We start from the raw sequence: 43,341 nt of genomic DNA on the forward strand, positions 1-43,341 counted from the left end.
GATCGGTGCCCCGGATCAGGTCCATGACGAGCGCGAGATCGTTTCCGTCCACGACGAGATCCCGGACACCGACGACCCGGGGGTGGTCGAGTCCGAGCAGGGCGGTGCGTTCCTGGACAAAACGCCCGACCAGCTCCTGGTCGGACGCCAGGTCCTCGCGCAACAGCTTGATGGCGACGGGCCCGTCGGGTCCCTCGCCGGCCCACACCGTGCCGGCGCTTCCCCGCCCGAGGATCTGATGGGCCGTGTACCGGCTGCCGATATTCCGTGCCAAGACTGCTCCCTCAGCGGCTGGCGTTGCCCATAAAGTACGCGGCCGTCCGGGGCCTGTGTGCCCCGGATGGCGCCAACCCTCACCTCCACGGGCGAAACTCCAGGGAAATCGGCAGGGGAACAGCAGGGAAATCGACCCGCGGAAGTCGATAAAGCTACTCAGCGGCCACGGAACCGGTCGATGTCACCGGTCCCGCCGGTTCCGCTTCCCCGTGGCACGGACGGCCGACCGGGCGCACGGGCGGGCGCATGAGCGGGCACACTGCCGGGCACACGGGGGAAGCGGAACCGGCGGACGGGTCGGCCCGGGTGCGTCCGGCCCGGGCCCGTCGACTGGGGCACGTCCGGCGCGGGCGGGCGTCCGGCGCGGGCGCCTTCCGCCCGGACGCGTCAGCCGGAGTCCGTCCCTCTCGAAGCGGGGCGGGAGATCACTGGCCGGCGGGCGGCGTGGGATCGCTCGTCGCGGGGTCCGAGCCGCCGAGGTCGGAGATCCAGCCCGAGACCGCCGAGATGCCGTCGCCGATGGCGTCCCAGTACCCCTTGCCCTGGGCGACCCAGTCCTGGAGCGGGGTCAGCTCCCAGATCAGCCAGCCCGCCACGACGAGCATGACCACCGAGACCAGACAGCCCTTGAGGCAGCCGAGGCCGGGGATGCGCATCGGGTTGGAGCTGCGCTGCCGCGGCGGCCGGGGCTGGCGCGGCGCGGGCGGCTGGGGCTGCTGAGGCGCCGGAGGCTGCGGTGGCGCGTACGGCTGTGGCTGTGGCTGAGGCTGGGGCGCGTACTGCTGGCGCTGGGGCCCCCGGTGCCGCTGGGGCGGATGCGGCTGCTGTGGGGCGTGCGGCTGCTGCGGCGCGTACGGCTGCGGGGCGCCCTGCGGGGGCCGCTGGGGCTGGCGCTGCGGACGGCGGCGCAGGGGGTCCTGGCTCGGGTCCAGATACTGCACCTGGGTCTGCTCGTTGCGGTCGCGGGCGGCCCGCAGCTGGGACTGCCAGGGGTGCGGGTCCTCCGGACGGGGCCCTCCGGGCGCGCCGTCCGGGCGAGGGGGCACGGGCGGCAGGACCGCGGTGGGGTCGGGGGCGCCCGAGGGGCCGCTGGTGTGCGGCAGCACGCTCGTCGCCGCGTTCGGGTCGAAGGAGCCCGCGTTGCTCGGCAGGACCTGGGTGGGGTCGGCCGCGCCGGGGGCCTCGGGAACGGGGGCGGGCGAGGGGTCGGGGGCGAGCAGCGCGCCGACCCCGAGCGCCGCGTCGACCTGGGCGGACGAGGAGTGGACCCCGATACCGGCGGCGACGGTACGCAGCCCCCGGGCGAGGTTCTGGGCGCTCGGGCGCTCGCCGGGCTCCTTGCGCAGACAGCGCTCTATGACCGTCCACAGGGGCTCGGGCACGGTGGTGGGGCGGCGGGGCTCCTCGCTGAGATGGCGGTGGAGCACTTCGAGCGCGGTCCCCCCGGCGAAGGGCGGACGGCCGGTGACCAGCTCGTACAGCAGGATGCCCGCGCCGTAGATGTCGACCGCGGAGGTCTGGGGGCGGCCCTCGGCGGACTCGGGAGCGACATACGCGGGGGTGCCCACGAACTCGTGCGTACGGGTCAGGCCCGGGGAGTCCGCGAGGCGCGCGATACCGAAGTCGGTCAGCATCGGGTGCATCTGGCCGTCGGCGTCGGTCTTCAGCAGCACGTTGGCCGGCTTGAGGTCGCGGTGGACGACACCGTCCGCGTGGCTGGAGGCGAGCGCGTCCGCGATCTGCGCGGTGAGCAGGGACGCGGCGACCGGGGTGAAGCGTCCGCTCTCCCGCAGATAGCGGTGGAGATCGGGGCCGTCGATCAGATCCATGACGAGGGCGAGAAGATCGCCCTCGACGACGAGGTCCCGGGTCCGGACGATGTTCGGGTGGGTCAGCCGGAGCAGGACGGAGCGCTCACGCAGAAAGCGCATCACCACGTCCGCGTCGTTCGCCAGCTCCTCCTTGAGAACCTTGATCGCGACGGTCTCGCCGGGCTGCCCCGGCACGGCCGCCTCGGCACCGGCGGTCTCCCGCTGTCGGGCACGCCAGACGGTGCCCGTGGCTCCGCGGCCGAGGGGCTCCTCGAGGAGGTACTTGCTGCCTACAGGCCGCACGTCATGCGCTCCCTGCTGATCGTGGTCCTTGCGTGGTCCTGATCCTGGCCGCCCTGTCCGGCCGGAGGTGTCCGACCCACTTTAGTGCCGCCGGAGGGTGTCCCGGCCGGTTGTCCACAGCCGCCCCGGAGGCTCCCGTTCCACCGTGTGCCGGGGCGGCCGGTCCGTGGTGTGTCGGGAGGAAGACGCGGGCGCCGTGCGGAAGGTTGCCGAACATACGGCCGGGCCGGCGTGCCGTACACAACACATCGCTGACGGATCATGATCCAACCAGGCACTTTTCCGCCCGGAGCGGACCATTCAAGATCGTTTATCGGCGGTAGCCGGGCGTGTTGTCAGCGGCAGGTGCGAGGATGCCTCCAGCACGGAGTAACGGGGTGGGAGCCCTGTGTTCGTGCCGACCTGCCGGGTGGGGCACTTTCGCGGCTCTCCCCAATGGCACCGGGTGCAGAAGGGATTGCTGACGGCGATGCAGATCCGGCTGACCGTTCTCGCGCCGCGCGGCGGGCAGCCCGCGCCGGCGGGGCAGGGCCTCGGGGGACCGGCCTTCGCGGGGCGCGCGTGCGATGTGCTGGTCACCGCGCCTCCGGGGACGGCTCTGTCCGCGGTGGCATCGGCCCTGGCGACGGCCGTCGCGGGCCCGGACGCCTCCGGCGCGGTCGTGCTGTACGCGGGCCGTGAGCGCCTGGACGCCCAGCGCCGCACCCTGGGCGAGCCACCGCTCGTGGACGGTGCCGTGCTCTCGCTCCATGTACCGGGCTTCACCGGCTTCTCGGGTTCCCCCGGCTCCCCCGACGAGGAGGATCCGTCCGGAGCGCACGCCTCGGCCCAGCTCCATGTCGTCGCGGGCCCGGACGCGGGCGGGGTCCATCTGCTGCACGGCGGCCGGATCGCCGTCGGCCGCTCCGCCGACGCCGATGTGCCGCTGGACGACCCGGACGTCTCCCGCGCCCACTGCGCGGTCACGGTCGCGGAGGACGGCGGGATCACGGTCGCCGATCTGGGCTCGACGAACGGCACCACGCTCGACGGCCGGGCCGTCGGCTCCCGTCCGGTGGGCCTGCCCCGGGGCGCCCTGCTGCGCCTCGGGGAATCGACGCTCCGCATCGCCCCGGGGGAGCACCCGCCCCGGCTGGCCACCGCCCCCGACGGCGAGGGACATCTCCGGGTCCGGGTAACCGGGACCGCGGCACAGGAGGGCTCACCGGCCGCGGGGGCCCGGTTCCCTGGCGCCCCTCCCACGACGGTCGGGACGGCGTCCACGGACGTACGCGTGCCGGGAGGCGCCTCCGTCCCGGGCCGTGGCGCGTCGGATCCGGAGGCCGCCCGGATACGGCACGGGGTCTCGGGACACGGCGACGGTCCGGCGTCCGGCCTAGGTCCGGTGCCCCCCGGTACCGGTGCGTCCGGGCCCGGCCTGCCCCCAGGCGGCCCGGGCCGCGAAAAGGCACTCACCGAGCCGGGCCGGGTGCCCCCGCAGTACGCCCCGGAGGGACAGCCCGCACCGCACGCGCGGGAAGGGTCTCCCTCGCCGTACGGGCCCGGCGGCTCCACATCTCCGTACGACCCCCGCGATCCCTACGGGCCCGACCGGGCTCCCTCGCCGTACGAACCGGGCCGGGCGGACTCCGCGTACGGACCCGGGACCGCCTCCTACGGGGTCGGCCGGGACTCCGGGACGTACGGCCGTGGCGGGACGGGCTGGACCGGTGGCGGGGATCCCTCCGAGACCACGCACGCCCGGGCGGCCGACGGACGGGACACGGACACGAGCCGGGGCGCGGACGCGGAACACGCTGGGGAAACAGGAGGAACAGCGGGAACAGGGGAAGCAGGGGAACTCGGGGCTCTCGGGGATTCCGGGGCTCCCGGTCGCCGCGGCGGCGGGCGCGAGAACGCCCGCAGAAGGGGCATAGGCGCCTGGGCCCGCCGTTTCAAGGGCGACCGCGAGGAGCCCGGGGAGCGGCCGGCCGCCGCGCCCGAGCCCCCGGCCGTCCCGCCCGTCCCCCCGCCCGCCGAGAGCTGGCCGGATCCCGCCGCCGTACTGCTCACCGCGCTCGGTCCCGGCCGGCGCCTCTGGGAGCGCGGTCCCGCGCACCCCGAGTCCCTGGTGCTCCGGCTGGGAACCACCGACCGGGACGGGCTTTCGTCGGTTCCGGTGACCGTGGGGCTGCGGGAGGCCGGTTCGCTCGGGCTCGCCGGGCCCCGGGCGCGGCTGGCCGGAGCTGCCCGCTGGGCCCTCGCCCAGCTCGCCGCCCTGCACTCCCCCGCCGATCTGGAGATCGTGCTGATCAGCACGGACCGGGCCCGGGGGCTCGACGAACGCAGGGCCGAGTGGTCCTGGCTCGGCTGGCTTCCGCATCTGCGACCCGGTCACGGCCAGGACTGCCGGCTGCTGCTGGCGTACGACCGCGAGCAGGCCGCCGCCCGGGCGGCCGAGTTGACCCGCAGACTGGACGACGGCCCGCTCGGCCCCGGCTGGCCGAGCGCGGACCGTACCGCCCTGTCCGGGGCCGCCGCGCGGTACGCGGGCCCGCGCACGGTGGTCGTGGTCGACGGCGACCCCGGTTCGGCCGCGCTGCGGGAGACGACGGCCCGGCTCGCGAGCGCGGGCTGGGCGGCCGGAATCCATCTGATAGTTCTGGCCGAGACCTCCTCGGCCTCCCCCCTGTCGCCCGTCGCGGCGACCTACGAGAGTGCCTGCGCCGTCTCGCTCGCCTTCCGTGAGTGCGGGGCGGTCGGCATGCTGAGCGGTGAGGTGGCCACCGCGCTGCGGGTGCTGCGCACCGCGGGTGGGCTGCCCGCGGGTCATGGGGCGCTGGCCGCCCTGGACGCGGTGTCGGCGGCCTGGGCCGAGCGGTTCGGGCGGGCGCTGGCGCCCCTGCGGACCGAGGGCGGCTCCCCGGGTCCCGGCCGGGCGGCGCCGCTGCCCCGCTCCGCGCGGCTGCTGGACGAACTGGGGCTCGCCCGGGCCACCCCCGCCTCACTGATGGCGCGCTGGGCGGCGACAGCCGAGCCCGACCGGTCCGCCGCCGGCCCGGTCGTCCTCGGCGCGGGTCCCGGCGCGCCCCTCGCGGTCGATCTGGCCTCCGACGGCCCCCACCTCCTGATCGAGGGCCCGCCCGGCAGCGGCCGTACGGAGCTGCTCCGCTCGGTCGCCGCCTCCCTCGCCGCCGCCGGCCGCCCCGACCGGCTGGGGCTGCTGCTGGTCGACGGCGCGGGCGGCGAGCGCGGCGAAGGACTCGCGGTCTGTACGGAGCTGCCGCATGTCACCGATCATCTGGTCGCGAGCGACCCGGTGCGGATGCGGGAGTTCGCGCAGGCCCTCGGCGCGGAGCTGAAGCGGCGCGCCGAACTGCTGGGCCGGCTGGGCTTCGCCCAGTGGCACACCAGCCGGGAGGTCGCGGAGCGGATGGTGGCCCCCCGCCCGGTGAGCGCGGCGGAGCAGGGGCCGGGCGCCGGGCCGTCGTCACGCGGTGATCTCGACTCCCCGCCGAGCGGTACGCTCCGGCTGCGCCCGGGTTCGCGTACGCGGACGGCGATCGTCCCGGAGCCGCTGCCCCGGCTCGTGGTCCTGGTGGACGACTTCGACGCTCTGGTGGCCCCCGCGCTCGGCAGCACCGGCCGCCCGGCGGCCGGTTCGGTCGTACGGGCGCTGGAGGCCGTGGCACGGGACGGCGAGCGCCTCGGCGTACATCTGGTGGCGGCCTCCGCGCGCCCGGACCGTACGGCCGACACGGAGCTGGCGCGGGGCTCCCGGCTGCGGGTGGTCCTGGACGCGCCGCCCGTCCCGGCCGGGCCGGAGGATCCGCTTCCGGGACGCGGGGAGCTCATCGGTCCCGACGGCCGGACGACACCGTTCCAGGGCGGCCGGGTCACCGGGCGGATACCCCGCACGGCCACCCTGCGCCCGACCGTGGTGCCGCTGGAGTGGGAGCGCATGGGTGATCCGCCGACCCGGCGGCCGGTGCGCGAACTGGGCAACGGCCCCACCGATCTGGCGCTGCTGGCGAGTGCGCTGGAGCGGGCCGCGCGGTCGGTCGACGCCGTACCGCCGCCTCCGCTGGCCCCCGGGCACGCCTGACGATTCCGGCCCCGTCTCCTCAACCAGCGGTCGGAGCAAGGGGTTTGAGCCTCTTCACCGCGGGTTCGAGCCATGAGATTTCGGGTTTGACAGGACATCACGTCACAGAGGGATCACGAAAAAGCCATCACCGCACCCCGTGGATTGCGGCCCCTCCCACCCGGGCGTACACCTGTCGGGCAACGCGTCGGAGCCATGGAGAGAACGGGGCAGTCATGCGCACAACTCTTCGCACGAGCAAGGTCGCAGTAGCATTCGCCGTCATCGCGGCACTCACGGTCGCCGGGTGCGGCGACGACGGCGACAAGGGCCCGAAACCGGCCGGGAGCGGCGAGCCCGCCACGGGCGTCGAACTCCCGAAGCTCAACGGGGAGAAGGTCGAGGTCGCCGCGGTGTGGAGCGGGGAGGAGCAGAAGAACTTCGTGAAGGTGCTCGACGAGTTCGAGAAGCGCACCGGGGCGTCGGTCACCTTCGTCCCCGCGCAGGACCCGATCGTCAACTTCCTCGGAACGAAGATCGCGGGCGGGTCCCCGCCGGATGTGGCGCTGCTCCCCCAGCCGGGCGCCATCCAGCAGGCCGTCCAGCGCAAATGGGCCAAACCCGTCGGCGCCGAGGCCAAGGCCGAGCTGGCCAAGAACTACTCGGCGGGCTGGCAGAAGATCGGCCAGGTGGGCGGCGAGCAGTACGGCGTCTACTACAAGGCCGCCAACAAGTCGCTGGTCTGGTACAACAACGCGGTCTTCGAGAACGCGGGCGCGACGGAGCCGAAGACGTGGAAGGAGTTCCTCGCCACGGCCGAGACGATCTCCGCCTCGGGTGTCACCCCCGTGTCCGTCGCGGGCGCCGACGGCTGGACCCTCACCGACTGGTTCGAGAACATCTACCTCTCCCAGGCGGGCCCGGAGAAGTACGACCAGCTCGCCCAGCACAAGCTGAAGTGGACCGACGCCTCCGTGACACAGGCGCTGACCTCCCTCGCCGAACTGTTCGGCAAGCCGGAGCTGATCGCGGGCGGCGCGGACGGCGCGCTCCAGACGGAGTTCCCGGTCTCGGTGACCCAGACCTTCACCGGTGGCGCCGAACCCAAGGGCGCGATGGTCTTCGAGGGTGACTTCGTGGGCGTCAACATCGGGCAGACCAAGGCGAAGATGGGGATCGACGCCAAGGTCTTCCCCTTCCCCGCGGTGGGCCCCGAGCCACCCGTGGTGACCGGCGGGGACGCAGCCGTCGCGCTCAAGGACAGCAAGGGCGCGCAGGCGCTGCTGACCTTCCTGGCCTCGCCCGACGCGGCGAGGATCCAGGCGGAGGCGGGCGGGTTCGTCTCCCCGAACAAGTCGCTCGACCTCGCCGCGTACCCCAACGACGTCCAGCGCGACATCGCCAAGGCCCTGATCGACTCGGGCGACGACTTCCGCTTCGACATGTCGGACCAGATGCCGCAGTCCTTCGGCGGTACGCCCGGCAAGGGCTTCTGGAAGACGCTCCAGGACTTCCTGAAGAACCCGAAGGACATCGCGGGGACCCAGGCGAAGCTGGAAGCGGACGCCGCCAAGGCGTACAAGAGCTGACGGCGGATGTCCACCGCCGTGAAGGCGGGGGGGCCGGCGGCGCCGGTTCCCCCCGTACGCAAACGCAAGGGCGTGACAGGCACACGTAAAATCATCGCGGCCGGCTTTCTGCTGCCCGCGCTGGTGCTGCTGGGCGCGCTCGTGGTCTACCCGATCGGGTACTCGGTCTACCGCTCCTTCTTCGATCAGGGCGGCGGCTCATTCACCGGTGTCGACAATTACACGGAGATCTTCACCGACGACGCGATCTTCACCGCCGTGAAGAACAACGCGATCTGGGTGGTGGTCGCGCCGACCGTCTCCACCGCCCTCGGGCTGATCTTCGCCGTACTGACCGAACGGGTGCGCTGGGGTACGGCGTTCAAGCTGGTGATCTTCATGCCGATGGCGATCTCGATGCTCGCCGCGGGCATCATCTTCCGGCTGGTGTACGAGCAGAACCCGGAGCGGGGCGTCGCCAACGCCGTCTGGGTGGGAGTCCATGACACCTTCGCCGAGTCGGCCGGGTTCCCGAGGGCCCGGCCGCTGCCGGTGCACCCCCTGAAGCCGGGCGGCGGCGGTTCGTACATCACCAAGGAGCCGGTCACCGCAGGGACACCGGTCCAACTGCCGCTGGTGGGTGTGCCGCCCGCGAAGATGCCGTCCGACGCGCGGCCCGCGAAGGCGGCGGAGCCGGGCGACGGAAGGATCACCGGCACCGCGTGGCTCGACTTCACCCGCGGCGGCGGTGGAAAGCCCAACACCATCGACACCAGGGAACTGGGGCTGAAGGGCCTCACCGTGGAAGCGGTGAAGGACGGGAAGGTCGTGGCCGAGGCACGGGCCGGGGCGGACGGCGTCTTCACCCTGCCCGCCTCCGCCGACGGCGCCCTGCTGAGACTGCCCGCCGCCAACTTCAAGGAGCCGTACAACGGCGTGAACTGGCTCGGCCCCTCGCTCGTCACCCCGGCGATCATCGGCAGTTACGTCTGGATGTGGGCGGGCTTCGCCATGGTGCTCATCGCGGCGGGGCTGGCGAGCGTGCCGCGGGAGATCCTGGAGGCGGCGCGGGTCGACGGCGCGAGCGAGTGGCAGGTCTTCCGGAGGGTGACGGTGCCGCTGCTCGCCCCCGTGCTGGCGGTGGTGTTGGTCACCCTGATGATCAATGTGCTGAAGATCTTCGACCTCGTCTACATCATCGCGCCCGGGTCGGCACAGGACGACGCGAATGTGCTGGCCCTCCAGCTGTACCGGTCCTCCTTCGGCACGGACTCCCATCCGGGAATCGGCAGCGCGATCGCCGTACTGCTGCTGTTGCTGGTGATCCCGGTGATGTTCTTCAACATCCGCCGCCTGCGAAGGGAGAGTCGCCGATGACCACGACGGACGATGTGGTGAAGGCGAAACGGTCCCTCCCTGCCCGGATCGCGGCGCGCACGGGCGGGGGCGCGCTGCGGGTGTTCCTCGTCCTGATGGGCCTGTTCTGGCTGATGCCGACCTTCGGGCTGCTGATCTCCTCGCTCCGGGGTGCCTCCGACATCGCCGCGAGCGGGTGGTGGAAGGTCTTCACCACGCCCGCGCAGATCACCACGGACAACTACGAGCGGCTGCTGGAGAACGAGGCGATCACCGACTCCCTGGTCTCCAGTGTGGTCATCACCGTGCCGGCGACCCTGCTGGTGGTGATCATCGGCGCGCTCGCGGGCTATGCCTTCGCCTGGATGGACTTTCCGGGCCGTGACTGGTGGTTCATGCTGGTCGTGGGGCTGCTGGTGGTACCGGTCCAGGTGGCGCTGGTGCCGGTGTCCAAACTGTTCGGGCAGATCGGGATCTTCGAGACCACGATCGGCGTGATCCTCTTCCATGTCGCGTTCGGACTGCCGTTCGCGATCTTCCTGCTGCGGAACTTCTTCGCGGAGATCCCGCGCGAGCTGCTGGAGGCGGCGCGGCTGGACGGCGCGGGCGAGCTGCGGCTCTTCACCCGGGTGGTCATGCCGCTGGGCGGTCCGGCGATCGCCTCGCTCGGCATCTTCCAGTTCCTCTGGGTCTGGAACGACATGCTGGTGGCCCTGATCTTCGCGGACTCGGAGAGCGCGCCGATCACGGTGGCCCTTCAGCGGCAGGTCCGCCAGTTCGGCAACAACATCGACGTCCTGGCGCCCGGCGCGTTCTTGTCGATGATCATTCCGCTGGCCGTGTTCTTCGCGTTCCAGAAGCAGTTCGTGTCGGGGGTGATGGCGGGAGCGGTGAAGTAGGGCGTACGCGGGCGGTGTCCCGGGCCCGGGGTCGTACCGGGGCCCGGGGCGTGCCCGGGATCGGGAGGAGCCGGTACGGGCGCCCCGGGCATCTCCGTATGGGCGCCTCGGTACGTATGGGCTCGGTGCGGGCGCCCCGCGGGAGCTGGACTCCGTACGGGCTCGGGGCGCGTGCCTCCGTACGGGCCGCCGTCGGACGGGCCCGGTGCGCCGGGAAGGGCCACCGCGCCCCGCGCTCCCGGGGCCCGGGCCCGCCCCGGGCCGTCGCGCCCATGGCCCCCGCGCCCCTGCCTCAGGCCCGCAGCGCCGCCACCGCTCCCCGTGTCAGATCGTCCAGATAGCCCTTCGGGAGGTCCGCCCGCACCACCACCAGATGCCAGTAGAGCGGGCCGACCGCCACATCGAGCAGCCGGTACGGGTCCGTCGAGGCGGGAAGCTCCCCCCGGGCGATCGCGTCGCGGACGATATGGGCCGCCACCCCCTGCTGGCTGTCCAGCAGCGCCGCCTTGATCGCGTCCGCGATCTCGGGGTTGCGTACGGACTCGACGAGCAGATCGGGGATCACCTGGGAGGCCACGGGATGCCGCAGCGCGTGGGAGGCGACCTCCAGCAGCGCCCGGACGTCCCCGTACAGGGAGCCGGTCGCAGGCGCCGGCAGGCCCTGCGCGGCAAAGGCGGAGACCAGGTCGAGGACGAGGGAGAGCTTGGACTTCCAGCGCCGGTAGACCGCCGTCTTGCCGACGCCCGCGCGCCTGGCGATCCCCTCGATGGACATCCGCGCGAAGCCGACCGAGGCCAGTTCCTCGAAGACGGCGGCGCGGATCGCCTCGGTCACGTCCTCGCGGAGCACTGCCGCTCCCGCGGGGGCACGTCGTGGGGTACGCGGGTCCGTGGTCATGCGGAGGAGCATACCCGTGACGACGAAACGGTTGCGTTGCGACGTACAAACGCCCTAGTGTCGCCGTAGCGACGAAACGGACCCGTCCCGTCGTGCCCCCCCCACCGCCTCCGGCGAAAGCGACCGACCTGAGTGAGCAGCCAGACCTTCTCCCCGCCCCTGGCCGGGCCGGGCCGCCCCGTGGAGAGCCCCGGCGCGCTCGCCGCCCGGCACGGGCTCACCGTCAGCGGCGCACGGCCCTCGCTGCGCGCGTACACCGGGCAGCTGTGGGCGCGGCGCCACTTCATCACCGCGTTCGCCACCGCCCGGCTGACCGCCCAGTACAGCCAGGCGAAGCTGGGCCAGCTCTGGCAGCTGATGACCCCGCTGCTGAACGCGGCGGTCTACTATCTGATCTTCGGTGTGCTGCTCGGTACGAGCCGGGACGTCCCGGACTTCGTACCGTTCCTCGTCACCGGGGTCTTCATCTGGACGTTCACCGCCAATTCGATCATGAACGGTACCCGGGCGGTCTGCGGCAATCTGGGGCTGGTCCGGGCGCTCCACTTCCCGCGCGCTTCGCTGCCGATCGCGCTGGCGCTCCAGCAGTTCCAGCAGCTGCTGTTCTCGCTCGGCGCACTGACGGTGATCCTGGCGGTCTTCGGGCAGTTCCCCAGCGTTTCCTGGCTGCTCGCGGTCCCGGCGCTGCTGCTGCAGTCCGTCTTCAACACGGGTCTGTCGATGGTGATGGCCCGGCTGGCCGCGCGTACGCCGGACATCTCCCAGCTGATGCCGTTCCTGCTGCGGACCTGGATGTACACCTCGGGCGTGATGTGGAGCATTCCCGCGGTGCTCAAGAACCACGACCTGCCGCAATGGGTGATGCTGGCACTCCAGTGCAACCCCGCGGCGGTCTATATCGACCTGATGCGCTTCGCCCTCATCGAGAGCTACACCTCGGCGCAGCTGCCGCCGCATGTGTGGGCTCTGGCCCTCGGGTGGGCCGTGCTCTTCGGGGCGGGCGGTTTCGTGTACTTCTGGAAGGCGGAGGAGCGGTACGGACGTGGCTGACAACCCCGAGATCACCGACATCATCGAGGACAGGATCCCGACCGTCGTCGTGGACGGCGTCCACATCAAGTACCGGGTGAACGGCGGCCGGGGCGGCAAGGGCAGCGCCACCGCCGCGCTCAGCCGGATGCTCTCGCTGAAGGCGCGCAGGACCCGCAAGGCGGGCGGGCCCACCCCGGGTGTGCGCGAGGTGCACGCCGTGAAGGGCGTCAGCTTCACCGCGTACAAGGGCGAGGCCATCGGGCTGATCGGCTCGAACGGCTCCGGGAAGTCCACCCTGCTCAAGGCGATCGCGGGGCTGCTGCCCGCGTCCGAGGGCCGGGTCTACACCCAGGGCCAGCCCTCCCTGCTGGGCGTGAACGCCGCCCTGATGAGCGATCTGACCGGCGAGCGCAATGTCATCCTCGGCGGTCTCGCGATGGGGATGTCCCGCGAGCAGATCCATGAGCGCTACGAGAGCATCGTCGACTTCTCGGGCATCAACGACAAGGGCGACTTCATCTCCCTGCCGATGCGGACGTACTCCTCGGGTATGGGCGCCCGGCTGCGGTTCGCGATCGCCGCGGCCAAGAGCCATGACGTACTGCTCATCGACGAGGCGCTGGCGACGGGTGACGCCAAGTTCCGGCGGCGCAGCCAGGCGAGGATCACCGAGCTGCGCAAGGAGGCGGGCACGGTCTTCCTGGTCAGCCACAGCAACAGCACCATCACGGAGACCTGTGAGCGCGCCCTGTGGCTGGAGGCCGGCACGCTGCGGATGGACGGCCCGGCGAAGGACGTCGTGGCCGCCTATGAGGCCTTCACCAAGGGCAAGAAATAGGACAAGATGAGGTACGGCGACATTCACCCGAAACAGATCTAAAGCGGACTAAAGTACCGGGCGATGACGTCCCATCGGATCGCCCCGCTGCCGCCCACCCACCGCCTCTCCCCGAGGCCGTCCCCACGGCTGGAGACCCGCCGTCCACGTCCGCGGCACAGCCTGGCGCTCGCCGCCGTCTGGACGGTCACCCGCGCCGGCATGCTCGCCCTGCTGGCCGTCGACCGCCTCGGGGACAGCGGGGTCGCGGGCGAGGTGCACACCCTCTACCGGGGCTGGTACGAGCAGCTCGTCCACGGCGCCTTCCCCGTGGACGACGTCACCTGGCAGTACCCGCCCGGGGCCGCGCTCGTCTTCCTCTCCCCCGGTGCGCTGCCCTGGCTGACGTACTTCCAGGCGTTCGTGGCACTCGTCCTCGTCGCCGACGCGGCCGTCACCGCCGCCCTCGCCCGCGCGGGTACGGGCGGCGCCTGGCTGTGGATCTGCGGGCTGCCGCTGCTGCTGAATCTGCCCCTGGCCCGCTACGACGTGCCCGTCACCGCCGTCGCGGTGCTCGCGCTGCTCGCGATGCGCGAGAGGCCCCGGCTCAGCGGCGCGCTCGCCGGGCTCGGCGCCATGATCAAGGTCTGGCCGCTGCTCACCGTGCTGGGCGCCCCCCGGGGCCGTACGACACGGGCCGTCTGGCTCTCCGCCGCCGCGTCCGCCGGGGCCCTGCTCACCGTGCTGGCACTCGGCTTCAGCGACACCCTCGGCTTTCTGCGGCAGCAGGAGGCGCGGGGCGTCCAGATCGAATCGCTCGGCGGCACCGTGCTCCAGCTGGCGCGGAGAGCGGGCTGGAGCGGTGAAGTCCGGTTCCAGTACGGGGCCTTCGAGTTCGCCGGACCGTATGTCTCCACCGTGGCGGAGCTCTCGCTGGCGCTGACCGTGGCCGCGCTCGGCTGGCTGCTGCTGTGGCGGGTGCGGGCCCGCCGCTGGAATCCGGCCACCCCCTTGGACGCCGCGTTCGCCGCCGTACTCCTGTTCACCGTCACCAGCCGGGTCATCAGCCCGCAGTATCTGGTCTGGCTGCTCGGTCTCGCCGCCGTCTGCCTCACCTCCCGGCACACCAGCCAGCGCGCGATCGCCCTGCTGATGGTCCCGGCGGCGGGGATCAGCTCCCTCGCGTATCCGCTGCTGTACGACGATGTCGTCGAGGGCAGCGCACTCGGCTGCGCCCTCATGGTCGTACGCAACGGGCTGCTGCTCACGGCGGCCGTGCTCGCCTGCCGGCGCCTGTGGAAGGCGACCGTGTAGCTCCCGGCTCCGCCCGGCCGGCCGGGCCGTACCCGTTGCGCCCGGGGCCGGGGCCTTCGCCCGGGGTCCGAAGTTCCCGGCGGGCGGCCCGGGTGCGGGCTTCCCGGGCCACCCCGTCGGGCCCATCACCGTCCGGCCCGGCACGACAGCCCGGGTGGTGTCCCCCGGGCTGTCATGGCAATCCGGCGGGGCTCCCCGGATGCCTGGACGACAGCCCGGGGAGCCCCGCTCAACGCTTTCAGCTGTGCGTCCGCAGCAGCTGGCGCATCGTCCGCATCGCGACCGACAGATTCGCCAGGTCGAAGGTGTCGGAACTCTGGATCTCCTCCAGGGTCGCCCGCGCCCGGCCGAGGATCGACGCGTTCTTGGCCTCCCAGGTCTTGAACCGCTCCTCGGGCGTCGAGGTGCCGTTGCCCACCGAGAGCACGTCCGCCGTCAGCATCGCGTGCGCCGCGTACAGGTCCTCACGGATGGAGGCACGGGCCATCGACTGCCAGCGGTCGGCCCTCGGCAACTCGATGATCCGGTCCATCAGCTGGGTGATCCGCAGCCGGTCGGCGAGGTCGTAGTACACCTCGGCGACCGCCAGCGGCTCCTGGCCCGTACGGTCGGCGATCGCGACGATGTCGAGCGTCGGGAAGGCCGAGGAGAACCCGGCGACACGCAGCGCCAGTTCCTCCGGCACACCCGCCTCGGACAGCTCGGCCAGGATGCCCTGGTACCACTCCAGATCGGCGCCGCGCAGCAGCTTCGGCAGCTCGCTCCAGACATGCCCGACCCGCTCGGCGAAGAAGCCGACGGTCTCGGCCAGTTCGAGCGGCTGCGGCCGGTTGCCCAGCAGCCAGCGCGTACCGCGCTCGACCAGTCGCCGGGAGTGCAGCCGGATACGGGTCTGGACATCGGCCGCGACCTTGTTGTCCAGGTCCTCGACCGCGTCCCACACCGCGCCCAGACCGAAGATCTCGCGGGCGGCGGTCTGCGCCCGTACGACCTCCTCGATCGACGCGCCCGTCTCCTCCCGCAGCCGGTGCAGGAACGTCGAACCACCGGTGTTGACCGTGTCGTTGACGAGAACCGTGGTGACGATCTCACGGCGCAGGGCGTGGGAGTCGACGGCCTCGGGGAACCTCTCGCGCAGCGGCTTCGGGAAGTACGCGTGCAGCAGCCGGCGCAGATACGGGTCGTCCGGCAGGGTCGTCCCGATCAGTTCCTCGGCCACCGTGATCTTGGTGTACGCGAGGAGTACGGCCAGCTCCGGCTGGCTCAGGCCCTTGCCGCCGCTGAGCAGTTCCCGGATCTGCCGGTCGGTCGGCAGGAACTCCAGCGCCCTGTTCAGATCCCCGTCGCGGGTGAGCCGGCGCATATAGCGCTGGTGGGCGTGGAGGAGGGACGACGACTGGGTGACGGCGTTGGCGAGCGCGGTGTTCTGCGCGTAGTTGTTGCGCAGCACCAGCGCGCCGACCTCGTCGGTCATCTTCGCCAGCAGCGCGTTGCGCTGCTTGACGGTCAGATCACCGTCCGCGACCAGGCCGTTGAGCAGGATCTTGATATTCACCTCGTGATCGGAGGTGTCCACACCGGCGCTGTTGTCGATGGCGTCGGTGTTGATCCGGCCGCCGCTGCGGGCGAACTCGATCCGGCCGAGCTGGGTGAATCCGAGGTTGCCGCCCTCGCCGACGACCTTGGTGCGCAGTGCGTCGCCGTTGACGCGGATGGCGTCGTTGCCCTTGTCGCCGACGTCCGCGTTGGACTCGCTGGACGCCTTGACGTAGGTACCGATTCCGCCGTTCCACAGCAGATCGACGGGGGCCTGGAGGATCGCCTTCATCAGCTCGGCGGGCGTCAGCTTGGCGATGCCCGCCTCGATGCCGAGGGCGGCGCGCATCTGCGCGTTGACGGGGATCGCCTTGGCCGTACGGGGGTGGATGCCGCCGCCCGGGGACAGCAGCTCCGTGTTGTAGTCGGCCCAGCTGGAGCGCGGCAGCTCGAAGAGGCGGCGGCGCTCGGCGTACGAGACGGCCGCGTCCGGGCTGGGGTCGATGAAGATATGCCGGTGGTCGAAGGCGGCGACCAGCCGGATGTGCTCGCTGAGCAGCATGCCGTTGCCGAACACATCGCCGGACATGTCACCGACGCCGACGACCGTGAAGTCCTCGGTCTGGGTGTCGTGGCCCAGCTCGCGGAAGTGCCGCTTGACGGACTCCCAGGCTCCGCGGGCGGTGATGCCCATGCCCTTGTGGTCGTATCCGGCGGAGCCGCCGGAGGCGAACGCGTCCCCGAGCCAGAACTCGTAGGCGAGCGCGACCTCGTTGGCGATGTCGGAGAAGGACGCGGTGCCCTTGTCGGCGGCGACGACGAGATAGGTGTCGTCCTCGTCGTGGCGTACGACGTCGGCGGGGGGCACGACCTCGCCGGCCACCAGGTTGTCCGTGATGTCGAGCAGGGCCGAGATGAAGGTCTTGTAGCAGGCGACGCCCTCGGCGAGCCAGGCGTCCCGGTCCACGGACGGGTCCGGGAGCTGCTTGGCGACGAATCCGCCCTTCGCGCCGACCGGCACGATCACGGTGTTCTTGACCATCTGCGCCTTGACCAGGCCGAGGATCTCGGTACGGAAGTCCTCGCGCCGGTCGGACCAGCGCAGACCGCCGCGCGCGACCTTGCCGAAGCGCAGATGCACGCCCTCGACGCGCGGGGAGTAGACCCAGATCTCGAACGCCGGGCGGGGCGCGGGCAGATCGGGGATCGCCTGCGGGTCGAACTTCATCGACACATAGCCGTGGTGGCCGCCGGTGCCTGCCTTCTGGAAGAAGTTGGTGCGCAGGGTGGCCTTGATGACGGTGAGGAAGGAGCGCAGGATGCGGTCCTCATCCAGGCTCGCGACCTGGTCGAGAGCGCCGTCCAGCTCCTCCATCAGACCGTCGATCAGCTCGGTGCCGGCCTTCTGGCGGCCCGGGGACATCCGGGCCTCGAAGAGGGAGACCAGCAGTCGGGTGGTGTGGACGTTGTTGAGGAGGGTGTCCTCCATATAGTCCTGGCTGAAGGTCGAACCGGCCTGGCGCAGATACTTGGCGTAGGCGCGCAGCACCATCGCCTGCCGCCAGTTCAGTCCGGCGCCCAGCACCAGCGAGTTGAAGCCGTCGTTCTCGGCCTCGCCGTTCCAGACGGCGGCGAACGCGTCCTGGAACCGCTCACGGGCGTCGTCGGCGAGATAGTCGCCGTTGCCGTTGCCGGGCGGCATCCGCAGGCCGAAGTCGTAGATCCAGGCCGATGCCCGGTCCTCGCTGCGCAGCTCGTACGGCCGCTCGTCGACGACCTCGCAGCCGAGCCGCTGGAGTACGGGCAGCACGGCGGAGAGGGAGACCTGCCGGCCCAGCCGGTAGATCTTGAAGCGCCGCTCGCCGGGGCCGGCGCCCACCGGCTCGTACAGCGAGAGCGCGAAGTCGCGGCCGGAGTGGGTCAGATTCTCCAGGTGGACCAGGTCGGCGACGGCGGAGCGCGGGGTGTGGTCGGCCTTGTAGCCCTCGGGGAAGGCGTGGGCGTAACGGCGCAGCAGCTCGGCGGCGTGCTCCTCGCCCAGCTCGGCGTTGAGCGCCTCCGCGAAGCCGTCGGCCCAGGAGCGGGCGGCCTCGACGAGTCTGGCTTCGATGTGCTCGGTGTCGGCGTCGGTGAGGTGCGGCAGCTCGGTGCCGGGCGGGACGCGGACGACGAAGTGGATCCGGGAGAGGATCGATTCGGTGTTCCAGGCGGTGAAGTCGACGCTGGTGCCGCCCAGTTCCTCCTTGAGGATGTCGATCAGCCGCAGCCGCACCCCCGTGGTGTAGCGGTCGCGCGGCAGATAGACGAGGGCGGAGTAGTAGCGCCCGTACTCGTCCTGGCGCAGGTAGAGCCGCAGCCGGCGGCGCTCCTGGAGGTAGAGGACACTGGTCACGATCGTACGGAGCTGGTCGACCGGGGTCTGGAACAGCTCGTCGCGCGGGTAGGTCTCCATGATCTGGAGCAGGTCGCGGCCGTCGTGGCTGTTGGGCGAGAAGCCGGCGCCGTCCAGGACCTCGGCGACCTTGCGGCGGATGACGGGGACGCGGCGCACGGACTCGGTGTACGCGGCGGACGAGAACAGGCCGAGGAAGCGGCGCTCGCCGACGACATTGCCCCGGGCGTCGAACTTCTTGACGCCGATGTAGTCGAGATAGCTGGGCCGGTGGACGGTGGAGCGGCTGTTGGCCTTGGTGAGGACCAGCAGTTTGTGCTCACGCGCCTTGGCGCGGGCGTCGGCCGGCAGTCTGCTGAACGAGGGGCTGACGGGGTGGTCCTCGTCCTCGCTGTGATGCGGGTCGGAGCGCAGGATGCCGAGGCCGGTCCCGGCGACGGCGGCCAGCGCGTCGTTCTCCGTCAGCTCGTACTCGCGGTAGCCGAGGAAGGTGAAGTGGTCGGCGGCGAGCCAGCGCAGCAGCTCACGGGCCTCGTCGATCTCCTGGCCGGAGATGTCGTCGGCGCTGGGCTCCTCGGGCAGGTCATCGGCGATGCGCAGCGCCGCGTCGCGCATCTTCTCCCAGTCCTCGACGGACTCGCGGACGTCGGACAGGACGCGCAGCATGTCGGCGGTGATCTGCTTGAGGTCGGCGCGGTCGGTCTCGCGGTCGATCTCGACATGGATCCAGGACTCGACGAGCGCGTCGTGCGGGAGGCCCTCCCTCGCGCCGCCCTTCGCGGTCTTCGCGCGCCTCTCGGCGGAGAGCACCTCGATGAGTTTGCCGGTCACATCCCGGCGGACCGTGACCTGCGGGTGGATCACCAGGTGGATGCCGCGGCCCTTGCGGGAGAGCTCATTGGTGACGGAGTCGACCAGGAAGGGCATGTCGTCGGTGACGACCTCGACGACGGAGTGGCTGCTCGTCCAGCCGTTCTCTTCGACGGTCGGGGTGTGGACCCGCACATTGGCCGTGCCCTGGGGGCGGTTCTCGGCCAGACGGTAGTGGGAGAGCGCCGCTCCGAAGACATCGACCGGGTCACGGCCGCTGAGGTCCTCGGGTGCGGTGTGCAGGTAGTAGCGCTGGAGGTACGCGAGCAGGGTGCCCTGGTCCGGACGGTGGCCCTGCTCCGCACCGGCCGGGTGGCGACCACCGCCCGGACTGTTCTCAGCTACCCGGGCCGCTCGTTCGAGCAGCTCGGCCTTGGCTTCGTCCAGCTTGGTCTGCATGTCCTCTGGCTCCTGTCGCGCGCCGTTGCGTGACGTAGGTGAAAGAAGCGACGCAACGCCACGACACGGGGTGTCCGGTCGGAGTCGACGTTATGCCGCGATGAGAGTTGCCCGAGCCGCAATCGACGAAATTCAACAGCATTCAACAATTGGGCCGGTGCGCGGGGACCAGCGATCGCCCGGGTGCTGTGGCACTCCGGGCGGAGACCGAGGGCTTCGCTGCCCTCAGGGCGTATCGCGCTGATCACGGCTCCAGGCTATCGCTCCCCACCCCTGAACCGTCATGAGCCTTATGTGTACAAAAGCGGGACCGGAACTTTGACGTTCTGCACAGCGACAGTGGCGCTTGGGTGGGTTTGCCCCCGAGGTGTGCCTCCGGGCGCGCATCGGCCTGTATCGGGGATGGGCGTCTGTGTTCGGATTCCGGGCAGTGATTTCGGGCAGTGATTTCGTGGCTGGAGGTTCGGGCGGGGGATTCCGGGCGGAGGGCCCCGGGCTGGGGATTCCGGGCGGGGCCCCGGGCGGGGGTGGGGCACCCCACCGCTCCCGGGGACGGCTGCGCGAGTCCCCGGGCGGGTATCGGCCGCGGGGCAGGCGCCGCTGAGGGGGTACGTCTCCAGTAGGCGGTCCCACACCGCCCCTACACCGGGAGCAGTCATGACAACGAAGGTCCTGATCGTCACCGGCGACGCCGCCGAGTCCCTTGAGGTCCTCTATCCGTACCAGCGGCTGCTGGAGGAGGGGTACGAGGTCCATATCGCGGCGCCCGCCAAGAAGAAGCTCCGGTTCGTCGTCCACGACTTCGAGCCGGGCTTCGACACCTACACCGAGAAGCCGGGCTATACCTGGCCCGCCGACCTGGCCTTCTCCGAGGTCGACCCCGGCCAGTACGCGGCCGTGGTGGTCCCCGGCGGCCGGGCCCCCGAGTATCTCCGCAACGATCCCGAGCTGCGCAAGATCCTCAAGTCGTTCTTCGACGCGGACAAGCCGGTGGCCCAGATCTGCCACGGCCCGCTGGTGACGGCGGCGATCGGCGGCCTCGTGGGCCGCCGGGTGACCGCCTATCCCGCCCTCGAACTCGATATGCAGGCCGCCGGAGCGGGCTTCCAGGACACCGAGGCCGTCGTCGACGGCACCCTGGTCTCCTCCCGCGCCTGGCCGGACCACCCCGCCTGGATGCGCGAATTCCTGAAGGTGCTCAAGTCCAAGAGCTGAGGCGCCCGGGGCCGGGGGTCAGGTGGCCAGAGGCTGGGCACGCGGGCTCTCGGCCCGGGGTCCGGGGGTCACCACGGCCCGAGGTCGGGTTACCGGCCCGGGGCTCGGGAGCCGGGGACCGGGGACCGGGGACGCGGGCTCACGGGGCCGGGGTCAGAGGCGGGCTCTTGCGCCGGGCCCCGGTGCCCACGGCCCGAGGTGCGGTTAGGGCCCGGGGCTCGGGAGCCGAAGGCGGACTCCCGGGACCCGAGGCGGGACCTTCTCACAGTTCGGACCCCGGTTTCAGCTCGGGCCCGGAATCCGGTTACGGTCCGGGGCTCGGGGGCCGAAGGCTACGGGCGCGGGCTCTTGGGCCGGCGGCTTCCTCGCCGCTTCGGCCCGGGCTCGCGGGGCGGGACCCACGGAGGGGCCCTCCCACAGCCCGGGCCCGGGTTTCACCACGTCCCGGAGTCCGGCTACGGGTCCCGGGCTCGGGGCCAGGAGCCCGGGAGGGGGCCAGGAGCCCGGGAGCCCAGCCCTCGGAGCGCGGCCTCCCGGGGCGTGGCTGGGGCTTCCTCACGACTCGGGACCCGGGTCCTCACGCTCAGGAGTCCGGTTACGCACCGAGGTCGGGGCTACGGTCCCAGGGCCGGGGTCACGGCCCCGAGATCCGGCAACCGCCCGGGAGCCCCGCTCCCGCCCCGCGCTCCAGACCCACCTCACCCCACCAGCCGCGCCGCCTCCTCCACCGCCTCCGCGAGGGTGTCCACCACGGGTACCCCCGCCGTCTCCAGACTCGCCCTGCTGTGGGAGCCGCCCGTGTACAGCACGGCTCTCGCCCCGACATGCGCGGCCGCCACCGCGTCATCGACCGCGTCCCCGATCACCACGGTCCGCTCGGGCGCTGCCGTTCCGGCGAGCGCCACGAGATGGCGCTCCATGGACAGCGCCTTGGAGCCACCGGACGGCCCCCGCCGCCCGTCCACCCGTATGAAGTGGCTCTCGATGCCGTACCCCCGGACGACCGGGACCAGCTCGTCGTGCACGTACATGCTCAGCAGGGACTGGCTGCGGCCCGCCTCGCCCCACTCCCGCAGCAGCTCCTCGACGCCCTCGGTGAGCGCGCACGCCACCCGGTGCTCGGTGTACACCCGGTGGAAGACCACATCCATGGCCTCCCACTCCGTGTCCGTCGGGAGCCGCCCCATCATCCGCTCGTAGAAGAGTGGGATCGGCACGCAGTACAGCTCGCGGTAGCGCTCGACGGTGATGGGCTCGACCCCTATCTCCCCGAACGCGGCGTTCGTCGCCCCGACGACCGCCGTGATGTCGTCGAGCAGTGTGCCGTTCCAGTCCCAGACCAGATGCGTGGCCTGAGTCCCCATTCGCTTCCCCATGCGAAAAACGGTACCCGCCGGGTCCGACAATGGACTCCGGCACAAGAGAACCGCAGGTCAGGACACCAGGTTGGGGATCTCCTGGACGCCGTACCACAGCAGTTCATGGTCATCCGCGCCGTCGACGGTGAACTGAGCGTCGTCGTCGCCCTGGTCCGCCGCCCCGAGCGCGTCCGCCGCCGCGGTCACATCACCGATGGCGTCGTCCGCGTCGACGTGCACCGCCGCGGCGGTGGCGAGCGGCACCGCGTATCCGATCCGCACCTCGCCGACGGAGCCCGGGTCGAGGGCGCGGTCCGGATCGGCGACCGCGTCCCGGTCCCGTACGTCGACGGCCACGACGACCCGGCGCCTGGCCACCCCGGGGTTCCCGGCGATCAGCCGCAGTGAGGCGGCGGCCGCCCGGCTGAGGGCCGCGTACTCCAGTTCCTCGATGTCGTCCGAGACGTACCACTCGCGCAGTCCGGGCGTGACACCGTACGCGGTCACCGGCCCCGGTCCCAGTTCGCCCGTCTTGTACGCCTCTGCGAGTCCGGAGAGGGTCAGGGGGACGTAGACGCGCATGGCTGGCCGCTTTCGTAGTCGGAAGACGCCCTTCAGGATACGTGTGAGGTCCCCCTTCGAGGTGTCGCTCCCCACCCGGAAGCCGTCCACCCCGGACACCGGACCGACCGCCCTCCGGCGCCCCCCGGCATGCCCTCTCACTCTGATAGGTGAATCCCCGCCGGCGCCGCCCGCAGCCCTGCCACCCGTTGCGAGCGCCCCGTCGTGCGCCGTAGAAGATCACCAACGAAGTTACCGCCCGGTATCGAATCGACCGGGCCCGGCCCGACGGGGGCGATACGCATGGACAGGACCAGGCCCGCAGGACGGCGGGACCAGCGCAGGCCTCCCGCGAGGGTCGCGGCATCGGCACTGGCACGCGCGCGGCGGCAGGACAGGCCCCATTACTGGTTCGCCGACCGCCTGCTCGCGGTGCTCAGCGGCCGGCGCCCGGTGCACTGGATGCTCGGCCATACGATCGGCGAGGCGTACGAGCAGCTCGTACGGCTCGCTCCGGGCGCCCCGCTGCGCCCGGCGGAGCGGGTGACGCCCGTGGTGCGGCACTGCGGGGAGTTCCACCCGGGGCCCGGAGTGATCGAGGCATTCGCCCGGATCGGCTCGGGCGACCGTGTCACCGCGATGGCCTTCCGGCTGGAACAGGGTCCGGACGACCTCCGCTGGCGCTGCTCGGCGGTCGAACTCGGCGGGGAGCGGGTCGGCGCCCCGGAGTGACCGGCGGCGGCCCGGGCGCGGCACGGCGTACACCGACCGGCACGGGTCCGGCCACCCCGGCTCCCCCAGCACCCCGCGGACCGCCCGGCCGCATCCCGCATCCCTCAGCCGGGGACGGCAACGGAACGCCGGAGGGCGCAGGGCACTGAGCGGACCGGTGAAGGGGAACGGCGGCCCGAACGCACGGCAGGAGCGGCCCGAGGACCGGACAGCGCCGGGCCACACCGGCACCCGCCCGAGCACTCGACCCCGGGGCGTCGGCGGTCCGGGCCCGGCGGCCCTCACCCGGGGCGCGCCGCCCGGGCCGCCGCCCCGGGAACGGCCTCCCCTCGGCCCTACGGAGGCGCTCACCTGGTCCGCCGACACAAACGGCCGGGCCGGGCATCGAGGAGATGCCCGGCCCGGCCGTACCCGCGTGATCAGCCGCGCGGAAAGCCCGCTCCCGGGGAACGGGGAAGCCGGAACCTCCCGGCTCCCCCGCTGCCCCTGAACGCGTTACTTCTTGCGACGGCGCCCGGAGGTCTTCTGCGCCTTGCGCCGCTCCGCACGCGTCATCCCGCCCCCCGCCGCCTGTGCGGGCTGCCCGTCGCTGGCGAAGTCACCCTCGACGACACCGCCCTCACCGTCCACCGTGGGAGCGGAGAAGTGCAGCCGGTCCGGACGCTGCGGGGCCTCCAGGCCCTTCGCCCGGATCTCGGGGCGCGCGGCGGGCACCGCGTCCTTCTTGTCGAGGGAGGGACGCTTCGCGTCCTCCACCGGGACCTCCTCGACCTGCTGCTCGACCTGGACCTCCAGGTTGAACAGATAGCCGACGGACTCCTCCTTGATGCCCTCCATCATGGCGGTGAACATGTCGAAGCCCTCGCGCTGGTACTCCACCAGGGGGTCCTTCTGCGCCATCGCGCGCAGTCCGATGCCCTCCTGGAGGTAGTCCATCTCGTACAGGTGCTCACGCCACTTGCGGTCGAGGACGGACAGCACCACGCGCCGCTCCAGCTCCCGCATGATCTCCGAGCCGAGCTGCTTCTCGCGCTCCTCGTACTGCTCGTGGATGTCGTCCTTGATGGATTCGGCGATGAACTCGGCGGTGATCCCCGCGCGGTCCCCCGCCGCTTCCTCCAGCTCCTCGACGGTCTGCTTCACCGGGTAGAGCTGCTTGAAGGCGTTCCACAGCCGGTCGAGGTCCCACTCCTCGGCGAAGCCCTCGATGGTCTCCGCCTGGATGTAGGCGTCGATGGTGTCGTCCATGAAGTGCCGCACCTGCTCGTGCAGGTCCTCGCCCTCTAGGACACGGCGGCGCTCGCCGTAGATGACCTCGCGCTGGCGGTTGAGGACCTCGTCGTACTTCAGGACGTTCTTACGGGTCTCGAAGTTCTGCTGCTCGACCTGCGACTGGGCGGACGCGATCGCGCGCGTCACCATCTTGTTCTCGATCGGGACGTCGTCGGGGACGTTCGCCATCGACATCACACGCTCGACCATCTGGGCCTTGAACAGCCGCATCAGATCGTCGCCGAGGGAGAGGTAGAAGCGGGACTCACCGGGGTCGCCCTGACGCCCGGAACGGCCGCGCAGCTGGTTGTCGATGCGCCGGGACTCATGGCGCTCGGTGCCCAGCACATAGAGCCCACCGAGGTCCGTGACCTCCTCGAACTCCGCGCGAACGGCCTGCTCGGCCTTCTCCAGCGCGGCGGGCAGCGCAGCGGCCCACTCCTCGACGTGCTCCACGGGGTCGAGGCCCTGCTGGCGCAGCTCCGCCTCCGCGAGATCGTCGGGGTTGCCGCCGAGCTTGATGTCCGTACCGCGGCCGGCCATGTTGGTGGCGACGGTGACGGCGCCCTTGCGGCCGGCCTGGGCGACGATGATCGCCTCCCGGTCGTGCTGCTTCGCGTTCAGCACCTCGTGCTGGATACCGCGCTTGTTGAGCTGCTGCGAGAGGTACTCGGACTTCTCGACCGAGGTGGTGCCGACCAGGATCGGCTGGCCCTTCTCGTGCTTCTCCGCGATGTCGTCCACGACCGCGGCGAACTTGGCGACCTCGGTGCGGTAGATCAGGTCGGACTGGTCCTTGCGGACCATGGGCCGGTTGGTCGGGATCGGGACGACGCCGAGCTTGTAGATCTGGTGGAACTCGGCGGCCTCGGTCATCGCCGTACCGGTCATGCCGGCGAGCTTGTCGTACAGGCGGAAGAAGTTCTGGAGGGTGATGGTGGCGAGTGTCTGGTTCTCGTCCTTGATGTCCACCCCTTCCTTCGCCTCGATCGCCTGGTGCATGCCCTCGTTGTAGCGGCGGCCGGCGAGGATACGGCCGGTGTGCTCGTCGACGATCATGACCTCGCCGTCGATGACGACGTAGTCCTTGTCGTTCTTGAAGAGCTCCTTGGCCTTGATGGCGTTGTTCAGATAGCCGACCAGGGGGGTGTTCACCGACTCGTAGAGATTGTCGATGCCCAGCCAGTCCTCGACCTTGGCGACACCGGACTCATGGATCGCGACGGTCCGCTTCTTCTCGTCGACCTCGTAGTCGCCGGTCTCCTCGATGCCCTTGAGCTGATTGCCCGGCTCGCCCCTGGTCAGCCGGGTGACCAGCTTGGCGAAATCGCCGTACCACTTGGTGGCCTGGTCGGCGGGGCCGGAGATGATCAGCGGTGTACGGGCCTCGTCGACGAGGATCGAGTCCACCTCGTCCACCACGGCGAAATTGTGTCCGCGCTGGACGAGCTCGTCCTTGGACCACGCCATGTTGTCGCGGAGGTAGTCGAAGCCGAACTCGTTGTTCGTGCCGTAGGTGATGTCGCAGGCGTACTGCTCACGGCGCTGCGCGGGTGTCATGTTCGCGAGGATGCAGCCGACACTCAGACCCAGGAACTTGTGGACGCGGCCCATCATCTCGGAGTCGCGCTCGGCCAGGTAGTCGTTGACCGTGATCAGATGGACGCCCTTGCCGGAGAGCGCGTTGAGATACGTGGGGAGGGTGCCGACGAGGGTCTTGCCCTCACCGGTCTTCATTTCGGCGACATAGCCGAGGTGCAGCGCCGCGCCACCCATCAGCTGGACGTCGTAGTGACGCTGGCCGAGAACGCGCTTGGCAGCCTCGCGGACGGTGGCGAACGCCTCGGGAAGAAGATCGTCCAGGCTGTCCTCACCGCTGGCGAAGCGCTGCTTGTACTCTTCCGTGAGCGCCCGCAACTCGGCGTCGGAGAGGGCGACGAAGTCCTCTTCGATGGAGTTGACCTGGTCCGCGATGCGGTGCAGTTTGCGCAGGATCTTGCCTTCGCCTGCACGCATGAGCTTGTTGAAGACGGACACTGAGGCTGGTCTCCTTGCCGGTTCGGGCCTGGCTGGGTCGTGGGGGACTCAGGGCGCTTCCGATGGGTCTTGCCGGGCTCGCCTGATCCATCAGAATCACCCTAGGCGCGGGCACGGCAGGTGGGCCCCACCGCAACGGCCATCGTAAGCGAGGACCCCACCGGGTCGGGAGGCCCGCAGCCGACCCGGCCGTCTGTTACCCGCCATGTGAACGCACGGGGCGCGCGGAAGGTGCCGGTGCGGCATGAAAAGTGCTCGCTTCCGCCTGCGGAGCCGATGAGAATCCGGGCATGGAGCCCATCACTCTCACCACCGAGCGCCTGCTGCTGCGTACGTTCACGGACGACGACACGGAGGAGATCTACCGGCTCTGCCAGGACCCCGAGATCCAGCGGTGGACCACGGTCCCCTCTCCGTACGAACGCCGGCACGCGACCGAATTCACCGGTCATACGGTGCCCGAGGGCTGGCGCACGGGGACGATGTTCACCTTCGCGGTCCTCCCGCGCGGGGGAGGACCGCTGATGGCGTCGATCGCGGTCACGCTGCGTGCTCTCTCGGGTACGTGGGAGATCGGTTTCTGGACCGGCAAGGAGTTCCGGGGGCGCGGGATCATGGCGGAGGCCATGGGCGCCCTGGCGCACTGGACCTTCACCCGGCTCGGCGGGACCCGCCTGGAGTGGCGGGCCGAGGTCGGCAACGCGGCCTCGCGGGCGGTCGCGCTGAAGGCGGGTTTCACCGTGGAGGGCGAGCTGAGGGCCGCCCTGCTGAACAACGGCACGCTCCGGGACGCCTGGGTGGGCTCCCTGCTCCCGTCCGACGTGAATCTGGCCGGTCCGTATCCGTACCTCCCGGCTCCCGCGGCGCAGGACTGACCTTCGCTTCCCGCTGCGGTACGGCCCCGGCGGGCCCGCTGCCGCACGGTGCCGGCGGGCCGCGGGGGCGGGCCCGCCGACCGCGGGCCGCTGCGGAGGCCGTCCCCGCGGGTGCCGCGCTGTCAGTGGCGGCGTCTATCGTGCGTTCATGACGACGTTGCCCCGGCCCGCCGCCGAACTGTCCGCCGACGAGGCCCGCCGTATAGCCCTGCGCGCCCAAGGGTTCCTGGGCGCGCCGGACCGGCGGGCGGGGGTGCGGGGGGTGCTGCGGCATCTGGGGGCGGTGCAGCTGGACACGATCTCGGTGCTGGCGCGCTCGCACGAGCTGATTCCCTACGCCCGGCTCGGCGCGGTCGGCCGCCGCACCGTCGAGGACGCCTACTGGACCGAGGGCCACAGCTTCGAGTACTGGTCGCACGCGGCCTGCATCCTGCCCGTTGAGGAGTGGCCGCACTTCGGGTTCCGCCGCCGTGCCTACCGCGCCCGGCTGCCGTGGCACCACGAACTGCCCGACGGCACCTACGACACGGTGATCAAGCAGCTGCGCACCGAAGGTCCGCTCACGGCGTCGGAGCTGGGCGGTGCGAAGAACGGCGGGGAGTGGTGGGACTGGTCCGCCTCCAAGGTCGCCGTCGAGCGCGCGCTGATGTACGGCGAGGTGGTGTGCACCGAGCGCCGTGGCTGGAAGCGGGTGTACGACCTGGCGGAACGGGCCATTCCCGGGGAACTGCTGGACACCGAGCTGGACGACCGGGAGTGTCTGCGCCGGCTCGTACGGCTGGCCGGGCAGTCGCTGGGAGTGGGAACACGGGCGGACATCGCGGACTATCACCGGCTGAAGGGCGAGCAGTTCGACACCGTGGTGGCGGACTCCGGTCTGGTGCCGGTCACCGTCGAGGGCTGGTCCAAGCCCGCGTGGGCGGATCCGGAGGCACTGGCCACCGTGCCGCGCGGCCGTCACCGCACGACCCTGCTCTCCCCCTTCGACTCGCTGATCTGGGAGCGGGCCCGCACGGAACGGATCTTCGGATTCACCCACCGGCTGGAGGCCTATGTCCCCAAGCCGAAGCGGGTCTACGGCTACTTCGCCATGCCGCTGCTGTCGGGCGGGGGACTCCTCGGGCGTGTCGACCCGGCTCGCGAGGGCACGACGCTCGTCGCCAAGCAGGTGTCGCTGGAGTCGGCCAAGGCCGTCGCCCCCATGGCGCGGGCGCTGCGGGAGGCGGCGGAGTGGGTGGGCTGCGACGCGGTACGGGTCGAGCGGGTCGACCGCCCCGAACTGACCGCTCCCCTGGTCTCCGCCCTCACCTGACCCGACGCGGCCCCGGCGCCCCCCGGTCCCGCCTCACGCCGACCGCCCCGCCGACGGGCCCCCTGACCGGGCCCGTCGGCTAACGGATCTCCAGGATCTTCTCCCGCATCGCGTAGACCACGGCCTCCATCCGGGAGTGCAGCTGGAGCTTCTCCAGGATGTTGCGGACATGGTTCTTCACCGTGTTCTCGGAGATGAACAACTCCTTAGCGATATCACGGTTGTTCATGCCCGTGGCAACCAGCTTCAGCACCTCCAGCTCCCGGTCGGTGAGCCGGGGCGCGGGCACGAGCCTGCGCTCGTCGGTGCGCTGGATCATCGACTTGAACTCGGTGAGGAGCTTGGACGCCATGGACGGACTGATCTGCGACTGCCCGTCGGCCACGGCGCGGATCGCCGTGGCGACCTCGTCGGTGGAGATCTCCTTGAGGAGATAGCCGGTGGCGCCCGCCTTGATCGCGTCGTAGAGATCGGCCTCCTCGTCACTGATCGTCAGCATGATGATCTTCGCGCTGGGGGCGACCTCCTTGATGGAGGTGCAGGCCTCGATACCGCCCCGCCGCGGCATCCGGACATCCATCAGCACGATGTCCGGCAACAGGTCCGCGGCCTTGTCGACGGCTTCGGCGCCGTCGCCCGCCTCGCCCACGACCTGGATGTCCTCCTCCTGCGCGAGGACGATCTCCAGTCCTCTGCGGAAGAGTGCGTGGTCGTCCACCACGAGAACCCGGATCGGCTCGGCGCGGGAGCCGCCCGAGACGGCCTCGACGACCGTGTCCCGGGCGGCGGCCGTGTCCTGTTGAACCGGTCCGAAGCTGTCCGCCATCGTTCCTCCCCCTGCGACAGGGCCTGAAGGTCATGTGTGTCAGCCAACGCCTGTGCACAGAGCACCGGTTGGTCCTGTGACGCCATGCTTTCATGCCCGGACGTCAGAGCGGTGGTCCTGTGGTCGCACGGTGGTGCCCCCGAGGGCGCACAGTGCACGTCAGGGGCACCACCACTACCGCTTTTCCTGTGTGACGGCCGCGTCAGCCGCCGAGTGCTCCTCCGGCGCCGCCGGCCTCGGACCCGGCGAGCGGGTCGGTCTCCAGGTGGATGACTCCGTAGTCATAGGCGTGCCGCCGGTAGACGACACTGGGCTGCTTCGTCTCGGAGTCGACGAACAGATAGAAGTCGTGCCCGACCAGCTCCATCTCGTAGAGCGCCTGGTCGAGAGTCATGGGTGCCGCGGTGTGGATCTTCTCGCGCACCACCAGCGGGCCTTCGCCCTGGACTTCGAGCGGTCCGATCCTGGTGGTGGGAATGGATTCCGGCGTCTGTTCGGCCGGGATGTGGCCATTGGCGTTCAACTCGGCGACGCCGGGAACGACATCGGCCACCTCGGCGGCCGACAGACGGCCGTTTCCACGGCGGGTGTGGCGCTTGTCGTGCTGCTTCCGCAGGCGGGCTTCCAGCTTGCCCGTGGCGAGGTCAAGCGCTGCGTACGGGTCGCCGGCCGACGCCTCTGCCCGGATCACCGGGCCTCGTGAGTGGAGCGTGATCTCCACGCGGTCCGAACGGTCGGCCTGCCGCGGGTTGTGCTCCTTGGACACCTCGACATCCAGGCTGATCACCTTGGCGTCGAGCTTCTGGATCTTGTCCAGCTTCAGCTTCTCGGCCACGTGCTTGCGGAACCGCTCGGGCACCTCGGTCTTGCGGCCCTTGACGACGATGTCCACGCAGAACTCCGTTCCCGGATCGCTCCGCCCGCTCGGCGGCTGCGGAGCGTCTCCCTCTTGCACCAGACCCCGGTGTTGCGCCGGAGTCTCGGACTAGGCGACTTTCACCTCCTCCTCCCCAGTCGACAAGATCCCCACCCCACCAACTTTCGAGGTTTTCTGTTGCCTCGAATCCCTGGCCGACGGCACGGCAGTGCATTCGGTGAGGTACGGGACCCCATTCCGCACATCCTCACAACCGAACATAGCTCGATCGGAGCGGTGTCGGCACCCGCTACCAGCGCGTACCTCCGTTCGGCGGTTATTCTCCTCTTACTAGCTGCAACGTTGCTCCTTCCCCGTCAGTTCCGGTTTATTTCGAAGGAAAACGGTGGTGCGGCGACAACGGCCGCGTTCAACTGTGCGAATCCGAAATGCCCCGCTCGCTGTGCCCCGGTGAGCGCCCGGGTGGCCTCCGCCAGAGAGGCGCCCGTGGTCATGAGGTCGTCCACCAGCACCGCCCGGCCGCCCTCCAGCAGCCTCCCGGCACCACCCGCGACCCTCAGAGCACCGGTCACATTCCGCACCCTCTCCCGGGCCGTGAGGCCCGATTGGTCGGCGACTTCACGCCACTGGCGCAGCACCGGCAGCGCCCTCGCCTCCGTCCCCGTACGCCGCAGCTCGCCCGCCGCCGCCAGAGCGATCCGCCGCGCCGCGTCATGCCCCCGCGCCCGCACCGTGCGCCGCGCCGACGGCACGGGCACGAGCAGCAGCGGCGGCCCCGCCTCCCGTACCGTCCGGGGCACGGCGGCCCGCACCGCCCCGGCGAGCGCGACACCCAGGGGCCGGGCCAGCCCCAGCGCGCCCCGCTCCTTGTGCGCGATCAGCGCCGCCCGTACCGCGTCGGTGTACGGGGCGGCCGCATACACCACCGGCAGGCCCGCGGGCTCGGGCACCGGTCTCGCCCGGCGCGCAGCGGAGCCGTACAGCTCATGCGCGCACTTCTCGCACAGCGGCGTGCGGGGAACCCCGCAGCCACCGCATGCGACCGGCAGCACCAGGCCGGAGATTTCCTGCCACCACCCCCGCATGTCCACCACTGTGCCAAGGGTCCGAGAACCTCGCCACCCCTGTGGATAACTCTCGGTGAACCCCCTCCGGCCTGGAGTTTCTCCCCAACGGCCCGGGGCCGGCCGAGGCTGGCCGGCCCGTGCGCTCAGCCGGGGTAGACGGGGGAGGAGCCCTTCTTGACCATCGTCTGCCAGTTGGCCCCGGGCGGCAGCCGCACGATGCCGTCGTCCTGCGAGTACGCGACCAGCGGGCGGCCCTCCTCGTTCGACGCCGCGACCGCTTCCACCGCGCCGTTGAGCCCCGGCAGCACCTCGCCCGCCGGAGTGGAACCGTCCGTCTGCATATAACGCACCTGAGGCACTCCGCCGGCTTCCCTTCCGACCACCACGAGCCGGCTGGGACCGGCCCAGGAAACGGCCGTCACGGTCTCCAGCTGGGGAGCCGCGGACCTGAGTCCCGCGATGGCCACAGCGGAGTCCTCCGATGAGCCCTGGCGCTCCACCCGCCCGATCTGCAGGGTGGTCTTCCCGTCCTTCTCCAGCAGGAGAGCGATGCGCGTGCCGTCGGCCGACACCCTCAGCGAGTCGATCCGCGCCCCGTCGAGTCCCGGAATGATCCGGACCTCCTGAGCGGGCCCCTTGCCGCCCGCGAGCCGGAGCAGTGCGGGCTTCTCGGGGTCGCGGTCGGCGACCCACAGATCGCCTCGCCCGTCCCAGCTCGGTGCGGAAAGGCGGTCGTTCTGCCTCTTGCCATTGCTCACCACCACCGCGGGAACGGTTTCACTCCCGGTCCTGATCGACGAGACATACAGCTTGCCGTGGTCCTTGGTGACCGCGGCGGCACTGCGCTCGTCGCGGGCCACAGCGACCTGGCTCATCCGCACCCGCCCGTCCCCGAACGGCCCCGGCACCCGCGTCGGCACACTGGCCTCATCCGCGCCCGACAGTCTCGCCAGCCGGGAGTCGGCGTCCAAGAAGTACGGGTCGGCCGAGGTACCCGTGGCGCTGTCCGGCGCATAGGTCTCCTCCCGGCCCCGGGGGAGCACACAGAGCTGGGAGCCGTCGGAACGCTGGAGCTCCACCTGCTCCACCGGCGTGGACGACAGGTCCCTGAGGGTGAACAGGATCTGTGCCGCCATCTTGGTGCACTGGGTGCGCCCCACATGGGAGGCGTTGTCGTTGAGCGGCACCTTGAGCGCGTTGCGGTCGTCGAACGTCAGGGACTTCACACCCTCCTTCAACGCCGTACCGGTCGGGAACGGGGACTCCACCACCGGCTTCAGCCAATCCGTCGGGCCGTCGATCAGGGCTTTGACCGACTGGGTCACCGGGTCCATCCGGGTCACCGGGTCCGTCCGCTGCCGGATGAACACCGGATCGGCGACCACCTTGTTCCATCCGGTGGCGAAGTAGTACTTGTTCACCGGCCGGTAGTTGCGCTGGAAGTCGGACGCGCCGAGCACCAGCCCGGGCGGCAGGCTGTCGATCCGCCACTCCTTGCCGTCCGGGCCGCTCTGCGACGACAGATGGAGAGTCCTGCTGTAGTCGTCGAGCGTGGTCGCCTGATACGCGTACTGGGAGTCGACCGTCGCCATCTGCTTGCCGACCAGCCGCACGTTCCAGCCCGGGTTGTCCCGGCCGCCCGCCTCCGCGGCCTCCACATCGGGCGCGGCCGCGAGGACCGTCGTCCCTTCCTCCGGGCGCCACTTCTGGGACGCCGCGGGCGTCAGATAGGTCCGAGCCGTCGCGAAATTGGCGTCGTCGCTGGTCATCGCCTCCAGAAAACCGGCGACGACCTCCTCGGGGGTCGCCCCCTTCCTCGGCGGCACCGCGTACACCCGTACCTGGGAATCCGCCGGCGGCGACGCCTTGACGGCGTGGATGTCACCGCTGTCGGGCATCGACGCGCAACCGGTCAGCAGCACCCCGGTGCCGCCCAGCAGCGCGCCGAGACGCACAGCGCCCCGGCGGCCCTTCCGACGAGGGTCAGCGCCCACGAGTCGTGTCCTCCCGGTCCGAAGCAACCTGTGCGGTGGGGTCGTCCTGGCGCTCGCCCACCGGCCGGGCCACCACCCTGGCGCCACTGCCGGGCAGCGCCGCCGGATCCACCCCGCTGGGGGGCCTACGGGGGGCCACCGGGGCCCGTGGCGGCACCGGCAGCGGCGCCCGGCCCGCCGGCGGCTGAGCGGGCACGGAGGCGAGCCGGTGACCCGGTGTCCTCGGCACCGCGTCCCGGGACAGGGCGCGCTCCCGGTTCTGCCGCGAGTCCTCCGGCTCCAGCGGTATCGGGGACCCCCGCAACGGCTCGTCCGCCGTGCGCGGCAACGTCAGCCGGAACTGCGAGCCCCCGCCGGGTTCACCCCACGCCTGCAGCCAGCCGCCGTGCAGCCGGGCGTCCTCGACGGCGATGGACAGCCCGAGACCGGTGCCCCCGGTGGTACGCGCCCGCGCGGGATCCGCCCGCCAGAACCGGTTGAACACCCGGGTCGCCTCTCCCGGCTTCAGCCCCACCCCGTAGTCACGTACGGCGACCGCGACGGCACCGCCGGCGACCGCCATCCGGACGATCACATCCCGGCCCTCGCCGTGCTCGACGGCATTGACGACCAGGTTCCGCAGCACGCGCTCGACACGCCGGGCGTCGGCCTCCGCCACAACCGGCTGCTCGTCGCCCACCACTCGTATTCGGCTGCCCTTGCGCTCGGCAAGCGGCTCGGCCCCGCCGATGACCCGCCGTACGACCTCGCGCAGATCTATGGGCTCGGCCTCCAGCGCCGCGGCTCCCGCGTCGAAACGGCTGATCTCCAGCAGATCGGAGAGCAGCGACTCGAACCGGTCCAGCTGGTCCCCGAGCAGTTCAGCCGACCGTGCCGTCACGGGATCGAAGTCGACTCGGGCCTCGTGAATGACGTCCGCCGCCATCCGTACGGTCGTCAGCGGGGTCCGCAGCTCGTGCGAGACGTCCGAGACGAACCGGCGCTGCATCCTGGACAGCTCCTCCAGCTGCTGGATCTTGAGCTGAAGATTCTGCGCCATCTTGTTGAAGGCTTCACCGAGTCTGGCGATGTCGTCCTCGCCGGTGACCTTCATCCGTTCCTGGAGACGGCCGGCCGAGAGCCGTTCGGCGATTCCCGCGGCCATCCGTACCGGTGTCACCACCTGCCGCACCACCAGCCAGGCGATGGCTCCCAGCAGCACGACGACAAAGAGCCCGGCCGTCGCGAGGGTTCCCCTGACGAGGTTGAGCGACTGCTCCTCCTGGGCCAGCGGGAAGAGGTAGTACAGCTCGTAGGAACTGCCCTCGACGTCGTTGAGACGCTTGCCGACGGCCAGCCCGGGCTCGGGCGCGTGCTCGCCGTTGTTGTACTTGATCTCGATGTACGTCTCATGGGTCCCGGCCTGCCGGCGTACGGTCTCCCGCAGCGCCTCGGGAATCGACGCGGGGTCCACGCTGCCCGATGTACGGGGACCTCGGCTGGAACTGGGGCGCTCCGAGTCGGCGCTCAGCGCCACCACGTTGAACGCGCCCTGACCACCGCTCGCGAGCCGCTCCACCAGATCGGACCGCCAGGAACTCGTGGCCGTCGGGCCGTCCGCTCCCGTACCGTCCGGGCCGCCGGAACTCTGCGGAGCGTTCGCCTCCTCCGTCGCCACGGCGAATCCGCCCGCGGCCTGGCTCTCCGCCGCGCGCCCCTTGGCGTCGAGAAGCCCGTTGCGCACCTGGCCGATGACGACGAAACCGAGGAGGACGACCACGCCGACCGACATCAGCAGCGTCGTCACCACGATCCGGAGCTGGATATTGCGCCGCCACAGACGGACCGCGGGCAGCAGCGGACGGCGCACCCACCGCATGATCAGCCGGAGCATCAGCCGCCCGGGCTCACCGTCCTGGCCCGACCGCCTGCCACGCAGCAGACGGCCGAACCACGACGGACCCGTCGGCCCGTGCCCCGGACCGGCAGCCCGCCCCGTACGGACTCCCGGCTCCCCGGGCCTCGGAGCAGCGCCGCCGCCGGACACGTCAGCTCGGTCCGGCCTTGTAACCGACGCCACGGACGGTCACCACGATCTCCGGGCGCTCCGGGTCCTTCTCGACCTTGGAACGCAGCCGCTGGACATGCACATTCACCAGCCTGGTGTCGGCCGCATGGCGATACCCCCAGACCTGCTCCAGCAGCACCTCCCGGGTGAACACCTGCCACGGCTTACGCGCGAGCGCCACCAGCAGATCGAACTCGAGCGGGGTCAGCGCGATCGACTGGCCGTCCCGCTTCACCGAGTGACCGGCCACATCGATGACCAGATCGCCGATCGTCAGCTGCTCCGGCGCGGGCTCCTCCGACCTCCTGAGCCGCGCCCTGATCCGCGCGACCAGCTCCTTCGGCTTGAACGGCTTGACGATGTAGTCATCGGCACCGGACTCCAGTCCGACGACGACGTCCACGGTGTCGCTCTTGGCCGTGAGCATCACGATCGGCACACCCGACTCGGCCCTGATCAGCCGGCACACCTCGATGCCGTCCCGTCCGGGCAGCATGAGGTCCAACAGCACAAGATCCGGCTTGGCCTCACGGAAAGCGGCAAGTGCCTTGTCACCGTCCGCTACGAACGACGGCTCGAAACCTTCACCACGCAGCACAATCCCGAGCATCTCGGCCAGTGCGGTGTCGTCGTCGACGACAAGGACTCGTCCCTTCATAATCGACATCATCCCATTAGCTAATCGTTACCTGGCGTGACCTGGCGCACAGCTCCGTGATTCCGCCCCCGGTGACCGGCGACAACGTGCCTTCTTCGGTCACGATCGCCGTCACCAGCTCGGGCGGAGTCACATCGAAGGCAGGGTTGTACGCCTGCGTACCCAGCGGCGCAACCGGAAGCCCTCCCCCCGTTCCCCCCGCGGCCGTCGCCGACTGCGGAGACATGATCTCCGTGACCTCCTGACCGGTGCGTTGCTCCACCTCGATCGACGCCCCGTCCGCCGTGGCCGGGTCGATGGTCGTCGTGGGAGCGACCACGACGAACGGCACATGGTGGTACTTCGCCAGTACGGCGAGCGGATAGCTTCCCACCTTGTTGGCCACCGAGCCGTCCGCGGATATCCGGTCCGCGCCTATGAGTACCGCATCGACCTCCCCCGCCGCGAACAGCGAGCCCGCGGCACTGTCCGTGAGCAGCGTGTACGCCATCCCGTTGCGGGCCGCCTCGTACGCCGTCAGCCGCGCCCCCTGCAGCAGCGGCCGTGTCTCGTCGACCCACAGCCTCCGCAGCCTGCCTCCGCGGTGAGCGGCGAGCGCCACGGCGAAGGCCGTGCCCTCACCGCCCGAGACCAGCGCCCCGGTATTGCAGTGGGTAAGGATCCGGAGGTGCCCGCCGGGAAGCAGCTCATCGAGCAGCAGGAGCCCGTGGGCGGCCATACGGGCGCTGGCCTCGGCGTCCTGCCGGTGCAGTGCCCTGGCGGCCCTGAGAGCCGCCTGTGCCGCCGCACCGGCCCCATCTCCCGCCGCGGCCCGGTGGGCGTCTGCGGCCACCCGTACCCCGTACGCCAGATTCACCGCGGTGGGCCGCGCCCCCGCCAGCAGTGACGCCGCCTCCTCCACGTGATAGCCCCGTACGGCGGCGAGGGCCACACCATAGGCCCCGGCGATCCCCAGCAAAGGCGCCCCTCGCACGGCGAGCGTCCGGATCGCCTGTACCAGGGTGGGCACATCGGTGCAGACCAGCTCGGCTTCCTCGGCGGGGAGCCTGGTCTGGTCGAGGAGCACCAGGACAGGACCTTCGGGAGGCTCCTCCCAGCGCAGTACCGGGAGCGGGGGCGGCCCGACATCGGCTCGCTCTTGCGCGTACTGATCAGCCATCTGCCCAGTCTGCCCCGTGGGGGACGGACAATGAAGGCGCGAAGGAGACGCAGGGGCCCACCCACCGGCGCGCAGCGCGTGGCACGATGGCTGCCAACCTGCCGACTCCGTACACGTACAGGCCCTGTGCACAAGTCGGCAGGCCGATACGACCCCACAACCAACCCATGAGGTGGACAACCGTGAACGACACTCCGGGCTGGGCATCGCCCGGATCTGCTCCCTCCGACGGGCAGGACGCCAACGTGCCCCAGCCCTCCGAGCCCGCCGATCAGACCGGCCCAGCCCCGAAGTGGTCCAGCGAGCAGCCACCCGCGGGGCAGTGGTCCGCGCCCGGCGCCCCGGAGCGCGGCAGCGCTCCCGGGCCGGGCCGGCCGGGCCCCGGCTGGGGCGGAACTCCGTCGTACGGCGGCTGGGGGCAGCCGCCCGTGGCCAAGCCCGGTGTCATTCCGCTCCGCCCGCTGGGTGTCGGTGAGATCCTCGACGGAGCGGTTTCGACCCTGCGCGCCCACTGGCGCACGGTCCTCGGCATCACGATCAGCGTCTCCGTGATCTCCGAGATCGGCAACATCCTGGCCGCGCGCTATCTGCTCCCGGAGCCGGTGGAACTCGACCCCGACGCCGATTCGTCGGAGGCCATGCGCCAGGTCGGCGACTCCCTCCAGTCCAGCATGATCTCGCTGGGCCCGGTGATGCTCATCACGATGGTCGCCACGCTCTTCACGACGGCGCTCCTCACCATGGTCATCAGCCGATCGGTGCTGGGGCAGCCGGTGAAGCTCTCCGAAGCCTGGCGCGAGGCTCGGCCCAGACTGCCTCAGCTCCTCGGTCTGACTCTGCTGCTGCCGCTGATCGGTGCCGCCATCGTGGTCGTGGCGATCCTGCCCGGTCTGCTGCTGGGCGGAGGAGGGGGGATCGCCCTCGCGGTACTCGGTGGACTCGGATCCCTCGGTGTCGTCCTGTGGCTGATGATCCGGTTCGCTCTCGCCTCGCCCGCGCTGATGCTGGAACGTCAGGGCGTCTTCGCGTCCATGCGCCGCTCCGCCAAACTCGTCCAGGGTGCCTGGTGGCGGACGTTCGGTGTCCTCGCACTGACGATGCTGCTGACCCTGCTCGTCGCCATGATCATTTCTGTGCCCTTCGGCCTGGCCGCCCTGGCCGTGGACAGCGGCGGAGTCGGCGACTTCCTCAACGGCGAGACGCCCGAGTTCGGTTGGGCCTACCTGATCATCTCGGGTATCGGTGCGGTGATCGCCTCCTCCATCACGTACCCCATCTCCGCCGGGGTGACCGTCCTCCTCTACGTCGACCAGCGCATCCGCCGCGAGGCCCTCGACCTCGAACTCGGCCGTGCGGCGGGGCTTCCCGGCTACGGCTCCGAGCCGCCCGGCGACGCGCCCAGGAGCTGATGGGGTGTCGGCCTCGGGGGGTGTGACGACGGCGTGGTCGTGGAGCCACGCGAACGATGACGTACCGGTGGACATTCCCCGTGTCCCCGCCCGGGAGGCGGCGGAGCGGGAACTCACCAAACCGATGTACCACGAGAACGACCCGAACCTCCTCGAACGGGCGCTTGACCGCTTCTGGGAGTGGGTCGGCGGTCTCCTGGACGTCGCGGCCGGCGCCACGCCGGGAGGTGTGGTCGGGACGGTCGTCATCGCCGTGGTGGCCGTCGCCCTGATCGCCGCCCTCTGGTGGCGCCTGGGCACACCCCGCCGCGCCCCTGCAACAGCCGACTCCCTCTTCGACGAAGTACCGCGCACTGCGTCCGAGCACCGCGCCTCCGCCGAGGCCCACGCGGCTGCCCAACGCTGGAACCAGGCCGTCCAGGAGCGCATGCGGGCCATCGTCCGCTCACTGGAGGAACGGGCTCTCCTCGACCCCCGCCCCGGCCGCACCGCCGACGAGGCCGCGGCGGAGGGCGGGCACTCACTGCCCGGCCACGCCGATGGACTTCGCGCCGCCGCACGCGAATTCGACGACGTCACATACGGGGGCCGGCACGCCGACCAGCAGGCATATCTACGCCTGCGTGACCTGGACCTCCGTCTGGAACGGGCCAAGCCCCAGCTGACGGGTACAGCCCAAGGAGCAGCCGAATGACCGCGGTTGCCCGCAGCGCCACGTCCATGTCCCCCACCGGCCGCCAGGTGTGGACCCGCGTCCGCGGGGTGCTGCTGGCCCTGGTCATCGTCATCGTGGCCGGGATCGCCATGGCCACCCTGCGCTCCGGCGACGAGCACGGCCGACTGGACCCACGCTCCGCCGACCGGCTCGGAAGCCGGGCCGTCGCCGAACTCCTCAAGGACCAGGGGGTCTCCACCCGCGTCGTCACCACGCTCGACGAGGCCACCCGCGCAGCCGGACCCGACACCACACTCCTCGTCGCCACCCCGGACCTGCTGACGGACAGCCAGCAGGAGAGCCTTCGGGCCGCGGCGGACTCCTCCGGCGGACGAACGGTGCTGGTCTCCCCCGGCCCCGCCTCCGTCGGCACCCTGGCCCCCGGGGTCCGGGCCACTTTCACGGTCCCGGCTTCGGCCCGCGCCCCCCAATGCACGCTGCCCGCCGCCCGTACCGCGGGCAGCGCCGACCTCGGCGGCGAGCAATACGACACCGAGGCCCCCGGAGCGGACCGCTGTTACCCGAGCGACGGCCTGCCCACGCTCCTGAGGATCGATACGGCGGACAACGGAGACACCGTCCTCCTCGGCTCGCCCGACATCCTCTACAACCACCGCCTGGACAAGAACGGCAACGCCTCTCTCGCCCTGCAACTCCTCGGCTCCCGAACCCATCTGGTCTGGTACCTCCCCTCGCTCAGTGACGGCTCCGCGGCCCAGGACGAGGGCGAGAGCTCCTTCTTCGAACTGATCCCTTCCGGCTGGCTCTGGGGCGCGCTCCAACTCCTCGTGGCCGCAGCCCTCACCGCCGTCTGGCGCGCCCGGAGGCTCGGCCCCCTCGTCACCGAGCGGCTCCCCGTAGCCATCCGCGCCTCCGAAACCACCGAGGGCCGGGCCCGCCTCTACCACAAGGCCAACGCCCGCGACCGCGCCGCCTCCACCCTGCGCGAGGCCACCAGGACACGCCTCGCCGCGCTTCTCGGCGTCGCCCCCGCCGCAGCCCACTCCCCCGAAACCCTGCTCCCCGCCGTCTCGGCCCACCTGGCTGCGCCCGACCAGGACCTCATGACCCTGCTCTTCGGACCGGCACCGGCCGACAACGCCGCTCTGGTCCTCTTGGCAGACCAACTCGACGCCCTTGAAAGAGAGGTACGCACCACATGAGCGCCCCGACCCCCGAGACAGCTACGACGGCTGCGAACTCGGACAGCGCCCGCGCCTCCCTGGAGGCCCTGCGCACCGAGATCGCAAAAGCCGTGGTCGGCCAGGACCCCGCTGTCACCGGACTCGTCGTGGCCCTGCTCTGCCGAGGCCACGTACTCCTCGAAGGAGTACCCGGCGTCGCCAAGACACTGCTCGTCCGCGCATTGGCCGCCTCCCTCGAACTCGGCACCAAGCGCGTTCAGTTCACCCCCGATCTAATGCCCAGCGACATCACCGGATCGCTCGTCTACGACGCCCGAACCGCAGAGTTCTCCTTCCAGCCAGGACCTGTCTTCACCAACCTGCTGCTCGCCGACGAAATCAACCGCACCCCGCCCAAGACCCAGTCGTCTCTCCTGGAAGCGATGGAGGAACGGCAGGTCACGGTCGACGGCACCCCCCGCCCGCTCCCGGAACCCTTCCTGGTCGCGGCGACGCAGAACCCCGTCGAGTACGAAGGCACTTATCCGCTGCCCGAGGCCCAACTGGACCGTTTTCTCCTCAAACTGACGGTCCCCCTTCCCTCACGCGACGACGAGATCAATGTCCTGACCCGTCACGCCGAAGGCTTCAATCCACGCGATCTGCAAGCCGCCGGCGTACGTACAGTCGCAGGCCCGGCAGACCTGGAGGCGGCCAGGGCTGCCGTCGCCAAGACCTCGGTCTCCCCCGAGATCGCCGGCTATGTCGTCGATATCTGTCGTGCCACTCGTGAATCCCCCTCACTCACCCTCGGTGTCTCTCCCCGAGGTGCCACCGCCCTGCTTTCCACCGCGCGTGCGTGGGCCTGGCTCACCGGCCGTGACTACGTCATCCCCGACGATGTGAAAGCACTGGCCCTGCCCACCCTGCGCCACCGGATCCAGCTCCGGCCCGAGGCGGAGATGGAAGGAGTCACCGCGGACTCCGTCATCACCGCGATCCTCAGCCACGTACCCGTCCCCCGCTGAGACGACGACCCATGGCCCTCACCGGACGAACCGCACTCCTCGCCGCTCTCGGCTCTCTCCCCGTGGGCCTGCTCGCGCCCAGCTGGACGGGGTTGCTTGCTGTCAATGCGCCTCTGTCACTAGCAATCTTGTGCGACTACGCCCTCGCCGCGCCAGTGCGAACGCTCCGATTCACCCGAAGCGGTGACACATCAGTTCGACTCGGCGACAGGGCAGCCGTTCAGCTGACGATCACCAACCCCTCCAACCGCCCCCTGCGGGCCCACCTCCGCGACGCTTGGCCCCCGAGCAGCTGGACCCGGAACACCGAACAGGCCGCTTCCCGGCACAAGATCTCCGTGCCCGCCGGCGAACGCCGCCGTATCACGACCGACCTGCGCCCAAGCCGCCGCGGCGACCGCCACTCCGAACGCGTCACCGTCAGGTCATACGGTCCTCTGGGCCTCGCGGCGCGCCAGAGCAGTCACAAGGTCCCCTGGACCGTACGAGTTCTGCCGCCCTTCACCAGCCGCAAGCACCTGCCGTCACGCCTCGCACGGCTACGCGAACTGGACGGTCGCACCAGCGTCCTCATCCGCGGCCAGGGAACCGAGTTCGACAGCCTCCGCGACTATGTGCCCGGGGACGACACCCGTTCGATCGACTGGCGGGCGACCGCCCGACAGTCCACCGTCGCCGTGCGGACCTGGCGCCCTGAACGCGACCGCCACATCCTCGTCGTTCTCGACACCGGCCGCACCTCCGCCGGCCGCGTCGGGGACATTCCCCGTCTCGACGCCTCCATGGACGCGGCCCTGCTTCTCACCGCCCTGGCTTCCCGAGCGGGTGACCGTGTGGACCTCCTTGCCTACGACCGCCGCATCCGCACCCAGGTACAGGGCCGTTCCGCAGGCGAACTCCTGCCTGCCATGGTCAACGCCTTGGCCCCGCTGGAGCCCGAACTCATCGAGACGGACGCACGCGGCCTCAGTGCCGCTGCCCTCAAAAGCGCCCCGCGCCGCTCCTTGATCGTGCTTCTCACCACGCTGGATGCCACCCCCATCGAGGAAGGACTACTCCCGGTACTCCCTCAGCTCACACAGCGGCACACGGTACTCGTGGCGTCGGTCGCAGACCCGCACATCCAGGAGATGTCAGTCGCGCGAGGGGACGTGGAGGCCGTGTACAACGCCGCTGCGGCCACTCAGAGCCAGGCACAGCGTCGCCGTACGGCAGAGCAGTTGCAAAGGCACGGAGTCACGGTCGTGGACGCGACGCCCGAGAATCTCGCACCGGCATTGGCAGATGCCTATCTTGCGCTGAAGGCTGCCGGCCGCCTGTAGAAACTGATGATGACCGTTGCCGGCCCAGGGCAGAAATACCCATGGTCCGGCACCACACCATCAGAAAAGGGTCCAGAAACGCGAGAGGGCCCCGCATCCAATGGATACGGGGCCCTCTCTCAACAATTGTTCGGCGGTGTCCTACTCTCCCACAGGGTCCCCCCTGCAGTACCATCGGCGCTATAAGGCTTAGCTTCCGGGTTCGGAATGTAACCGGGC

30 protein-coding genes and 1 rRNA gene (1 of these 31 cut by a window edge) are annotated in these 43,341 nt (G+C 70.9%); 16 read left to right on the forward strand and 15 right to left on the reverse strand.

What is annotated here, in order from left to right:
• Nucleotides 1-274: the 5' end (the start) of a serine/threonine-protein kinase gene (locus ACIBCM_RS18275; protein WP_399244328.1), read on the reverse strand. 980 nt of this gene lie to the left of the window's left edge; only the first 274 of its 1,254 coding nucleotides appear in the window; it begins with the start codon at nt 272-274; the stop codon falls past the left edge of the window.
• A gap of 427 nt (nt 275-701) precedes the next feature.
• Nucleotides 702-2,390, reverse strand: coding sequence for a protein kinase (locus tag ACIBCM_RS18280; RefSeq protein WP_399244330.1), 1,689 nt, complete (start codon nt 2,388-2,390; stop codon nt 702-704).
• A gap of 469 nt (nt 2,391-2,859) precedes the next feature.
• Here ACIBCM_RS18280 and ACIBCM_RS18285 point away from each other — a divergent pair, with 469 nt between their 5' ends.
• From ACIBCM_RS18285 to ACIBCM_RS18300, 4 genes are all read left to right on the forward strand, one after another.
• Nucleotides 2,860-6,474, forward strand: coding sequence for an FtsK/SpoIIIE domain-containing protein (locus ACIBCM_RS18285; protein WP_399244426.1), 3,615 nt, complete (start codon nt 2,860-2,862; stop codon nt 6,472-6,474).
• A 215-nt stretch (nt 6,475-6,689) separates the two neighbouring features.
• Nucleotides 6,690-8,042, forward strand: coding sequence for an ABC transporter substrate-binding protein (locus tag ACIBCM_RS18290; protein WP_399244332.1), 1,353 nt, complete (start codon nt 6,690-6,692; stop codon nt 8,040-8,042).
• Nucleotides 8,043-8,048: 6 nt separating this feature from the next.
• Nucleotides 8,049-9,398, forward strand: coding sequence for a carbohydrate ABC transporter permease (locus ACIBCM_RS18295; RefSeq protein WP_399244334.1), 1,350 nt, complete (start codon nt 8,049-8,051; stop codon nt 9,396-9,398).
• Complete coding sequence (locus tag ACIBCM_RS18300) at nt 9,395-10,276, forward strand: carbohydrate ABC transporter permease (RefSeq protein ID WP_399244336.1); 882 nt, start codon at nt 9,395-9,397, stop codon at nt 10,274-10,276. Before ACIBCM_RS18295 ends, ACIBCM_RS18300 begins: the two co-directional genes overlap by 4 nt.
• Nucleotides 10,277-10,568: 292 nt before the next feature.
• Here the strand turns inward: ACIBCM_RS18300 and ACIBCM_RS18305 are convergent, their stop codons facing one another.
• Entirely contained in the window at nt 10,569-11,174 is a 606-nt protein-coding gene (locus tag ACIBCM_RS18305) for a TetR/AcrR family transcriptional regulator (RefSeq protein ID WP_399244338.1), read from the reverse strand.
• Between the two features lie 132 nt (nt 11,175-11,306).
• Between ACIBCM_RS18305 and ACIBCM_RS18310 the strand changes: the two genes are divergently transcribed.
• From ACIBCM_RS18310 to ACIBCM_RS18320, 3 genes are all read left to right on the forward strand, one after another.
• A complete protein-coding gene (locus tag ACIBCM_RS18310) occupies nt 11,307-12,224 on the forward strand; it encodes an ABC transporter permease (protein WP_399244340.1) in 918 nt (305 codons plus the stop codon).
• A 19-nt stretch (nt 12,225-12,243) separates the two neighbouring features.
• Nucleotides 12,244-13,044 (forward strand): ABC transporter ATP-binding protein, encoded by an 801-nt coding sequence (locus ACIBCM_RS18315; RefSeq protein WP_399244428.1) that lies wholly within the window; start codon nt 12,244-12,246, stop codon nt 13,042-13,044.
• Between the two features lie 63 nt (nt 13,045-13,107).
• On the forward strand, nt 13,108-14,337 hold the full coding sequence (locus tag ACIBCM_RS18320; RefSeq protein ID WP_399244342.1) for a glycosyltransferase 87 family protein: 1,230 nt from the start codon (nt 13,108-13,110) through the stop codon (nt 14,335-14,337).
• Between the two features lie 238 nt (nt 14,338-14,575).
• On the opposite strand, the gene ACIBCM_RS18325 is transcribed toward ACIBCM_RS18320, so the two are convergent.
• Nucleotides 14,576-19,534 carry an NAD-glutamate dehydrogenase gene (locus ACIBCM_RS18325; protein WP_399244344.1) on the reverse strand — a complete coding sequence of 1,653 codons (4,959 nt, stop codon included), beginning with the start codon at nt 19,532-19,534 and terminating at the stop codon, nt 14,576-14,578.
• Nucleotides 19,535-20,191: 657 nt separating this feature from the next.
• On the opposite strand from ACIBCM_RS18325, the gene ACIBCM_RS18330 reads away from it, so the two are divergent.
• On the forward strand, nt 20,192-20,749 hold the full coding sequence (locus ACIBCM_RS18330) for a DJ-1/PfpI family protein (protein ID WP_399244346.1): 558 nt from the start codon (nt 20,192-20,194) through the stop codon (nt 20,747-20,749).
• A gap of 698 nt (nt 20,750-21,447) precedes the next feature.
• On the opposite strand, the gene ACIBCM_RS18335 is transcribed toward ACIBCM_RS18330, so the two are convergent.
• Nucleotides 21,448-22,113 carry an HAD family hydrolase gene (locus tag ACIBCM_RS18335; protein ID WP_399244430.1) on the reverse strand — a complete coding sequence of 222 codons (666 nt, stop codon included), beginning with the start codon at nt 22,111-22,113 and terminating at the stop codon, nt 21,448-21,450.
• Nucleotides 22,114-22,182: 69 nt separating this feature from the next.
• Entirely contained in the window at nt 22,183-22,689 is a 507-nt protein-coding gene (locus ACIBCM_RS18340; protein ID WP_399244348.1) for a DUF6912 family protein, read from the reverse strand.
• 282 nt (nt 22,690-22,971) lie between these two features.
• On the opposite strand from ACIBCM_RS18340, the gene ACIBCM_RS18345 reads away from it, so the two are divergent.
• Entirely contained in the window at nt 22,972-23,400 is a 429-nt protein-coding gene (locus tag ACIBCM_RS18345; protein ID WP_399244351.1) for an Rv3235 family protein, read from the forward strand.
• Nucleotides 23,401-23,895: 495 nt separating this feature from the next.
• Here ACIBCM_RS18345 and secA read toward each other — a convergent pair whose 3' ends face one another.
• Nucleotides 23,896-26,709 carry a preprotein translocase subunit SecA gene (secA, locus tag ACIBCM_RS18350; protein WP_399244353.1) on the reverse strand — a complete coding sequence of 938 codons (2,814 nt, stop codon included), beginning with the start codon at nt 26,707-26,709 and terminating at the stop codon, nt 23,896-23,898.
• Nucleotides 26,710-26,999: 290 nt separating this feature from the next.
• On the opposite strand from secA, the gene ACIBCM_RS18355 reads away from it, so the two are divergent.
• Nucleotides 27,000-27,584 (forward strand): GNAT family N-acetyltransferase, encoded by a 585-nt coding sequence (locus ACIBCM_RS18355; RefSeq protein ID WP_399244356.1) that lies wholly within the window; start codon nt 27,000-27,002, stop codon nt 27,582-27,584.
• Nucleotides 27,585-27,732: 148 nt separating this feature from the next.
• The gene (locus tag ACIBCM_RS18360; RefSeq protein ID WP_399244358.1) at nt 27,733-28,896 is read left to right on the forward strand and encodes a winged helix-turn-helix domain-containing protein; all 1,164 of its coding nucleotides are present in this window, start codon (nt 27,733-27,735) and stop codon (nt 28,894-28,896) included.
• 79 nt (nt 28,897-28,975) lie between these two features.
• On the opposite strand, the gene ACIBCM_RS18365 is transcribed toward ACIBCM_RS18360, so the two are convergent.
• The 7 genes from ACIBCM_RS18365 to mtnA all read right to left on the reverse strand — a co-directional run bounded on the left by ACIBCM_RS18365 (nt 28,976) and on the right by mtnA (nt 37,524).
• On the reverse strand, nt 28,976-29,722 hold the full coding sequence (locus ACIBCM_RS18365) for a response regulator (protein ID WP_399244360.1): 747 nt from the start codon (nt 29,720-29,722) through the stop codon (nt 28,976-28,978).
• Nucleotides 29,723-29,924: 202 nt separating this feature from the next.
• On the reverse strand, nt 29,925-30,614 hold the full coding sequence (gene hpf / locus ACIBCM_RS18370; protein ID WP_399244362.1) for a ribosome hibernation-promoting factor, HPF/YfiA family: 690 nt from the start codon (nt 30,612-30,614) through the stop codon (nt 29,925-29,927).
• 341 nt (nt 30,615-30,955) lie between these two features.
• Nucleotides 30,956-31,684 (reverse strand): ComF family protein, encoded by a 729-nt coding sequence (locus ACIBCM_RS18375; RefSeq protein WP_399244364.1) that lies wholly within the window; start codon nt 31,682-31,684, stop codon nt 30,956-30,958.
• 125 nt (nt 31,685-31,809) lie between these two features.
• Nucleotides 31,810-33,660, reverse strand: coding sequence for an LpqB family beta-propeller domain-containing protein (locus ACIBCM_RS18380; protein WP_399244366.1), 1,851 nt, complete (start codon nt 33,658-33,660; stop codon nt 31,810-31,812).
• A complete protein-coding gene (gene mtrB / locus ACIBCM_RS18385; protein ID WP_399244368.1) occupies nt 33,650-35,686 on the reverse strand; it encodes an MtrAB system histidine kinase MtrB in 2,037 nt (678 codons plus the stop codon). The genes ACIBCM_RS18380 and mtrB overlap by 11 nt, the downstream gene beginning before the upstream one ends.
• Nucleotide 35,687: 1 nt before the next feature.
• Nucleotides 35,688-36,377, reverse strand: a complete 690-nt coding sequence (mtrA, locus tag ACIBCM_RS18390; RefSeq protein ID WP_187740742.1) for a two-component system response regulator MtrA — start codon at nt 36,375-36,377, stop codon at nt 35,688-35,690.
• Nucleotides 36,378-36,381: 4 nt separating this feature from the next.
• Nucleotides 36,382-37,524 (reverse strand): S-methyl-5-thioribose-1-phosphate isomerase, encoded by a 1,143-nt coding sequence (mtnA, locus tag ACIBCM_RS18395; protein ID WP_399244371.1) that lies wholly within the window; start codon nt 37,522-37,524, stop codon nt 36,382-36,384.
• Nucleotides 37,525-37,706: 182 nt separating this feature from the next.
• Here mtnA and ACIBCM_RS18400 point away from each other — a divergent pair, with 182 nt between their 5' ends.
• The 5 genes from ACIBCM_RS18400 to ACIBCM_RS18420 are packed head-to-tail and all read left to right on the forward strand — an operon-like array spanning nt 37,707 to nt 43,122.
• A complete protein-coding gene (locus tag ACIBCM_RS18400) occupies nt 37,707-38,933 on the forward strand; it encodes a glycerophosphoryl diester phosphodiesterase membrane domain-containing protein (RefSeq protein WP_399244373.1) in 1,227 nt (408 codons plus the stop codon).
• A 4-nt stretch (nt 38,934-38,937) separates the two neighbouring features.
• Nucleotides 38,938-39,627, forward strand: a complete 690-nt coding sequence (locus ACIBCM_RS18405; protein ID WP_399244375.1) for a DUF4129 domain-containing protein — start codon at nt 38,938-38,940, stop codon at nt 39,625-39,627.
• Entirely contained in the window at nt 39,624-40,811 is a 1,188-nt protein-coding gene (locus ACIBCM_RS18410) for a DUF4350 domain-containing protein (RefSeq protein ID WP_399244377.1), read from the forward strand. The genes ACIBCM_RS18405 and ACIBCM_RS18410 overlap by 4 nt, the downstream gene beginning before the upstream one ends.
• The gene (locus ACIBCM_RS18415; protein WP_399244379.1) at nt 40,808-41,800 is read left to right on the forward strand and encodes an AAA family ATPase; all 993 of its coding nucleotides are present in this window, start codon (nt 40,808-40,810) and stop codon (nt 41,798-41,800) included. Before ACIBCM_RS18410 ends, ACIBCM_RS18415 begins: the two co-directional genes overlap by 4 nt.
• 11 nt (nt 41,801-41,811) lie before the next feature.
• Nucleotides 41,812-43,122 carry a DUF58 domain-containing protein gene (locus ACIBCM_RS18420; protein WP_399244381.1) on the forward strand — a complete coding sequence of 437 codons (1,311 nt, stop codon included), beginning with the start codon at nt 41,812-41,814 and terminating at the stop codon, nt 43,120-43,122.
• A gap of 128 nt (nt 43,123-43,250) precedes the next feature.
• Here ACIBCM_RS18420 and rrf read toward each other — a convergent pair.
• Nucleotides 43,251-43,341: ribosomal RNA gene (gene rrf, locus ACIBCM_RS18425) — 5S ribosomal RNA — on the reverse strand; the annotation flags it as partial.

The sequence above is a fragment of the Streptomyces sp. NPDC051018 genome (assembly GCF_044456085.1).
GTDB lineage: Bacteria > Actinomycetota > Actinomycetes > Streptomycetales > Streptomycetaceae > Streptomyces.

What these genes read in the sequence shown, in the direction of transcription:
- ACIBCM_RS18295 (WP_399244334.1), top strand. Translation starts at nt 8,049, where the DNA reads ATGTCCACCGCCGTGAAGGCGGGGGGGCCGGCGGCGCCGGTTCCCCCC.
- ACIBCM_RS18290 (WP_399244332.1), top strand. Translation starts at nt 6,690, where the DNA reads ATGCGCACAACTCTTCGCACGAGCAAGGTCGCAGTAGCATTCGCCGTC.
- ACIBCM_RS18375 (WP_399244364.1), bottom strand. Translation starts at nt 31,684, where the DNA reads ATGCGGGGGTGGTGGCAGGAAATCTCCGGCCTGGTGCTGCCGGTCGCA.
- ACIBCM_RS18345 (WP_399244351.1), top strand. Translation starts at nt 22,972, where the DNA reads ATGGACAGGACCAGGCCCGCAGGACGGCGGGACCAGCGCAGGCCTCCC.
- ACIBCM_RS18325 (WP_399244344.1), bottom strand. Translation starts at nt 19,534, where the DNA reads ATGCAGACCAAGCTGGACGAAGCCAAGGCCGAGCTGCTCGAACGAGCG.
- ACIBCM_RS18420 (WP_399244381.1), top strand. Translation starts at nt 41,812, where the DNA reads ATGGCCCTCACCGGACGAACCGCACTCCTCGCCGCTCTCGGCTCTCTC.
- mtrA (WP_187740742.1), bottom strand. Translation starts at nt 36,377, where the DNA reads ATGATGTCGATTATGAAGGGACGAGTCCTTGTCGTCGACGACGACACC.
- ACIBCM_RS18365 (WP_399244360.1), bottom strand. Translation starts at nt 29,722, where the DNA reads ATGGCGGACAGCTTCGGACCGGTTCAACAGGACACGGCCGCCGCCCGG.
- ACIBCM_RS18300 (WP_399244336.1), top strand. Translation starts at nt 9,395, where the DNA reads ATGACCACGACGGACGATGTGGTGAAGGCGAAACGGTCCCTCCCTGCC.
- ACIBCM_RS18305 (WP_399244338.1), bottom strand. Translation starts at nt 11,174, where the DNA reads ATGACCACGGACCCGCGTACCCCACGACGTGCCCCCGCGGGAGCGGCA.
- ACIBCM_RS18355 (WP_399244356.1), top strand. Translation starts at nt 27,000, where the DNA reads ATGGAGCCCATCACTCTCACCACCGAGCGCCTGCTGCTGCGTACGTTC.
- ACIBCM_RS18320 (WP_399244342.1), top strand. Translation starts at nt 13,108, where the DNA reads ATGACGTCCCATCGGATCGCCCCGCTGCCGCCCACCCACCGCCTCTCC.
- ACIBCM_RS18285 (WP_399244426.1), top strand. Translation starts at nt 2,860, where the DNA reads ATGCAGATCCGGCTGACCGTTCTCGCGCCGCGCGGCGGGCAGCCCGCG.
- ACIBCM_RS18340 (WP_399244348.1), bottom strand. Translation starts at nt 22,689, where the DNA reads ATGCGCGTCTACGTCCCCCTGACCCTCTCCGGACTCGCAGAGGCGTAC.
- ACIBCM_RS18410 (WP_399244377.1), top strand. Translation starts at nt 39,624, where the DNA reads ATGACCGCGGTTGCCCGCAGCGCCACGTCCATGTCCCCCACCGGCCGC.
- mtnA (WP_399244371.1), bottom strand. Translation starts at nt 37,524, where the DNA reads ATGGCTGATCAGTACGCGCAAGAGCGAGCCGATGTCGGGCCGCCCCCG.
- ACIBCM_RS18415 (WP_399244379.1), top strand. Translation starts at nt 40,808, where the DNA reads ATGAGCGCCCCGACCCCCGAGACAGCTACGACGGCTGCGAACTCGGAC.
- ACIBCM_RS18330 (WP_399244346.1), top strand. Translation starts at nt 20,192, where the DNA reads ATGACAACGAAGGTCCTGATCGTCACCGGCGACGCCGCCGAGTCCCTT.
- ACIBCM_RS18360 (WP_399244358.1), top strand. Translation starts at nt 27,733, where the DNA reads ATGACGACGTTGCCCCGGCCCGCCGCCGAACTGTCCGCCGACGAGGCC.
- ACIBCM_RS18335 (WP_399244430.1), bottom strand. Translation starts at nt 22,113, where the DNA reads ATGGGGACTCAGGCCACGCATCTGGTCTGGGACTGGAACGGCACACTG.